Raw genomic sequence first — 57,671 nt, forward strand, 5'->3', positions numbered from 1 at the left:
TAGCTCGTATTATTTTTAGAACAAACCAAAACACCTCAAAATATACCTTGGCTTAAAACCAATTTATAAGCTTTTAATTAGGTGAAATTGTATTGAAAATGGCGTTTTTTCACAACCTGACGTTCCTGCGCTTGGCGAGGTTGCGAACTTCGGAACCGATTATCTTCTATCAAAGATAAAATTTCTTGCGAGAAATAAACGTGTATTTACTACAAAATTCGCAATCTTGCCAAACGCCTGTTGTGCGTTCGCTTTTTATTTTTTCTCGACATTATTGATTTTTTCCCAAGCTTTTCTAGTTAATACTGCTAAAATTTCTTTGTTACAATCCCAGATTGAAACATAGTTTTTAGAAATTACATAATGTTGTTTAATTTTTGCAAATTTCGCATATAACATTAATGTACAAATGTCAGTTGATGTTATGAAATCGCCAGTTTCTTCTGTATGACTATGCATTGTTGCTTCAATTTCGTCTTTTCCACTATATTCTATTGGAATAATATTTCTGTGAAGTTGTTTTCGATTTAACAGTTTATTATTATTGTCAAAGTTCAGTAAATAGTCGTTTCCGAAAATTATTACACCATTTTTTTTTGGACCAGTTAATACATAAACCTTTTTTTCTTTTCCATTAATAATTGGAATTAGGTTAAAGTTTGTGTTATTATATCTTTTAAAAATGGTATCTGAATTGATTATTTCCAATGCTGCATTTTTGATTTCATATAAATCGAATTCAGTTTTAGTTAATTCTCTTTCACTCAAATCTGTTTTTGCATTTTCAATTTTAAAAGTTATGTCAAAATCCATTGTTCCAATTATCTTTGGCTTTTCACCTTTTGAGTAGAAAATACATCTTGAAATTTCGTTTTCTGAATATGATAAATATCCACCAATTTTTTCTTTTTCTTTATATTTCTCAATAAAAATGTCAGTTCCATACCATGAAGCCATTTCAGATTTATAAAGCATTTTTCCTTCTTCGATAATTTTTGAAGTTATTTTATCAGTTTTTGATTGTCCAAATGTAATTTGACAAATTATAATACTTGCTAAAATGCTTAATACTTTATTCATGTTTTTAATTTAAGTTTCTTTCGGTTTTCTGTCGCTCCAAAGTGACGCACAACGTTTTGTGGCTTCAAGAAGTGGCGTAACTTCAAGACTGCCGTTAATAAATAATTACTGTTTTTTAGTTTTTACGCCGAAACTTTACTGATAAATCCTAAGCCTAGCCATTTCTTGAAACCACTGTTAGCAAATCGGCTTTCTTTTTTCTTCCACAATTTAGTTATTTTTTCTTACTTTTGGTAAATCATTTTAAAACTTTAAATTATGAACTATCAAGAAGCTTTAGGTTATTTAGATTTAAACCTTTCAAAATTTCAAGAGTTATACCCAAATTCTATTTTTATTATCTCGCCATACTTATATAAAGATTTAGAAAGATTTATAAAGGATATAAATGAAAAAGGTATAAATAATGTAGATGTTAAAGATTATTCTTCTGATGGTCGTTTTGGTGTTTACGAATGGCGTTATAGAGCGTTGTAGGATTAGTTGTATATCTGTTTATATTTAAAGATACTTTTACAATATCTGAATTTTCTATTTTAAAAGTTGGAAGAACTAAATATTTATTTTTAAATTCTAAAATAGTGTCGGCTATTTTATTCTCTAACTCTTTTTCTAATTCATCGTATTGAGATTCTGTGTAAGTTTCACTATCAGAAGCTAAATAGTTAATTCCTTCCTCGTTTCCTTTGTCAAAATTTTCTGAATATTCTTTTAAAATGTTTAAATCTTTTTCTGTCATTTTTGTTACTTGTTTTTTTAGTAACATTATCAAACTGCTATTTTCCGTTTTAGTTTTTTGCGGATTTTTGGTTAAGCTGTTTGCTAACTCGTTTATATCAGCCATAAATAGCACTTATCAACTCACTGTAAGTTGGCTTTGTGCCATAAATTTGACTTCAAGTTTCAAATATATAGTATTTATTCAAAAAAACAACACTAAAAACCTACAAAAAATTTTATAAATAAATTTGTATTAGCATCACACAAACTAATTAGTTAAAAGTGTTGCTATTACGTGTCTAAAACCTAAATAATCCCCAATCCTAAAGCCAAAGACAAAACCAACAACAAAAGAGCTACCGTGTAGTGCAAAAATTGCAAGGTTACTTTTTTTAGTAATTTGTTGCCTATAATAGCGCCCGTCATAGCCGAAAAAGTGGCAAAAAGTAGTAATGGCAGGTTTTCTTGTAATTCTAACTTCATAATTCGGGTGGCGTAAACGCTCAATCTTGTAAAATCAACAATAGTCGAAATCACAACGGTGGTGCCAATAAAGGCTTCTTTGGTCAAGCCAGCACGAATTAAAAATGCGCTTCGCAACGCGCCTTGGGCACCAGTCAATCCGCCAAAAAAGCCACTTAAAGCGCCTCCAATGGGTAGTTTGGATTGGTCAAATTGTAACTTGTTGAAATACGGTATCAAATCAATAACCGCAAAAAACAGTAGCAGCACCGCAACCAAAAGTTTTAATGGAAATACTTCAAAGGTTTTGTCCCAAAGTTGGTAGGTGTAAAGCGGTTCAAAATTGGGAATTTTTACCATTAACAACGCACCTATAAAAGCAAAAATAACGGCCGGAATGCCAAAACGAAGCAACACTTCTTTGTTGACCTTTTTTCCAACCAAAACCAACTTGAAAATATTGTTAGAAAAATGAACCATACCTGTCAGGGCAATCGCCACTTCTACAGGAAAGAAAAGCATCATAACAGGTGTTAAAAGTGTGCCCAATCCAAACCCAGAAAAAAAAGTTAGAATGGCAACAAAAAATGCTACAATTGAAATAAGAAGGATTTCCATTTGTTTTTAGTTCAAATATAAAAAAAAACGCCCTCAATTGAGAACGTTTAATACTTTTATTATTTTTATCATTTTAGCCGAAGATTCAAAAGATTAAAAGGATTTTTAAGTATATGAACAAAAAAAATCTGTGAAAATCTGTGAAATCTGTGTTTAAAATATTATTTAGAATTATAAACCAAAATAGCATCTTTCAATATCTGAACCGAACGAACTAAATCTTCTTTTTTCAAAACATACGCAATTCTAACTTCGTTCAAACCAACACCTTTAGTCGAATAAAATCCGGCTGCTGGTGCTACCATAACAGTTTCTTTGTTGTTATCGTATGATTCTAACAACCATTGTGCAAATGCATCGGCATTGTCAACGGGCAATTGTGCAATGCAGTAAAAAGCACCTTTTGGAGTGGCTACTTTTACGCCTTCAATTTTGTTCAATTCCGAAATCAAAATATCACGACGTTCTTTGTATTCTTCAATAACTTCTACAAAATAACTTGCTGGTGTATCAAGAGCGGCTTCACTTGCAATTTGTGCAAAAGTTGGCGGACTTAATCGCGCTTGAGCAAATTTCATTGCCGTAGCCATCACTTCTTTATTTTTAGAAACAATACAACCAATTCGGGCACCACACATGCTGTAACGTTTAGAAACGGAATCAATCATAATAGCATTTTCTTCAATGCCAGGAATGTTCATAACCGAATAATGTTTGTCGGTTTCGTCGTATATAAATTCGCGGTACACTTCGTCAGCAATCAAGAATAAATCGTGTTTTTTTACCAACGCTGCCAATTGCAAAATCTCTTCTTGTGTGTACAAATAACCTGTCGGATTTCCTGGATTGCAAATAAGAATGGCTTTGGTTTTAGGCGTAATTAATTTTTCAAATTCAGCAATTGGTGGCAAATCAAAACCTGTATCTATAGATGAAATTACGGGCACAACATTCACGCCAGAAGCGGTTGAAAATCCGTTATAATTGGCATAAAATGGTTCAGGAATAATGATTTCGTCACCGTGATCAAGACAACTTCCCATGGCAAATAACAAAGCTTCAGAACCACCCGTTGTGATGATAATATCTTCGGTATTTATTGGTAAACCGTGGTTGATGTAGAATTGTGAAAGTTTTTTTCTATAGCTTTCAAAACCAGCTGAATGGCTGTATTCTAAAACTTTTATATCTAAATTTTTTATCGAGTTCATAGCCACTTCGGGCGTTTTGATATCGGGTTGACCAATATTCAAATGGTAAACTTTATTACCTTTTTTCTTTGCTATTTCTGCGTAGGGAACCAATTTTCTAATTGGCGATTCGGGCATTAATTTTCCTTTGTTTGAAATTTTTGGCATCGTAGTTTTTTTTAGAGTTGCAAATTTCGACATTTTTTAGAGTTTAGCAATCATTTTCATTTTTTTATTGCTTGATTTTATTTGATTTTATAAAAAACACGCTATAACTTGAATTTAGCTTGTAAAAGGAGCAATGCGTAAAGCTCTTATTAATCCATTTGACAACTTAATTTACTTAACTTTCTTAATGGATTAAAACAAAAAAAATGCCTCAATTTTCTTGAAGCATTTTGTAATTTATTATTTGTCTGTAGTCATCAGTGTCGATTTCTTTTCCAGAATATTCACTTCTGGTTTGGCAATTACGTCACCCTTTATTTTAAGAGCAACTCGACCGCCTTCAACATTTACAGCATTTGTTTCTACTGTAATGGTTTTACGTATCGGACCAGGATTCATATTGTATTTTACATCAATTTTTCCTGTTTTCCCTGGCGCAATAGGCTCTGTTGGTTTTGATGGAACCGTACAACCACAAGTCGATTGAACATTGATAATTGTCAATGGCGCATCACCGGTATTGGTAAACTCAAACGAACGAATACCAGAATCGGTGTCTTTAGATACTTTTCCATAGTCTATGGTGTTGTCAGCATCTTTAAACACAATTTTGGCACCAGCTTGAGCAAAAATGGCTACGTTAAAGGCAAGTGCTAATCCAAGTATAATTTTTTTCATTTCGGTTAACTTTTAAGTTTTTAGTTTCGTAAAAATAGGTTGTTTTAATTAAAATACAAATAATTAAATCTTAAATTTTTTAAACAGTCTTAATTATTTTACTTTTGCAACAAATACAAAAAGCGTACCATACCCATTTTTACTGTCAGGAGCGAATGGCTTGGGCTTTATTTACTAACCATTTTCCCGCTGTCCGAGCTACATGGTAGCTTCTCCCATCGGGGCTAAGTAGTGAATCATTTGTACTTTTGCATCAATTTTTATAACAACGAATATCTTAAATATGACAATTCCAGCACAATTCGACGCCAAAACAGTAGAAGAAAAGTGGTACAGCTATTGGATGACCAACGGTTATTTTTATTCCGAACCAGATCATAGAACACCTTATACTATTGTAATTCCGCCACCAAACGTGACTGGCGTTTTGCACATGGGGCATATGTTAAATAACACAATTCAAGATGTGTTGATTCGTCGTGCTCGTCTAAAAGGGTTCAATGCTTGCTGGGTGCCCGGAACTGACCATGCGTCTATCGCGACCGAAGCCAAAGTGGTTGCCAAACTAAAAAGTGAAGGAATCAACAAAAACGATTTAACGCGCGAAGAATTCCTAAAACACGCTTGGGATTGGACAAATAAATACGGTGGAACCATCTTAGAACAACTTAAACAATTAGGCTGCTCATGCGATTGGAATCGTACCAAATTTACAATGGATCCAGATATGTCGGCTTCTGTAATTCGTTCGTTTGTAGATTTATACAACAAAGGATTAATTTACCGTGGCTACCGAATGGTAAATTGGGATCCAGAAGCCAAAACAACACTTTCTGACGAAGAAGTGATTTATGAAGAACAACAAGGAAAATTATTTTACCTGAAATATAAAATAGAAGGCAGCGAAGAATTTTTAACAGTTGCAACAACCCGTCCAGAAACTATTTTTGGTGATACTGCTATTTGTATCAATCCAAATGATGATCGTTTTTCGCATCTAAAAGGTAAAAAAGCTATTGTGCCAATTTGTGGTAGAGTAGTGCCCATTATAGAAGACGAATATGTTGATATTGAGTTTGGTACAGGTTGCCTAAAAGTTACACCAGCACACGATGTTAATGACAAAATGTTGGGTGACAAACACAATCTAGAAATTGTTGATATTTTCAATGAAGATGCTACATTAAATAGTTTCGGATTGCATTATCAAGGAAAAGACCGTTTTGTAGTTCGTGCCGAAATTGCAAAAGAATTGGAAACTTCAGGAGCATTGGCTAAAACCGAAACCCATTTGAATAAAGTAGGAACTTCAGAACGAACAAAAGCGGTTATAGAACCACGTTTGTCAGACCAATGGTTTCTCAAAATGGAAGATTTGGTAAAACCAGCCATCAAAGCCGTTTTAGAAACAAACGAAATCAAATTATATCCTAAGAAGTTTGAAAATACCTATCGCCATTGGTTAGAAAATGTTCGCGATTGGAATATTTCACGTCAACTTTGGTGGGGACAACAAATTCCGGCCTACTATTATGGAGATGGAAAAGAAGATTTTGTAGTGGCAGAAACCATAGAACAAGCGTTAATTTTAGCTCAAAAAGCTACTAACAATCAACAATTAACCACAAACGATTTGACCCAAGATGTTGATGCTCTTGACACTTGGTTTTCTTCATGGTTATGGCCAATGGCCGTTTTTGGAGGAATTATGAATCCAGAAAATGAAGATTTTAACTACTATTATCCAACTAACGATTTGGTTACCGGTCCAGATATTTTGTTTTTCTGGGTAGCTCGTATGATTATTGCCGGTTATGAATATGCAGATGACAAACCGTTTTCTAATGTTTATTTGACAGGAATTGTTAGAGATAAATTGGGCAGAAAAATGAGTAAATCACTAGGAAACTCGCCAGAACCATTAGAATTGATTGAGAAATTTGGAGCAGACGGTGTTCGGGTTGGATTATTACTAAGTGCGTCAGCAGGAAACGATATTTTATTTGACGAAGAATTATGCAGTCAAGGAAAAGCATTTTCAAACAAAATATGGAATGCGTTCCGATTGATAAAAGGTTGGGAGGTTTCAACAACAATAGCACAACCAGAATCGTCTAAAGTTGCTATTGAGTGGTATGAAGCCAAACTACAAAAAACGTTAGCCGAAATTGAAGATTTGTTTGAAAAATACCGTTTATCGGAAGCTTTAATGGCAATCTATAAATTGGTTTGGGACGATTTCTGTTCCTGGTTTTTAGAAATGATAAAACCAGCTTATCAACAACCAATAGACAAAGCAACTTTTGATAAAGCTATTGAAATGTTGGAAAATAATTTGAAATTATTACAACCATTTATGCCATTCTTAACAGAAGAAATTTGGCATTTAATTGCAGAAAGAACAAAAGAAGAAGCATTAATAATCTCGACTTGGCCAGAATTAAAAGCGTATGATGAAAAATTGATTGCCGATTTTGACAACACCATCGAAGTTATTTCAGGAATTAGAAGCGTCAGAAAAGATAAAAATTTACCATTCAAAGATGCCATTGATTTAAAAATTATCAACAATGATAAAGTATCAACTTATTTTGATGTTATTGTTACCAAACTTGGAAACATTACTAATCTTGAATATGTTTCAGAAAAAGTAGATTCTGCTATGTCATTCAGAATAAAATCTAATGAATATTTTATTCCAATTACGGGTTCAATTAATGTTGAAGAGGAAATTGCTAAATTGACAGAAGAGTTGAAATATGCTCAAGGATTTTTAAAATCAGTTCAAGCCAAACTTTCAAATGAAAAATTTGTTGGCGGCGCACCAGAAAAAGTTCTCGAAATGGAACGCAAGAAAGAAGCGGATACACTAGCTAAAATTGCAACTATTGAACAGAGTTTAGCGAGTTTGAAATAATTTTTTCAATAAATAATTTAAAATGCTATTTCATCACATTTGAAGTAGCATTTTTTTATTATAAAACTTTATCTCTAAAAGATGTATTATATTGAGTTAATGTCCAAAAAACAATAATTGCAATTATTGAACCTAAAGTATTCATGGCTAAATCGTCAAATGTGGCTGTTCTTCCTTCTATAAAATAATGCTGAATCAATTCTAAAACTCCACCACCAACAAAGCAAGCTGCCACCGTATATAAGTAGTTTTTTGAGTCATTTTTAAAATGTAAAAGGATTGAAAAAGCCAACAACATATAGAAGAAAATATGTGAAAAAACAGAAAAATTATCTAATAAGTAATTTGTTGTTAGATATTTTTTATCAAAACTCATTTCTTTTTTCTCAATTTTAGCTACTACTTTTTCTCCGCACATAGACCCCATTAATGGAATTTTAGCTGCTATTTGGGTGCTAATTGTTTTAATTCCGCCTTGTTCATAAGTTGCCGAAAAAGGAGGATTTCCTAATTCAAAATAACATTCAGCAGATGTGTAATTATATTTTCCGTTGTTTGTGTAGTAGTAAACAGAAAAGCTATCAGGAGATTTAAAGTTGTCGCCTTCTTTTGGTAATTCATTTTGAACTTCAGGGGCTCTAACCGGAATACATTCCAGAAAAAAAATGACTAAATAAATTAAAATAGGATGAAATAAAAATTTTGCAGCTTTCATATTTTTAACTTCTTTATTGTTAGCAAATGTATTAAAAGAAGCTTTTAAAAAAGAATTATAAAAAAAAAGTTGTTTCAATAGTTGAAACAACTTTTTTTGTGGGGAGAGCAGGATTCGAACCTGCGAAGTTCACACAGCAGATTTACAGTCTGCCCTCGTTGGCCGCTTGAGTATCTCCCCTAAAGCGGTTGCAAATATAAAAACACTTTTGATGTTTGCAAACTATTATAGGACTTAATTTTGCATTAATTTTTAAAAGTTTGAAAACGAATTAAATAAAAAAATCTCCCGAAGGAGATTTTTTAGTATTTGCTTATTTTGAACCAAGAAGTTCTTGTATTTTAGCTTTTAATTCTTCACCAAATAGGTCTCTAGCAATGAATTTTCCATTTGCATCTAGCAAAAATGTTGTTGGAATTTGTTCCACTTCATATTGCTTTGCTATTGGATCTTGCCAACCTTTAAGGTTTGAAACTTGAATCCAAGTTATTTTGTCTTTTGCAATGGCATCTTTCCATTTAGACAAATCTTCATCAAGAGAAACACCTATTATGTTTAATCCTTTAGAATGAAACTCATTATATAGAGCAACTACATTTGGATTTTCTCTTCGGCAAGGTCCGCACCATGAAGCCCAAAAATCTAGTAAAGTAACTTTTCCTAAAGATTCTTTTAGAGAAATTAATTTACCATCTGGAGATTTTGCAGAAAAATCAGGTGCTTTTTTACCAGTTTTTCCTCATTTAGCTTGAGCTGGAGCTTGAGGCATAGCTGGAGCTTGTGGGGCAACAGTTGGATTTTTCATTTGATCTAACTTAGTTTTGATAGATTTACCAGGTTTAGTGGTTTGTAATGATTTATCCAATTTGTTATAATATTCTTCAATTTTTTTAACATCAGGAGTCATTTGATTGAACATTCCTTCAATTATTAAAGCAGAAATAAAAGCTTTTGGATGACTAGCTACGTAAGCATCAGATTGTTTAGCAAAATCTTCTTGAAACTTAATATATTCAGCTCTAAGACTGTTAATTACAACAGTATCTTTTTTCTCTTGCGCTTCTGTCATTTTAGCCATATTGTCATCTTGGAACTTCATCATTTTCTTTTGAATTTGTTCTCCAGATTTTTTATAACTAGTTAACTCATCATTGTTATAAGTACCAGAAACTTTAGTATTCATAATGCTATCTTTATTGATAACCATTGTGATATCTCCATTTTCTAAAATAAATGCTACTTTTCCTTGTGTGCCATCCACTTGTACCAAATGAATTTCAGGTTCTACTGCTTTTCCTTCAAATGTAAATTTTCCGTCTTTAACTTGAACGGTATCAACTGCTTTCAATTGTCCCATTTCATCTTGTTTTTCAAGAAATACATTTTTTCCATTTTCGATACCTTTGATAGTTCCAGTAACTACATACTTATCTTTGTTACAAGATACTAGTAAACTTATTGTAGCTAATAATAAAGCAATTTTTCTCATTTTTTTTTAAATATTAATTTAGAAATGCAAAAGTATTTATTTTTTTTAGACTAACTATATTTATAACTTAAAATTATCATTGATTTTGAGAATATAATTAAATTGAAGTTTGTAAGAATAAAAAAATCGCAATCATTATTAAGATAAATGATTACGATTTTTATTTGTGGAGTCGCCGAGAATCGAACTCGGGTCCAAACAAGCAACCAAATGGCTTTCTACACGCTTATTTTCTGTTTAGGTTTTCGACGTTGGGCTAGGACAGAAACAACCACCAAACGCTTAGCTTTATCAGTGTCAAAATGGATTTAAAACATTACCATTTCTAGGTTTATATTTACGATTTACCTTGACCAAACGCTATAAACCAAAGCTTTTGAGGTAAATCCTGCTTTCCTACCTGGTAGGAGCGTGGCTAATCTTACTATAATTCAGATTATGCAGCAAGAGCGTAGTTTCCTTCGCCGTATAAAAGTTTTGAGTCCATTTATTTACGAGAATTGACTCAGTTCTCGACGTGCTTACAATTTAGTTCCACTCGCTGTCAAAACCAGTCGACCCCAGTAGATTTGTAATTTTAGAATTCTGATTTTTGATTTCAGGAACTTTAAGATAGCTTGCAAATATAGTGCCTTTTTATGATTTGTAGAAATTTATTCTTCCCCGTCATTAAAAACAAACGGATAATCACCAAATAATGGTGCAAGTTTTCTTATTGTATATACATTTTTAGTAAATCTATTAGATAAGGCAATTATGGCTACTCTTTCGTTTTTTAAAGTTACAAATGAGGAAGTATTTCCGTGCCACCAACCATTGTGAAAGTAATATTTTTGACCAGTTTCCCACTCGATCATTCTGATTCCAAGTCCGTAATTTTTTTCTCCTTTACTCTCGTAACTGTAACCTTGATACATTTTCTTTTTCAATGCAGGATTTAAAAAAGTAGTCGCATTTATCGCCATATCAAATTTCAATAAATCTCTTGGTGTAGAATAGATGTTTTTGTCACCGTAAACTCCATCAAGAAAATCTATAGCAAATTTAGAACCATTGCCACGATAAGAAGGAGTAATTTTTTCTACATCTTTTTCAATATCAAACACATAAGTGTTTTTCATGCCAAGCGGATTGAAAATCATTCTTTTCATGGCATCTTTATAGTTCGTTTTAGTAACTTTTTCAATTATCAAAGCTAACATGGCATAGTTGGTGTTGCAATAACAAAACCGTGTATCTGTTGGATAGTCTAATTGTAGATTTTTTTCTGTAAAAAGATTTAAAATGGCTTGGTTTGTAAGTGTTTTACTCGAATCCCAAATGGTTTTATCATCTGTAAAATAAGCGTAATTTCTCAATCCACTTCTATGGTTCAATAAGGTTTTAATAGTAATTTTTGGATATGGAAAATTTTCTAAAATGGTAGTCACTTTTTGATCTAATTCAATTTTTCCAGCATCAATAAGTAGTAAAATTGCTGTTGCAGTCAAAACTTTACTTACAGATGCAATGTGAAGAGATGTATTTTGATCCATTTTAGTTTTGGTTTCTAAATTCCCAAAACCATTGTATTTTTCATATATAATTTGGCCATTTCGAGCTACTAAAAAACTTAAATTGTCGGTATCATCTTTCCAATAGTTATCACAAAATTCCTTAGCTGGAATTCTTTTTTGAATAATATACCCTTTTGAAAGGTTTGCTAATTTTTCAGTTGAAGGTTGAATAGTTGGTAACGTTTCATTGGAAGTTTTATCAGAAACAGAAACTGTTTTTTCTTGTTTGGCACATGAAAAAAACAAAAAAAATGTTGTAACGATAAAAATCGTTTTAAGGTTAATTTTGGTAGTCATTGGTTAGCTTAAAAAGCAAATATAAGCAAACAAATAGCGCATTAAATCCTTTAAATAAAAGAAGTTTTCAAGAAAATACAATGTTAAATTGTTAATTAATTGAAATTCAAATACAATAGAGAAGTTTATTTTGTAGCTAAAAGTTTTGAAAACGATTTCGTAAAAACTACTTTTGAAATCGAAAAATAAAGCAATTAAAATGAAATTTGGAATTATAAAAGAACGTAAAATACCAGTTGATAGAAGGGTTGTTTTTACACCAGAAGAATTAGTAAGACTAAAAACAGAACATTCAGAAGCACAAATTAAAGTTGAAAGTTCAGACATAAGAGTGTTTTCTGATGAGCAATACAGTAATTTAGGACTTGAAATAGCAACTGACATGACCGATTGCGACGTTCTATTTGGTGTAAAAGAAATTCCGGTTGATGCATTAATTCCGAATAAAAATTACTTTTTCTTTTCGCATACTATCAAAATGCAACCTTATAATAAAAAATTGTTACAAGCTGTTTTAGAAAAAAACATCGAACTGTATGACCATGAAACTATCGTAGATGCTAACAATAAAAGACTTATTGGTTTTGGTCGTTATGCTGGAATAGTAGGCGCTTACAATGCTTTTAGAGGTTTCGGAATCAAATTTGAATTATTCAACATACCAAAAGCAGAAACCTTGCATGGGAAAGACGAATTAGTTGCCAAATTAAAACGACAAATTTTGCCAAATATCAAAATTGTGGTAACAGGTCACGGTAAAGTTGGAATGGGAATTAAAGAGATTTTAGATGGAATGAAAATAAAAGAAGTTTCCTCTGCTAATTTTTTGAATAAAATATATTCTGAACCCGTTTATACTCAAATAGATGTTTTAGATTATAACAAACGAATAGATGGACAAGTTCTAAATAATCTAGATTTTTACAAAAATCCACAAGAATATGTGTCAGATTTTGAGCGATATACAAAAGTTTCAGATATTTATATTGCAGGACATTTTCATAGTAACGGCGCGCCGCATATTTTGTCAAGAGAAATGCTCAAAGCAGCTGATTGTAAAATTCAAGTTGTTGCCGATGTTTCTTGCGATGTTGATGGACCAATTGCTTGTACAATAAAAGCTTCAACTATTGCTGATCCTTTTTTTGGGTACTTGCCTAATGAGCATAAAGAAGTTTCATATTCGCATCCTGGCTCTATAATGGTAATGTCGGTTGATAATTTACCTTGTGAATTGCCTAAAGATGCAAGTGAAGGCTTTGGTGAAATGTTTATGAAACATGTAATTCCAGCTTTTTTCAATGGCGATAAAGACGGAATTTTGCAACGAGCCAAAATGACTGAAAATGGTAAACTGACAGAACGATTTAAGTATTTGCAAGACTATGTTGATGGAAAATAAGAATAAAATCTCGATTTACTTCGGGATTTTTTATGAATGCTAGATAGTATATTTTTCCAAACAAATTCATTATTCGATTTTTAGAAAATATTTCGCAAACGATGTAACATGAGTTTAAATTATATAAAAATCAAGTTATGAAATCGTTTTCGTTAATAACTTATTACAGCTTTTCATGCAACAAAATGATATAAATGTATATTTATGAAAAATTTCATTTTGTTATTTTATCACATACTTATCTATTAGTTGTAATAGTGTGATTTTAACAAATTATATTTTTCAAAACTAATCAAATTTAAAACTATGAATTCAGAACAAAACAAATCAAACCAATCCGCACTTTTTACACTTATTTCGGTGTTTTTTTTCTGGGGATTTATCGGTGCATCTAACGGTGTTTTTATTCCTTTTTGCAAAGCCAAATTTGGGCTAGATCAATTTCAAAGTCAGCTTATTGACTTTGCTTTTTATGGAGCTTATTACATTGGCGCGTTATTCTTATTCATTTTAAGTAGTTCTCTAAAAAGAGATATTCTAAATGATTGGGGTTTCAAAAAAGGAATTATTAACGGATTGTTGATTAGTACAGTTGGTGCTGCTTTTATGATATTTGCTGTTACGCAAGGAAGTTATGCTTTAATACTAGCTGCACTTTTTGTTGTAGCATTGGGTTTTTCTTTACAACAAACTTCTGCTCAGCCATTTGTTGCTTCTTTGGGAAAACCGCATTCTGCTTCTAGTAGATTAAATTTGGCTGGAGGAATCAACTCATTGGGAACTACTATTGGTCCAATAGCTGTTTCATTTGCATTATTTGGTGTAGTGGCAGGTGTTGATATTGTTGAGTTTGCTCAAAAACCTGAATCATTAAGTTCTATGAAAATTTTGTATATGTTCGTTGGAGCTTTATTTTTAGTTGCCGCTGGATTATTTTATTTTTCAAAAAAATTACCTGCCGGAAAAAGTGATGCAACATTTGAATCTGCAAGCAAAGCCCAAACTATTTTGATTGTTATTACAGTTTTATTAATTGGAATTTTCGCCTACATTTTTTCTCGTTATGAAGATGCAAATTTCATTGAAGAGTTTATTACCAATAAAGGAAAAGATTATTTAGGACTTTATCTTTCATTAGCCACATTATTGGTTGTTGTTGTTGGGTTACTTTTTGCTAACAAATCGGCTCAAAAAAATGCTGAAGGTTGGGGTGCAATGAAATATCCGCAACTAGTATGGGGAATGTTGGCTTTATTTACTTATGTTGGTGTTGAAGTAACAATAGGAAGTAATCTTGGCGAGCTATTGGCAACTCCAGATTTTGGTTCTATTTCTGGTGCAGCTTTGGCACCATTTATGTCGATGTATTGGGGAAGTTTAATGATTGGTCGTTGGGCTGGAGCAATTTCTGTTTTTAATCCGAGTTCGCAACTTAAAAAGATTTTACTTATTGTTGTTCCCTATATCGCTTTTGGAGTAGTTTTAATTGCAAATGCTATTTCAGGACAAGATATTACCCCATTATATGCTTATGCTTTTGTAGTAGTATTTCAAATTGTTGGTTTCTTCCTAGGAAAAGATCATCCGTCAAGAACATTGCTTATTTTTGGTTTAATGGGTATGATGGCAATGCTTATTGGTTTATTTTCTACTGGTATTGTAGCGATTTTTGCCTTTATGAGTGGCGGATTATTTTTAAGTATTATGTGGCCAAGCATTTTTGCATTAGCAATAGCTGGATTAGGAAAATATACTTCGCAAGGTTCTGCTTTCTTGGTAATGATGATTTTGGGTGGTGGAATTATTCCACCATTACAAGGTAAATTATCAGATATTATCGGAATCCATAATTCGTATTTTATTCCTGTTTTATGTTTTGCTTTTATTGCTTTTTATGGTTGGTATGTTTTTGAAATCCTTAAAAAACAAGGTATTGCCAACGAAATTGAAGTTGGTGATGGGCATTAGTAGATAGTTTTGTTACAATATAAATTTAAAACTCCGAAAGAATGAAAAGTTCTTTCGGAGTTTTTATTTTTGTTCAAATGGTTGGCTGCCTAGCCCCGATAGGAGCAGTCTGCCGTGCAGCGCGGATAGCGGGAATTACATTTACTAAAATGCCCGAGCCATCCGCTCCTAAATTATTTACACTCAATTTTTCTAGAAAAGTACATTACGGCTGCTAAAATGGCAAACAAACCGATGCTACCAACTAATAGCGCATAATCTTCCAGTTGAATTATTACGAAAATAAAAGTGTAAAGCATCGAAAGCGAAACCCCAATAAAGGTTGGAAACTTTCTATTTTTTAGAATTGAAACCTAACAAAGTATAAAACACTGCCTAAGCAATTCCAATCATGGTGTATTTATATGTTCGAATAAGAAGTAAATAAAAATCATGAAAATCACATTTTTGCGATAGAAAGCTATTCTGATGGCTTTTCTCCAAGAAGATTTTCTATTGATTCAAACGAAGAAATTTTCGCCAAAATAAGCAGTTGAAAAATCTTGTTAGAACTTTAACTTAGCATTTAAAAAAGGCTATCCATTGAAGCAATTGGTTTGTTTTAATTGTAAATCTCTAACTTACAATCTAAAAATTCCTCCAAAAGCAATTACTGTTTGCGAAAAATTAAAATCCTGACTTGCTTCATCTTCGGATTCTGTGTTCGTTGTTTGAATGCTGTTCATATTGATATAACCACCTTTTATTTCTGTTTGAATAAAAAAGTATTTATAAAAAGTAAAATTCAAACCAGCTTTAGCAGAAATTCCATAACCAGACACATGAAAATCATCATGTCTTTCTTGTTGCATTAGTTTTGCATTTGTTTTCGGGTATAACAATCCAGCGCCTAAACCTTCTGTTAAGTTAATTTGAAATTTATCGGTATTTCTTATTCCAAATAATTTTGAAATATCATCAACTCTACAAAATTCTGAGTTAATATAATTCAAACCATCGGTATGTTCAAACGTTAAGAAATCTTCAGTTAACAAAACTTGACCATTAGGAAGGGTTTCTCCATAAAAATTTGTTCCTTCGTTTTGATAATTTCCAGTATAATTAACCACTTGATTTTGATCCATTACATACTTCATGTGGTCTAATCCAATTGAAATATTATAATGATCATTGATAAAATAACCCATTCTAAAATTTGTTTGTGGAATGGTCATTCTCGCCGGATTCACATAATCTACATGGTAACCTTTTGGTTTATCATGGGCTTCAACATTTTCTAAAGTAAATTTGTAATCTTTTCCAGTAAAAGTAATGTCGGAGTTGGTGTAATAATCTCTATTTCCTCCCCAAAATATATAAAATTTTCCTTTGTTATGTGCGGTATATTTTTCTGATGAAACTTCTTGGGCGTTTATAAAATTTGTAAAAATAATTAGACAAGTAATACTAAATTTTGTTTTCATTTTTTTGAGATGCCAATCCAGCTATTCGCTCTACCTGACTGTCGGCAGACAGGTCTTTTCCTTTTTATAGAAAAAAGAAAAAGGATGCCGCTACTATCTGGGCTAGGTCATTGGGTTTTAAAATTGATTTATTGTTTTTCTAATAGCGACTAACTTGGTCATTAAATCCTCAAAATAATCCAAGTGCAACATATTAGCGCCATCACTTTTGGCATTGGCAGGATCAAAATGGGTTTCAATAAAAATTCCGTCAACACCAACTGCAATACCAGCTTTTGCTACAGTTTCAATCATGTCTGGTCGTCCACCAGTTACACCAGCCATTTGGTTAGGTTGTTGTAATGAGTGTGTAACATCAAGTACCGTTGTAGCATATTGTTGCATGGTTGGAATGCCACGATAATCAACAATCATATCTTGGTAACCAAACATGGTTCCTCTATCGGTAACCATCACTTTTGAATTATGACAATCTAAAACTTTCTGAACGGCGTGTTTCATACTTTCTGGACTCATAAATTGTCCTTTTTTTAAGTTGACAACTTTACCAGTATTGGCAGCAGCTACAACCAAATCGGTTTGGCGAACCAAAAACGCCGGAATTTGTAACACATCTACATATTCGGCAGCCATTGCAGCATCTTCATTAGTATGAATATCAGTTACAGTTGGAACATCAAATGTTTCAGAAACTTTTCTAAGGATTTTCAAAGCTTTATCGTCGCCAATTCCAGAAAAACTGTCTATCCTAGAACGATTAGCTTTCTTAAAAGAACCTTTAAAAACATAAGGAATTTGAAGTTTATCAGTTATACCAATCAACTTTTCAGCAATTCTCATTGCCATTTCTTCGCCTTCAATAGCACAAGGACCAGCTAGTAAGAAAAAGTTATTACTATCTAAATGTTTTATTTTTGGAATGTCTTGTAAATTCATAAGTATTATTTTGAAGGTGCAAAGATACAAATTTTATTAGTTTCTGTTTGGTAGGCAATGTTACAGAGTTGTTAAATAAAAATAGACACAAAATACACTAGTTTGCACAAAATATTCTAGTGATAATATGATTTAATAAATTAAACATAATAGTTTTTAATGAAATGATACACAAAGTAGTTTGTAATAATTCGTGTCGATAACCAACTTACTTTTTAAAAGTCAATCCAACTGGAACTAGTAAAGCACCTTTTTCATAAATGTTGAAATAGAGCAAAATTGGTTTTTCTTGACCTTGCCATGTAATTTCATATAAATCTAAAAATGCTGCTCCAACGGTATTATTTTTTGTTGGAAACGGGCAACAAGATTCTAATTTTTTATAGTTCAATTTTTCTCCATTTGGACCAGCTAATGCATTCAAAAAACGTTCTTGGTTTATAGTTTCATTAGACGCATTTCTATAAAAAACATTTATAGGATAATCTTTGTCATAACCATATTTTTTGTCTTTACTATACTCCGTAATTACAAAAGTATTTTCTTTAATCAATATTGGAATAGGAGCATTGTTATCAATATTCTTAATAGTTGATTTTGTGCTAACGCATCCCATTAAAATAATGCTTAAAAGTAATACAAAAGTGAAATTATTTTTCATTTGTAGTGGTTTTAGTTTTAATAAAATAAGCAACAATTGCGCCAAAAGTTACACCCATCGATAATCCATTTGAAATCCCTTGAAAAATAAAACTTTTCATATTGTATAGGGCTGTTACTTGATCAATTGTTTGCTTTTTTTTGGATACTATTAGGTCTATCATTTTATCAAAATAACCCGGTGTTATGTATGTGTAAGTAATATAATTTACTAGCGGACTAAAAACAGCAATTATAAAAGAAAGTATCATTCCCGAAACGAAGGCTTGTCGCCATGTTATTACACCATTGTAGTCTTTTTTCTTTTTATCCAAAAGCGCAAAAACATAAATTGCTATGGCAACCAATGCGAAAAAATTGGTATATAGTATTTGTTTGGCTAAATGTTGATCATGCCAACCCAACGTTTTTTCAAGAATCATCCAAATTAGTGAAGCAATACTATAATTTATCGCCCATTTTAACTCTAATGCATAGTTTTTCATGTCAATTTCTAAATTTTATTCAAAATTAAAGTAATATTTGAAAGTATAATCGGATTTCATTGAAAAAATAATTCTTATGCTTATTTTTGTAAAAAAAAATCGGAATGGATATATTATTTTATACTTGGCATTGGGCCATTTCAGGTTTCATTATCGGGTTGATTATGCTTACGTTAACTTATTTTGGCAAAACGTTTGGTATGTCATCTAACTTACGAACATTATGCACGATTGCTGGTGCTGGCAAAAATGGAAATTTTTTTGATAATGATTGGCGCGAACAAAAGTGGAGTCTAGTAGTTGTGTTTGGTGCAGTTGTAGGTGGTTTTTTTGCTTACCATTTTATGAGTAGTGATACCATTGTAAGTATTAATCCTAGAACGATTGAAAATTTAAGAACATTGGGAATTGATGCTCCAAATGGTAAAATTGCTCCCGATTTGATTTTTAGTTTTGAGTCTGTCAAAACCTTAAAAGGATTTTGCATCTTACTTTTCGGTGGATTTTTGATAGGTTTTGGTACTCGATATGCGGGTGGCTGTACTTCTGGGCATGCCATTTCGGGGTTGAGCAATTTTCAGCTTCCATCATTAATTGCCGTAATAGGATTTTTTATTGGCGGATTGATAATGGCTCATTATATTTTACCTCTAATTTTTTAAGAAATGAAATTACTACGATTTTTTATAGTTGGATTTGTTTTTGGTGTGGTTTTAACCAAATCTGAAGCCATTTCTTGGTACAGAATTTACGAAATGTTTCATTTTCAATCTTTCCACATGTACGGAATTATTGGGGTAGCTGTTCTTACTGGTAGTTTAGGAATTTTTATAATCAAGAAAAGAAAAATTAAGGATTATAAAGGTTTACCAATCAAAATTATACCAAAAGAAAAAACGTTTGTAAATTACATAATTGGGGGTATTTTATTTGGGCTAGGTTGGGCTTTGGTTGGTAGTTGTCCAGGACCAATTTATATTTTATTAGGAACAGGAATGTTATCAATTGTAGTAATTTTGGCAGGAGCGCTAGTAGGAACTTATGTTTATGGAATAATAAAAGATAAGTTACCACATTAATTATTGAAATAAACCATTATGACTTAATTTGTAGTATCAAAATAAACGTTGATTAACTTGTGCTAATTAATACAATTTGTGTCAAATCATTATTGTGTTTAGTTAGATTATTAGTATTCCAAGAATTTTATTTATATTTGCATCCCAAACAACAGCACTATGAGTCAAAAAATATTGCTCACTTCCCAAGAAGTCAATATCATACTTCATCGTTTGGCTTGTCAATTGATAGAGAATCATTTAGATTTTTCTACTACCGTTTTGATAGGAATTCAACCGCGTGGTACTTTTTTAGCTGAACGACTTAAGAAACTTTTGCATGAAGAGTATGGTATTTCCAACATTGCGCTAGGGTATCTCGATATTACTTTTTTCAGAGACGATTTTAGACGAAATGACAGACCACTCGGCGCCAATAAAACCCAAATAGATTTTCTAGTTGAAGATAAAAAAGTAGTTTTTATTGACGATGTTTTATTTACAGGAAGAAGTATTCGTGCGGCATTGACTGCTATTCAGTCATTTGGTCGCCCATCAGAAATAGAATTATTGGTTCTTATTGACAGACGTTTTAGCAGGCATTTGCCAATTCAACCCGATTATCGTGGCAGACAAGTTGATGCAATAAATAACGAAAAAGTAAAAGTGTGTTGGAATGAAAAAGATGGTGAAAACGGCGTTTTTTTAATTAAAACTGAAAATTAAAATGAAGGAATTAAGCGTAAATCATTTATTAGGAATCAAATATCTACAACCCGAAGATATCAACCTCATTTTTGAAACAGCCGACCATTTTAAAGAAGTCATCAATCGTCCCATTAAAAAAGTTCCTTCACTTCGAGATATTACCATTGCCAACATCTTTTTTGAAAATAGCACCCGAACCAAACTTTCTTTTGAGTTAGCGCAAAAAAGATTATCAGCCGATGTTATTAGTTTTTCAGCAGCGCAATCTTCGGTTAAAAAAGGAGAAACGCTTATTGATACGGTTAACAATATCCTTTCAATGAAAGTGGATATGGTAGTGATGCGACATTCAAACCCTGGAGCAGCTTACTTTTTATCACAAAATGTAAAAGCAAGTATCATAAATGCAGGTGATGGCGCACATGAACACCCAACGCAGGCTTTACTCGATAGTTTTTCAATCAGAGAAAAATTGGGAGAAGTAGGTGGAAAAAAAGTGGTGATTGTTGGCGATATTTTGCATTCGCGAGTAGCATTATCTAATATTTATGCGCTGCAAATGCAAGGTGCGGAAGTAAAAGTTTGCGGACCCAAAACATTGATTCCAAAATATATAGAATCACTTGGTGTAAGTGTCGAACCCAATTTGAGAAAAGCACTAGAGTGGTGCGATGTTGCCAATATGTTACGAGTGCAAAACGAACGAATGGATGTAAACTATTTTCCTTCAACAAGAGAATATGCTCAACAATATGGTGTTGACAAAGCATTATTAGATTCATTGAATAAAGAAATCGTAATCATGCATCCAGGACCAATCAATAGAGGAGTAGAGATTACTTCAGATGTGGCTGATTCTAAACAATCGGTGATTTTAAATCAAGTTGAAAACGGTGTAGCGATACGAATGGCGGTTATTTATTTATTGGCATCGAAATTGCAGATCTAATAAAAATTTAAACTTATGAAAGTAGAATCCAAAGGACATACAACCACGATAAGAGAAACACAAAACAATCTAGAAACTTTTGTGCAAAAGTTAGAGCGCGAATACAAAACGTTTGAAAATCAAAATTTAATTCTTGATTTACTAAAACACGAAGATGTAACGGTTGCTAACATTAAATCGTTTATGCCTTTAGCCAAACTTCATAAAAAAAATAAAAAATCATTTGTTTTGGTAGTAAATGATTTTGATTTTAATAAAGTGCCGACAAGTTTGGCCATTGTACCAACCAAACTAGAAGCACACGACATCATCGAAATGGAAGAAATTGAACGCGATTTAGGATTTTAATAAGTATGAAAAAGTCCAAAATTAAAATTAAATATTTAATTTTAAAAAAAAAAGAATGAAATGAGTACAACTTCACAATTAAAAAAGAATTTGATTTCAAGAATAAAAGATTCTAAAGATTTGAATTTTTTGAACGCGCTTCAAACAATTTTTGATTCTTCTGAGCAAGCTTTATTTCAATTAAGTCAAGAGCAAAAAACCGCAATTGAAAAAGGAAGAAATGAAATTAAAGACGAAAATTTTTTTAAAAATGATGGAGTAATTTCTGAAATTAGAAAATTTCTTAATTAATGATAACAACTGAAACCATTTTAAGTATATTTCTCGGAATCGGATTGGCTTCAGCTTTTAGCAATTGTAATAGTCGTTATTTTGTTTCTACTAATTTATTGGGTTTATAGAATATTCAGAAAGTAACTCCTAAACTCCTAAACTTTTAAAATTCTAAACTTTTCATGAAAATAATCGCCGTAATTCCAGCTCGATATGCCTCTACCAGATTTCCTGCCAAATTAATGCAGGATTTAGGTGGAAAAACTGTTATTTTAAGAACCTATGAAGCTGCAATTGCCACGCAACTTTTTGATGATGTGTTTGTTGTAACAGATTCGTCCATCATTTTTGATGAAATTGTTTCCAACAACGGAAAGGCAATTATGAGTAGCAAAGAACACGAATCGGGTAGTGATAGAATTGCCGAAGCTGTTCAGGATATGAATGTTGATATTGTAGTAAATGTGCAAGGTGACGAACCATTTATCAATAAAAAACCTTTAGAAGAATTAATTACTGTTTTTAAAAACGATACCGAAAACAAAGTGGATTTGGCATCCTTGATGTTTCAGATTAGCGATAAAGATGAAATCAACAATCCTAATAATGTAAAAGTGATTACTGACAAACAAGGTTTTGCATTGTATTTTTCGCGTTCTGTAATACCATTTCCAAGAGAAGAAAATGTTGGTGTTCGCTATATGAAACACATCGGAATTTATGCTTTCAGAAAACAAGCTTTGCAAGATTTTTACCGTTTGCCAATGCTGTCTTTAGAGGCTTCTGAAAAACTAGAACAACTTCGTTATTTAGAATACGGAAAAAGAATCAGAATGGTAGAAACCGAACACGGAAGCATCGGAATAGACACACCAGAAGATTTAGAAAAGGCTAGAAAATTAGTTTGAAGATGGGAGATGGAAGTTTTGAGTTGATATAAAAAAACCAAATTCTTAAAAATTACTTTTTTTGAATTTGGTTTTTTTGTTATTTGGAATTTATTCCTTTATTCTTGATTGCTCACTTTTCTGTAAGGGAAAGCATTAAAAATATGTCTTTTAGCAAAACGTGCTGGCGATTCAGCATTTACCATTTTAATATAAGTTGCTTTTGGAACACTAATGTATTCATAAACACTTCCGTTAGAAAAGTTTACAATTAACCTAATATTTTCGTATTTATAATCGGTAATTGTACACGTGGCAATGGTTTGATCATATTCAGGTTTGCCATTTTTGATGGTTTCTGGATTGATACTTACCAAAAAGTGATACGCCTCAATAACTTGTTGACTTTTTAATTCGGCAACTTTTAGACCTTCAGGATCATTACCAAATTTGTCAGGATGGCATTCTTTCATGAAGTTTCTATAAATGGTCTTCAATTCTTTTAATTCTACATTTTTATCAACTTCAAACAAAGCGCGATATTCATTAATTTTTTTCATACCTAAAGGAACTATTGTCTTTTTTAAATTTTTGCAAAAGTACATATTATTTTTAATTTTTACTAAAATGATTTTCAATCTAAAAAAGTAACCAATTACAATGGTAATTTAAAGTTTGAAATGAATAAAAAAAGTTATATTTGTATATTAATAACCTACATTTATAATGAAAAAAGCACTTTTTGCTCTTATAATTTCTTTATTTTCTATCAATTCTTTTTCCCAATTAGTAATTAATGAAATTGATTCTGATACTGCTGGAGCGGATACTCTTGAATTTGTAGAATTAAAATCGGCAACACCAAGTTTTTCTTTGAATGGATATGTTTTAGTTTTTTTTAATGGAACTTCCTCAGGAACAGGTGCGTTAAGTTATTTAGCATTGGATTTAGATGGTTATTCAACCGATGCAAATGGAATTTTTGTGATAGGGAATGCGGCAGTTTCACCTTCACCTTCAATAACGTTACCAACAAATTCAATTCAAAATGGCCCAGATGCTGTAGCAATATTTCAAGCTAATGCATCAAATTTTCCTTTAAATACATCTGCAACTGCTTCAAATTTAATTGACGCTGTGGCTTATGCCAATGGAGATTTAATTGTTGCAACAACATTAATGTCAACTTTTGGATTAACACAATCTCAAAACGAAGGATTAAATATTAATGTTGAATATGTATCAATTCAGCGTAAAACAGATGGCACTTATGAAATAAAAGCGCCAACTCCTGGTATGAATAATGACGGTTCTGGAGTTGTTTTTAACTACATCAATTGTATTCCAACGGCTCTTGAAGTTTCTGAAGGACAATCGTTTACTTTAAATTTTTCTACTTCGCAAACCGTTGCTACTTCTCCGCTGGTTATCAATTTTAGTTTAAATAACTTTGGTTTTAACACTTCCGATTTTACTGGAAACCTCTCTGTTACTATACCAGTTGGTTCTACGATGGGTTCAACTACAATTACTTTGTTGAATGACGGTATATTAGAAGGTGATGAAGAATTAAAAATTTCGGTAACTTCTCCTGCAATTCCTTATTATCTCCAAACTAATAATATAATTGTTAGAGTTTTAGATGCTAATTTTAATGTTTCTAGTTTTGGAACACCAGCAACTCCAACATATTCTTTAGCAAGTACGCAGCCAACTGGTTATTATAATTCTATTGAAAATTTGGCTGGTGCAACTTTAAAACAAGCTATTCAAAATATTATTGCTAATCCTGATGAAGTGCGAGTGCATACCTATTCAGAAGTGTATGATATTATTACAGTTGCCGATCAAAATCCGGCGAATAATAATCAGGTTTGGTTGATTTATTCTGAAGTGCCCCGCTCAAAATTAGACAGGCAATTTGGAACAAGTATTGTTGGGAAATGGAACAGAGAGCATATTTATCCGCAATCGCGTGGTAATTATGGTTCTGGAATTGATTATGATTTGCCAACTGATGGTTTTAATAATTGGTTTCCAACAAATGCAGATGATATTGGTGCTGGTTTTACAGATGCGCATCACATCAGAGCCGTTGATGGTCAAGCAAATTCTTCCCGAAATAACAAAGATTATGGTCCATTAGATTATAACGGACCAAGTGGCTCGACAGCCAATTCTTGGAAAGGTGACGTGGCTCGTTCCTTGTTTTATATGGCAGTTCGCTACAACGGATTGAGTTTGGTAAACGGAAATCCAGTCGATTCCACTATTGGTCAATTAGGCGATTTAGCAACACTTTTAGCATGGAATCAGTTAGATCCTGCCGATGATTTTGAAATGAATAGAAACAACTACATTTATACTTGGCAACACAACCGAAATCCATTTATTGATTTTCCTAATTTGGCTGATTATATTTGGGGAGCAAACGCTGGTCAAGTATGGAATTCTTCTTTAAAAACAAATGATTTTGATACATTACAAGTAGTAATGTATCCAAATCCTGCTAATGATTATGTTGATTTATTTGGAATAGATGGAGTTGGAGTTGTTGAAGTTTACAACACGCTAGGCGAAATAGCTTTGACCAAACAATTTACAAACCAAACAAGAATTCAATTGGATTTGGCTTCGGGTATTTATTTAACCAAAATTACTTCAGGTTCAAAATCGGTTACTAAAAAATTGGTTATTAAGTAACTATTTTTTCTTTAAAAAATGGTAGATTTCTTTCCAATTCTTCACATGGGAAAATCGTTTGCGACATTATTTTGTGAAAATCTTTTAAAACCGTCTAATCTTCAAATGTGCCTTTGATTGCTGCTTTATAATTTTTACTAACTTCATTCCAATTAATTATATTCCAAATAGCGGCTAGATAATCGGTGCGTTTGTTTTGGTATTTCAAATAGTAAGCGTGTTCCCAAACGTCTATTCCTAAAACTGGGGTTCCTTTACTTTCGGCAATATTCATCAAAGGATTATCTTGGTTAGGTGTTGAAGAAATAGCTATTTTTTTGTCACTATCAACATATAACCAAGCCCAACCAGAACCAAATCGGGTTGCAGCAGCTGCATTTAGCTTTTCTTTTAAAACATCCATACTGCCGAATGCTTCATTGATAGCTTTCTCTAATTCAGGAGATGGTTTTGTGTTTTTTTCGGGAGTCAAAATCGACCAAAACAATTCGTGGTTGTAATGTCCTCCCGCATTATTTCTGATGGCTGGTGAAAACTCTGAAACATTGGCAAAAATCTCTTTTACAGCCATTTTTTCGGCTTCCGTACCAACAATAGCGGCATTTAGATTTTTTACATAAGCTGCATGATGCTTGCTATAATGTATTTCCATAGTTTGCCCATCTATAAAAGGCTCTAAAGCAGTATAGGCGTATGGTATTTGTTTTTGGGAAAATTGAGCTGTAACAGAAACGCCTATAAATAGAAGTAACGATAGAATTTGATATTTTTTCATATATATTGAAATTAGTTTTTTTATGATTTTCAATTTGTTGATTTGTTAAATAATAGTAAAAAAATTACTTTAAAAAGTGTTCACCTTCTTACATTTTGCTTTTTAATGCGTTTTTAACAAACGCTATTCTTCGTTTTTCTCATTTTCTTCTTTAGCAGTTGTAGCTGTTTCAGTTTTTGTCCCAGCATTTTCTCTAATTTCTGTATGACGAACTTCACCGCCAGTTGTACCAGTTTCTTTCCCTAAAAAGATGCCAATAGCAGCAATTATTAACGCTAAAAACGAAACTAATTTGGCTTGAGCATGTTTCTTGGTGTTAGTATATATTCCAGCTATAGATACAACTCCTAAAAGATAAAGGACAATGGCTAATTTTTCGGCCATTTCTTCATGCTCATGAATAATTTCTTTTCCAATAGAAGGCATATCTTCTACCATTTCTTCTGCGCCTTCACCTGTTGACATACTTACAAAAGCAAAAATAGCTCCTACAATAAACAAGCAATAGGCCGTATTTTTAACCGAATTGTTTTTTAAAAACATTCCTGCAATTAAAATACCAAATCCAAGAATTATACCAATAATTGGAAAGTGGTTTACTACCATGTGTAAATGTGCGTCGTTCATAATTTAAAATTTTATTTTTAGTTATTTATTAATTAAAGATAGTCTTTATGAAAAGTTTAAGGTTATAAAATAGTATAAATAAATTACATAATTCCCATTTTATAGTATTCTCTAACGCTAAAGATATAGCCTATTTTGGTATATTTTTTTGAGTTATTCATTTTTTTAATTTAAGTAGTAGAATAAATACTTACATCAAATATAACGATACTTTTTAAAAAAATAGAATAAGATTGTCTTAAAATTGATTTAAGAGATGATTAATTTCACAATAGTTCCAACATTTTCTTCACTAGCAATTTGGATTTCAATATTCAATAAAATACAAAGTCTTTTTACAATTGAAAGTCCTAAACCTGTTCCTTTTATTTCTGGATTTTTGGAGTTGTCAGATCTATAGAATGAGTTAAATATTTTGCTTAAATTTTCATCAGGAATACCAATGCCATCATCTGAAATAATTAATTGGGTTGTTTTTTCTGTTTTATTTAATTCAATTTTTATTTTGCCACCATTTTTGGAATATTTAATCGCATTTGAAATCAAATTACTTATAATAATTGAAACTAAATAATAATCGGATTGGATATTAAAATCGTTATTAAAATTGGTAAAAACTACAATATTATTTTTTTTAATTTTATCCGAGTAACGGGACAAACTTTCTAAAATTAATTCATTTAAATAGACATTTTCAATCTTATTATCTCGCTTTTGATTTTCAAATCTTGCCAATAAGAGTAATTCATCTACAAGAGAATTTAATCGATCAACTTCTGAAACACAGAAATTAATTTTTTCCACATATTCTTGATTTTCACGTGGTTTACGAATCAACACCTCTAATGTTCCTTTAATAACTGCCAATGGTGTTCGCAATTCGTGAGACGCATCTGAAGTAAACTGTTTTTCTCGTTCTACAGCATCTTCAATTCTATCTAATAAATCATTTATAGTTTTGGAAAGTATAAACAACTCATCTTTGTTATTTGGAAGCGTTATTCTAGACTTAAGATTATCTTTTGTGATTTTGCTAGATGTTTCAATAATTGAAGTTACTGGTTTTATACTTCTGCCGGCAATTAATCGGGCAACTAAGAATAAAACAAATAAAATTAACGGAAAAGCAATAAATAAAATAGTTCTCAGATTTGACAAAATCATTGTTGCATCATCAAGAGACATGGCAACAATAAGATGACCAATAACTTTATTGTCATCAAATAACGGAACTTGAATTTGACGAATTGGTTTTTTATTTAGATAAGTGTCAATTAAAATATATTCTTTATTTTTCTTATAAAGTTTGAGTGAAATATCTTTTAAGTTAGGAGATTTATCAATTAACTGATTGTTTATGTCTAAAAACTGAACGAAAACAGGATTTACATTTACAGTATTATGTTCTCTTGCTCGCCATTGATCTACTTGAATTAAGTAAGCATCATTTCTATCAATTTCAATTTCTTCAAGATGCTTTTTTACTTCATCTTTAATATCTTCATTAATATGATTATCAACACTAAAATGAATTACTTGATAAATTATTACGAATACAAAAGCTATCAATAACGCTGTGCTAATGATATAATTGAAGGCAATTCTATTTTTAAAAGATAGATTTAACATTAAAAATTAATTTGCAATATAGCCAACGCCTCGAATAGTTTTGATACAATCGTCTTCTTTAGAAAGATTGAGTTTTTTTCTAACGGCATTCATAAATACATCGATTACACCAGTATCGTATTCAAAATGAATATTCCAAACGTCTTCTATAATTTGGTTTCGAGTACAAACTTTACCTTTATTTTTTATCAAATATACCAATAATTCAAATTCTCTTTGTGTAAAAGAAACTTCTTTTTTATCTTTAAAAACTTGATGTTTAGATAAATCAATTTTTATATCCGACAAAGTTAAAATTTCATTTTCATCAGTTTCTCTAAAATGAATTTTTATTCTTTCTAAAAGTTCTTCAAATGAAAATGGCTTTTTGATATAATCATTAGCACCAGATTTTAAACCTTCTATAGTTTCTTGAACTGTATCTTTGGCTGTTAAAAACAAAATTGGAATGATTTTGTTATTTTTCCGTATTGCTTTACATACTTCAATTCCACTCAGTTTTGGCAACATCCAATCTAGTAGAATCAAATCGAATGTATTGTTTATGGCTAGTTCTAATCCATCTGCACCGTTACATGCTGATGTAACAGAATAACCTTCTTCTTCCAAACCTTGTTTAAGAAAGTTTACAATTCCTTTTTCATCTTCTATTATTAGAATTTTCATGATTTATTGCATAACAAATTTGAATCCAAAAGTAACAATATTGGCTTTTAAACCGTCACTTCTGTCGTAATGATTAAATCTAAAATCGATATTTTTCATGCCAAATTTCCAAATTTTTGAACTAGTGAAAATATCTGAGTAGCTAACGCCAAATCCATATTGATTAGCATCAAAAGTGGATAAATCATAATCAGAAGTATAAAATTCTTCGGTGGAAATATGTTTTTCAAATGGTGCAAAATACTTAGATTGTGTTTGTGTATAATAGCGATACATTGGAAAAACAGTAAATTTATCTGACAATTTTATAGGCAATTCGATAGAAGCAGTGTGCGCTTTCAAATCCCAATCGTCTGTATAATAGCGATAATAAGTTCTAACAATAAGTTTTTCGCTCACAAAATAGTTCCATCTTAAACCAATTGGTAATTTGAATCGAGTTTTTGGAAGTTTTTCAATAGCATCGGCTAATTTGAATTCACCAAAAAACGAGTCAGTCATATCGCCAAAATGGATTCGATGGTAAGGCGAAGAAAGTTTCCCTTCTTGTTGCAAAACATCAAAGAATATAGAAACTTGTGATTTTTTTGTCAACACTTGCGAAAAACCAAACGAAGCAGAGTAGGAGTTACGTGCCGTTGAATCCCATTTTTCAAATTTAGGTACGTATAATGGTGTATAACTGCTATAATTACCATCAGTCAATTCCTTTGGATAAATAGGTCTCCATTGATCTAAATAAGCATTTACTTTGATAGAAATTTCAGAATTTTTATTGTTGAATAATTTACTAACGCCGCCTCCAAAACCAAATGAAGTATAATCATATTCATTAGAAAAAGAGACATCGGCATTCCATAAAAAGTTTCTGTCATCACTACTATGACTGTAATTTAAAACCAAAGAAGCCAATACGTCTTGTTCAGAAGCACCAGATGAACTTTGCCAAGGAGTAGGGTTTTTAGAATCAAAAGGGTTGATATTACTAGATGAAGCCGAAGTATAAGCCGAAATACCAGCATCAACAGTTAAAACAGAGTCGTCATCAAGAGGCATAGCAATAACAATAGTAGAAGCAATATCAGTTAGCTCTTCCGAACCAATTCCACCAGAAACAGAGGAGTGTACACCATCTTGTTTGTAATAACTAAGCAAAAAATCAACCTCGGTACTCTCAAGAACTCTTTTCTTAAAAACAACCGTTGAATCTTTCTCACTTTCCTGAGAAAACCCAAAACTTGTAATAATTAATGCTAGTATTAATAAGCTGTATCGCATTTTATGTAGGTTGTGTTATTGTATTGTTGTATTTCTTTATTTCGTATCTTGTATTTCGTATCTCGTACTTCCTAATTACATCCACACCCACCGCCAGACTTCCCTCCATTGGCACCAGCTGCGGCTTCACGATACACTTGAAAAGTTACTTCATAGCGTTCGGTTGTTTTGGCAGCTAATTTCATTTCGGTATCGTTTATTTTCTCTTTTTCATATTCTTTCACGCTCGAACATGAAGTTAGCAATGCGATGACGGCAGAGCATAGTAGGATAATATTTTTCATTAAATTTTCATTTATATTTTTGAATATCAATACCTTTTGAAACATGAATTTTCCCTTTATCATCTACCATAACACATTCAATTCCTTTAAGCTGGTTTATTAAATCCAAACCTACTTCTACACCTAAAACAAATACGCCAGTTGCAAGTGCATCTGCAATTTCGGTTTGTTTTGCAAAAACTGAAATACTAACAATTCCTTGAGCAGGATAACCTGTTCTTGGGTCGATAATATGCGAATAGCGTTTTCCGTTAAAGGTTACAAACTTTTCATAACTTCCAGAGGTTTCGACTGCACCATCATCTAGCGGAAAAGTAGCAAAAACCTTGTTCTTATTCATCGGATTTACAATACCAATTGTCCAGGGGTTTCCATCTAGTTGTTTGCCCCATGTATTGATATCGCCCGAAACATTTATAATACCAGAAATACAACCTTTACTTTGTAACAACGTTTTTATTTTATCGGCAATATACCCCTGACCAATACCACCCAATCCCAATTTCATTCCAGCATTTTTCAGAAAAAGAGTCGTGTCTTTTGGGTTTAAAATGATATTATGATACCCAACTTTTTCAACCGATTTTTTGATGGCTTCTTCAGTTGGCATGGTTTTCATACTACCATCAAATTTCCAAATTTTATCCATTGAGGCATAGGAAATATCAAAAGCACCATTGGTTAGTTTTGAAACCTTTATAGCTCTTTCAACGAGTTCATAAACTTCATTGTCAACTTTGACAGGTTGAATACCAGCATTTTGATTGACTTTCGAAATTTGAGTAGTCGGAATCCAATCGGAAATTAAATTTTCAATTCGCTTTACTTCATTTATAGCCATTGTTGCAAATTCGTTTCCTTGAATTGAATCGGTTGCGACAATGGTAATTTCAAACGGACTTCCTAGAAGATACGTTTTTTTCTTATAGGTTATTTGACCATAAGAAAATGAAGTTAGTAAAAGTATTGCTATAAGAATTCTCATTATTTTTGCATGGCTTTTAGAGTGGCAATATAACTTTCGGCAGAAACATTTTTAAAGCCCATTTTGCCCACTACTTTTCCATTTTTATCCATGACTACTACCAATGGAAAATTCCCTTCTTTATTATATTTCTCTGCTAATTTTTTGTTTTGAGCCACCATTTCTTCCGAAAGTTGATTGGCTTTTTTCTTTGGAAAATCGGCTTTATACAAAACCCAGTCATCTTCTTTTTTGAAAGCATCCGACTGCCAAACGTTTTTATCTAACTTGATACAAGGCGCGCACCAATCTGAACCTGAAAAAACTAATAATATAGTTTTGTTTTCTTCAGCAGCAATTTTTTTTGCTTCTTCAAAATTCGTTTTCCAATTTTGTGAAAATAGGCTAGCTGTTAGCATGAGGAATGCGGATAAAATTATTTTTTTCATTTTTATAAACATATTAAAAAAGTGAACCCTACAATCAAAACGTAAAAGTAGTTGTATAATTGCAAAGTAATTACATTTGAAATGTTTCTTAAGTGAAAATTAAGGAATGAATACCATTTTAGCTACTAGTTATATTTACAACTAGCAACTCAACATGAAGAAACCAACTTTGTTATCAACAGATGATCGAAAAAATCGTATTTTCACTTAACTTACTTTGGCAAAACTTCTTTACTGCTTTTAGGCTTTATGCCATTCTAATATTTCACTTTAACCATTTTTACCAAAAATCAAAAGATAAAAACAATTGATGAAGAAGCAACAAATAATAAAAAACTAAAATTTATTTTATATATTTGATTCATTAACATTTTTTACTTTACAAAATGAAAATTAAAGTCTTATTAATCAGTATTATAATTCCATTTGTTTGTTTTTCGCAAGAGTATAGATATACTAACAATCAATATGCAAATTCAACCAAAATTTCTAACGTTATCTACGGAAACGCACCTTTTATAAATGGACCATTACATACAGTTGAATCGAGTACAACGAATAAAAATTTGATAATGGATATTTACCAACCAACTGGCGATACGTTTACTCTTAGACCTGCAATTATTTTTGCTCATCCTGGCGGTTTTTTAACGGGTAATAGAATGGTTCAGGATATGAATGCCTTGTGTGATTCGCTAGCACGTAAAGGGTATGTTACTGCCACTATCGATTATCGTAAAGGATTTAATTTAACTAGTAATCAAGGTATTCATTCTACAAGAGCGGTTTACCGTGGGATTCAAGATGGTAGAACTGCCGTTCGTTTTTTACGTGCTAATGCATCTTTATATGGAATAGACCCTAACAAAATTTATTTTGTGGGTAGCAGCGCTGGAAGTTTTATAGGTTTACATTCTATTTACTTAGATACACCAGCCGAAATACCTTCGCAAACTGGAAGTGTAACTTATTTCAATATTACGCCACCATTTAATCATACTGCGCCTAATCTTGGCCCACTGGATATAGGAACAAATTTAAGTTTTAATGGCAAACCAGATGCAGTAGTATCTATGTGGGGTGCTATACAAAATACTACTTTAATAACTGCCGATAATTCAACTCCAGTATTGTTAATTCATGGAGAAGATGATGCAACTGTTTCGTTTGATAGCGGAAGTCCTTTTGGGTTTTCTGCTCTACCAGTTGCCTATGGTAGTAATGCAATCAATACTCGTTTGAACCAATTAGGATTTACGAATCATGAAACTTATTTTGTGGCTGGTCAAGATCATGAATTTCATGGAACTTCCAATGGAACTTGGGACAATGGTACGGGAGGAAATTCGTTTTATCCCATAATAGTTAACAAAGTAAACCAATTTTTGTGGAAACAACATAAGCCAACAGCCGATTATAACTGGACTGCTTCTACAACAGATGTCTCTTTTACTGATACTAGTTCAGGAAGTTTAGCGTGGTGGTGGGATTTTGGTGATGGTACTTTTAGTAATGAGCAAAATCCAACGCACATATTTCTTTCGCCTGGGGATTATTCAGTAAAATTATATGTTGAAAACAATATAAAAAGTTGGGACCAAATTACAAAAACGGTAACTGTTTCTTCGTTGACTACCAAAACATTTGATATAAATTCCTTGAACTTATTTCCAAATCCTGCAACAGAAACAATTCAGGTAAAATGGCAATCTAGTAATAGAGCGTTTTATTATCGAATTTTAGATGTTTCAGGAAAATCGATATATTTTAATCAAATGATTACTAATGGCGAAATTATTTCATTAGCAAATTTAGAAAAAGGGCTTTACTTTATAACCTTTTATCAAGATGATTATACAAAAACAATTAAAGTAATTAAGAATTAGAAAAGATATAAATGTAAACGAGTTACTTTCCGATACAAAAGTTAGCAAAGATGTTCCCAAGCAACTCATCGTTAGTGACTTCGCCTGTAATTTCGCCAAAATAATAAAGTGCTTGCTTAATATCAATCGCCATCAAGTCAGAAGAAAGATTAGACTGTATGCCAAACTTTACTTTTTGAATTTCGTCTAAAGCTTTTAATAAAGAATCGTAATGTCTTGTGTTAGTTATAATTGTATCATTGTTGCGCAACGCACCAGTGTTCACAAAAGAAAGCAAAGTGTTTTTAAGTTCGTCAATGCCTGTTTTTTCCTTCGCAGAAATGGTTTCAAGTTTCAAGTTTAAGGTTTCAAGTTCTTGGCGAATGGCTTCAACAGCATCTTTAGAAAGCAAATCAACTTTGTTTATGATAATTAAAAGTGGTTTTTGAGGAAATTTGTTTTTAATTTTTTCGATTTCAACCTGAAACTTTATACCTGAAACTTGTAATTCTTTTGCATCAAGCAAAAGGATTACAACTTGCGCTTGCTCAATCTTCTCAAAAGTCTTCTTAATTCCGATACTTTCCACCACATCTTTAGTCTCACGAATACCAGCTGTGTCGATGAATCTAAAACCAATTCCGTTTATAACCAATTCATCTTCAATAGTATCACGAGTCGTTCCTGCAATGTCTGAAACAATAGCACGTTCTTCGTTGAGTAAAGCATTTAACAAAGTCGATTTGCCAACATTAGGTTCGCCAACAATCGCCACCGGAATACCGTTTTTGATAACATTTCCAACCGCAAATGAGTCGATAAGACGTTTTAGTACAAATTCAATACGGTTTAAAAGTTCTTTAAACTGGGTTCTGTCGGCAAATTCAACATCTTCTTCGGCAAAGTCCAATTCGAGTTCTATAAGCGAGGCAAAATTTAGTAATTCGCCACGTAATTTGGCAATTTCGTTACTAAAACCACCACGCATTTGCTGCATAGCAATTTGGTGCGAAGCCTCATTATCACTCGAAATCAAATCGGCTACGGCTTCTGCCTGCGATAAATCCATTTTCCCGTTCAAAAAAGAGCGCAAGGTAAATTCACCAGCCTGCGCCATTTTGCAACCCTTACGAAGCAATAATTGAATAATCTGCTGCTGTATGAAAGTAGAACCGTGACACGAAATCTCAATTACATCTTCTCCTGTATAAGAATTGGGACCTTTAAAAATAGAAAGCAAAACTTGATCATACACTTTTCCATCTTCTGTAATATGGCCAAGGTGAATAGTATGCGTTCGCTGCTTAGTAATATCCTTACCCGAAACCGATTGAAAAACCTGAGAAGCAATAGCCAACGCTTTTTCTCCAGAGATTCTAATAACAGCAATAGCACCAGCACCGGATGGAGAAGCTAAAGCAACAATCGTTTCGTGTGAAATCATAATCCTAATTTTTGACAAAGATACTAATTTAGAAAAGAATTTATTCCATTCGTATTTTACTCGAATTTCACCAATTTAAACAAATTAAGTTGTGTATAAATTTTACCAATCCAATTAAGTAAGCAATGCTAAATTTGTGCTAATCTGTGTAATTTGTGGAGAACTCCATAATTATGTTAAATTATTGTAAATATGATAGTTATCATGTTTTTTTGAGCGTCAATAAACTAGTTTTATACCGTTAAACTAATATTTACTAATTATGAAAAAAATTCTGTTTCCAACCGATTTTTCTAAAGTAGCCAATAACGCTTTTGTACACGCTTTAGAATTGGCAAAAATTGTTAAAGGGGAATTAATTTTGTTGCACACATTTGAGTTGCCAATTGTGGACAATCAATTTTTTCCAGAGAATTATCAGACACTTTTCGACACTTTAGAACTTTCTAAATTTGAAAAATTCAAAGACGAACTACCAGCATTGAGAGCCATTGCCGAAGAAAGAAACCTAGGGCATATAAAACTATCACACCGATTGATGGATGGTAGTTTGATATACAACATAAAAGAATGTATTAAACTAGATAAAATTGACTTTGTAGTAATGGGAACATCAGGAGCAACAGGCTGGAAAGAGATGTTTTTGGGAACCAACACTGGCGAAGTTATTACTTCAATAGGTGTTCCAGTTTTGAGCGTTCCATTAGAAGCAAAATTTACTAAGATAGAAACAATTGGTTTCACCACAAGATTTAGAGAAAAAGATAGAGAAGCATTGAAACAAGTAATTGCTATTGCTAAAAAAACCAATGCCAAAGTAAAATGCTTGTACGTAAATACAAAAGAAAGCGACAATACAGAAGCTACCTTTGATAATTGGAAAGACCATTTCAAAAACGAGCCAGTTAATTTCTTCATCCTACCAAGTGATGAGGTAAAAGAAACCATATTAGAATTCATAACAAGCCAAGAAATAGATATTCTAGCCATGCTAACCTACAAACGAAGCTTCTTTGAATCACTTTTCAGCTCAAGTTTCACCGAAAAGATATCTTATATAAGTGATATTCCAATTTTAGCACTTCACGAATAAAATCAGTTAACTAATTACTAAAAAATGAAAAACCTTCCTGAACGAATCGGGAAGGTTTTTACTATGGTTGGGTTAGTTAAGATACTAGTTATTCAACATGACTGGCATTACCAACATGGTTACGGTTTCACCTTCATCCAATCCGTCTATTGGTGTTAAAATACCTGCGCGGTTTGGCATTGACATTTCTAACTGAATCATATCAGATTGTAAGTTAGTTAACATCTCAGTCAAGAAACGAGAATTGAAACCAATTTGCATATCATCACCTTGGTAATCGCAAGTCAATCTTTCTTCTGCTTTGTTAGAGTAGTCAATATCTTCTGCAGAAATATTCAATTCAGTTCCTGCAATTTTCAAACGAATTTGATGTGTAGTTTTGTTAGAGAAAATAGCCACACGACGAACAGAATTCAGGAATTGAACTCTATCAATCATCAATTTATTAGGGTTTTCTTTTGGGATAACCGCTTCATAATTTGGATATTTACCATCAATCAAACGACACATTAACACATAATTTTCAAAAGAGAAAGTCGCATTAGCATCGTTGTATTCTATTTTAACTTCTGCTTCCGAAGAACCCAAAATGCTTTTTAAAATATTTAAAGGTTTTTTAGGCATTATAAAATCAGCTACTTGAGATGCTTTTACATCAGTACGAGCATATTTTACCAATTTGTGCGCATCTGTTGCTACAAAAATTAAGCCTTCTGGAGAAAACTGAAAGAACACACCTGACATTACCGGACGTAAATCGTCATTTCCAGCTGCAAAAATAGTTTTGCTAACAGCGGTTGCTAAAACTTCGGCAGGCACTAGAGTAGTAGAAGGATCATCTAAACTAACAGATTTAGGAAATTCTTCACCTGGTGCATAAGCCAATGCATATTTACCCGAATTAGAACTAATTTCGATAGTGCTATTTTCTTCAACTGTAAAAGTTAACGGTTGTTCAGGAAATGTTTTTAAGATTTCTAATAAAAGTTTGGCAGGTACAGCAACGCTTCCTTTGCTTTTAGATTCAATTTCTAAAGTGGCTGACATGGTTGTTTCTAAATCAGAAGCCGAAACGGTTAAGGTTTTGCTGTCTAATTCAAACAAAAAATTATCTAAAATAGGTAAGGTATTACTACTGTTAATAACGCTTCCTAATACTTGAAGTTGTTTTAATAAGTACGAACTAGATACTATAAATTTCATTTTTCTTATTTTTTATATTTTAAAAAAGTAAAAAGGGTTCACTTTTTTTGATAGTTACAAATATATTCTAATCTTGCTTACATAAAAAAGAATTTTATCAACATTAATTGGAATATTTTCTTTTTCTTAAATAGCTAAATAAAACACCAAACAGAGCCAAAATTACAATTGGAAGTCCGACTGTTAGGATTTGAGAGCTTGTATAATTTTCTTGTACCTTTTCTACATCAAGCATTGGCAAGCTTACATCTTTGCTTCGAATGTTAATAAGTCCGTTATCGTCTAAAAGATAATTGACACAATTCATCATAAAATCTTTGTTTCCATAAAATACACTTGTCCATTTGTCATAGCCAAGTTCTAAAGGTTGAAAATTTTTATCCAATTGATTTTTGACCACATCAGCATCGGAAATCACAATCATTTTGGATGTTTTTCCAGTCGTAGAAAATGTTTTATCATCAAAAGGCAACACACGATTTTCATACATCGAATGGAATTTTCCTTCCAAAAGAACGGCAACTGGCATCGCGCCTTTGTTGGCATATTCACCCAGATTTGGTTCTTCTGTAACACTTGTAAGACTTATTTCAACAGGCGTTCCAACGGGTCTTGAAAGTTTAGACGACGACAATAAAACAGTTTTAGAAATATCATTTTTCAGAATCTCAATTGGATTGGCAAATTCAAATTTGATTCCGTCAATATTCTTTACAATAGGATGATTGAGCGTAGGGTAAATAAGCGGCGAATATTTCCAGAAATACTGCGTGTATTGAGTAGAACTTCCTTGTTGACCAGTCGCTAATTTTATTGGCGTAGCATATTCATCTTTAATCAAATCTGGACGAATACGAATACCATATTTGAAGAACATATCATTCAAACCTAAATCGTTAGGAAAAGCCAAAGTAGAGCCAGAATCGTTGTATAAACTATCCATTTCCATATTGACTTGATCTACTAACCAAAGCGTTTTTCCACCATTTACAATATATTGGTCTAAAACTTGTTTTTCTTCATCAGAAAACTGCTCGGTTGGTTTTGCAATAATGGCCAAGTCATATTTTTTGAGATACGCCAAACTTTCTTGTGGTTTTTTGGCAACGGAATCTAACGTAAAAGTTCCGATATAGTAATTCTCACGAACTTGTTTGATAAAATCTGCCATTAGCATATCATGCATTTCGTTATTTCCTTTGATAACGGCTACTTTTTTCTGTTTGTCTTTTACAACAGTATTAAAAGCATTTGCGAAAGCATACTCCAAATGTTGAACTGAACTATTTACTTTCTCGGCAGTAGAAGCACCTATAAGGTTTTTTAGCAATGGTACTTTGGTACTTTTTCCTTTGTATGTAACAATAGCCCACGGGAAAACCATGGCTTGCGATTGTTTTCCTTTTTCGTTTACTGAAACGTTAATTGGTGTTAAACCACGTTCCATAAACGATTGCATGATAACTTCTTGTTCAGTTTCGTCTTCAATAGGATTTACAAACTGAAAGGTAATATCGCGATTATACGCTTTGAATTCTTCCAACAGCTGTTGCGTTTCGGTTTGCAGTTTTTTGAATTCACCCGGAAAATCACCTTTTAGAAAAACATCAATAATAAGCGGTTCTTTGACTTCTTCAATAATAGATAACGAAGTTTTTGAAAGTGTATATCGTTTATCTTGTGTTAAGTCAAGACGAAAGAAAAAGAAGTTTCCGATGATATTTGCTGCAAGTAAACCAACAACAATAAGCGCTAATTTTTTTATATTATTTTGAGTAGTTACTTTCATTACGATTTCAAAGATTTAAGTTTAAAAACAGTGAACGAAAGAAACAAAGCCGTTATGGATAAAAAGTAGATAACATCTCGAGTATCAATAACACCGCGACCCATACTTTGAAAATGATTTTTCATTCCAAATGAAGCAATTAAGTCTTCAAATCCGGCAATAAGTGTTGAAATTCCATCAAAACCAAAATAGAAAAAGAAGCACAAGAAAACCGCAATAATAAAAGCAACAATTTGATTTTCAGTAATGGTTGAAGTAAAAATTCCGATAGCAGAATAAGCTGCAATTAGAAATAACAAACCAAAATAGGAACCTAAGGTGCTTCCTAAGTCAATATTTCCTTCGGGTAAACCCAATCCGTAAAGAATATACACATAAACCAATGTTGGAATTATCGCAATTACTATTAATAAAACGGCACCCAAAAATTTACCATTTACAATTTGCCAAATCGACAAAGGTTTTGTTAGTAATAGCTCTATAGTTCCTTGTTTCTTTTCATCAGAAAAACTGCGCATTGTTACTGCTGGAATCAGAAAAATAAGAATCCATGGTGCAATGGTAAAAAATGGTGTCATATCGGCAAATCCTGAATTCAGAATATTGTATTCACCTTGAAAAACCCATAGGAATAATCCGTTGAGCAATAGGAAAATGGCAATAACCAAATAACCTATCGGCGAACCAAAAAAGGATTTAATTTCTCTTAAAACTATTGATTTCATATATTTTTATTTGTTTAAAAGTTTCAGGTTTAAAGTTTCAGGTTGTTCAACTTGGAACTTTAAACTTCAAACTAAAGAAACTAACTTATCTACGCTCCACGCTTCTGGCTTATCGTTGAATAATTTTTTGGTAAATGTCCAAACTTTGTCAAAAAGTGCTGATTTTCTATAATTTTCCAAATCATTTTCGGTTTCCCAATAACTATAGGTAAAGAAAATACAAGGATTGGTTTTATCTTGATACAACTCAAGAAAACGGTTTCCTGGTGAATTTCGTATATGTTCTTTCATTAATTCAAAATTCTCCAGAAAAGCGGGAATATTTTCTTGATGGAACGACATTTTTACTATTCGGATAAGCATTTTTTTTTATTTAAACACTATAGAAATAAAATCTCTATAGCCAATTCCTAATAAACTTGAGGCAGTTCCAACGGTTGAAGCATTACTTCTAAAAATGGCTATTTCTAGAAAGCCAGCCTCGTTGAAAACTGCTAATTTTTCACCTTCATAATTTTTCACACCATAATTCCCAGCGTTGGCAATATCGGAATATTTTGCAAAAATAGTTTTTAAAGTTATTTTTTTGGCATGAGCATATTTTTCATTCAAAATTATTTCATAAGGTCGGTTTTTACCAATCTCCAAAAATAATTGTTTGGTAATGTTTGTAATGACATTTCCGAAATTATCTATATAAACTACAGAACCTTTTATAGTATTTTTATCATCAGAAACAACAGGTTTTAAGTCGGTTACATCTTTTATTTCCATGATTTCTTTTCCAATAACATTTAGCAAACCTCCTTTCGCCAAATGACAAGCGACTTTCACAAATACATCCATATCAGTTGCTTCAGGCAATAATCTATCGTGGATGTTGATAGTTACTATTTTTTGAGGAACAATTTTTTGAATTAACATACTCAATATTCCGTTGTCAGCGCATACAAAATAATGGTCGTTCCACTGCATGGCAATATGTTGATTTTCCTTATTTCTTTCAATATCAACACCAACTAAATGCACAGTTCCTTTTGGAAAGCTTGCATAGGCTGAACTTAATATATAGCTAGCTTCGGCACTGTTGAAAGCATCAATATCATGCGAGATATCAACGATTTTAGCATCCCAAAATTCAGATAAAATTTTCCCTTTCAAAGCACCAACAAAATGGTCTTTAAGTCCGTAATCGGTTGTAAGGGTAATTATTGACATAAATTTGTTTATAACTATATGATTAGCTTACTTAACTAGCTTACTAATATTATTAAATTTGAAATGATTGCAAAGCTAAAGTATTTTAGCTTCATTCAAAATTCATTTATTAATAATTGTATGATGTTTGGTATAAAAAAAGTTTTTTTTTTTTTGAATTCAATATTAATTCATGCTCAAAATTTGCAGTATGAGTCAAATGGAAGAATAGTTGATGATATGAAAAACAAACTTTCGGTCAATCAAGTTAAAGCATTATTAAGTGATAATAAAGAGTTGTTAAAAAACTATACTGATGCTAGAACAAAAAAAGATGTTGGTAATGTTTTGCTTTATGGAGGTTTAACTATTTTAGCTACTGATTTATCAATAGGTTTTTTTGGACCTAAAGTTGTTGATTATCCAACTGGTTTAACAATAGTCGGGGCATTATCAATGATAATTGCTGTTCCAGTTAAAATTGGATATTCAAAAAGAATTAAGAAAGTAGTAGATGATTATAATGCTACTAATGGTGTTGGTTATTATAATATAGAAAAGCTAGAGTTTATTTCTAATAATTCAGGTGTTGGATTACGATTAACTATTAAATAATTATATATTGAACGAACGTATCATTGAATTACACGACATCGCTCCAAAAGAATTTTGGGGTGCACAAGACACTCATCTTGAAACTATTAAAAAATATTATCCCAAGCTAAAAATAGTGGCGCGAGGAACGACACTAAAAGCTTTTGGGGAAAAAGAAGAGTTAGATGAGTTTGAAAATCGTTTTAATCGATTGATGTTGCATTTTACTCGTTATAATAATATTGACACCAATGTTATTGATAGAGTAATCCAAAGCAATTCAAACGAAGAACATCGTATGCCTGACCATGACAAGATTTTGGTTCACGGAATAGGAGGTAAGCTCATAAAAGCGTTGACACCTAATCAGCAAAAATTGGTTGATTATGTGTGTAAAAATGATATGGTTTTTGCTATAGGACCAGCTGGAACAGGAAAAACATATACAGGTGTTGCTTTAGCAGTCAAAGCATTAAAAGAAAAGCAAGTCAAGCGAATTATATTGACAAGACCAGCCGTTGAAGCTGGAGAAAATCTTGGTTTTTTGCCTGGTGATATGAAAGAAAAGTTAGACCCATACATGCAACCATTATATGATGCTTTGCGTGATATGTTGCCACCGCAAACCCTCGAAGATTACATTTTGAAAGGAATAATTCAGATTGCCCCTTTGGCATTTATGCGTGGAAGAACTTTGGATAATGCCTTTGTAATTTTGGACGAAGCTCAAAACACAACGCATTCTCAAATGAAAATGTTCTTGACTCGTATGGGCAAAAACGCCAAGTTTATGATAACGGGTGATCCTGGGCAAGTTGATTTACCAAGAAGAACTATTTCGGGATTGAAAGAAGCCATTCTAATTCTGAAAGATGTAGAAGGAATTGGCATCATTTATCTTGACGACAAAGATATTGTGCGTCATAGATTGGTTAAGAAAGTAATAGATGCTTATAAGAGTATTGAAAATCACGACTAAATGTTATACTAACAATATTTTAAACTCTGTTAAAACTAAAAACTTTAACAGAGTTTTTTTGAGAAGTTTTATTATTATTTGCTATTTTATTACAAAAGTATATATTTGTTAAAATTTAGTTAACAATAAACTTAAAACTTATTTACGATTAAAACGATATTAATTACGGGTGCTGCTGGTGGTTTAGGAGTCGCAACTGCTAGCTACTTTGCACAAAAAGGATGGAATGTTATTGCAACAATGGTTTCAATTGAGGAAGCAAATATTTTTAGAGACGTACCGAATATAAAATGTTACGAACTAAATGTTACTTCATCTGAAAGTATTGAAAAGGCAAAAAGGTCTATTTTAAATAACCATAAATCTATTGATGTTATTATTAATAATGCTGGTATTGGTTATAGAAGTTTTGTTGAGCTTTCAGACGATTCCAAAATTGATTCTATTGTAGATATCAACTGGCTAGGAGTTGTTAAGGTTTGTCGTGCTTTTATACCTCATTTTAGATCGCAAAACAAAGGACAGTTTATCAATATTTCTTCTATTGCTGGATTAGTAAATTTGCCTTTAGGAAGCTTTTACCATTCAACCAAACAAGCAGTTGAAAGCTTTTCAGAGTGTATGGCTTATGAGTTAATGGATTTTAATATAAGTGTTTGTACAGTTCAATTTGGAAATGCTCCAACCAATTTTCAAAAAAATGTTACCAAATGTGAAGCCTCTTCCATAGCTTCCTATAATGCCATGATGTATAAAATTACGGATATTTTGAACAAAAAAACACGTAAAAATCATGATTTGACAAACTGTATTGTTGAAAAATTATACAAAGTTGCAGAAAATCCGTCTACGAAATTTAGAAAATATACTATTGGATTTGATGCTAATTTTATGAAATATTTACGAAGATTTTTAGGTTATAGAGCATTTAATTTTGTGATAAGGAAAAAGGTTTTAAAGAAGTAAAAATAATTGTATTTGAGTGTAAAAGAAACTATTTTTGCAAAACAACAACACACTAAACTAATGAATACAATAACTACAACTAATTTTAATTTTCCCAACCAAAAATCTGTTTATCGAGGTAAAGTTCGTGAGGTTTACAATATAAACGATGAACTTTTGGTAATGGTTGCAACAGACAGATTATCAGCTTTTGATGTTGTAATGCCAAAAGGAATTCCGTATAAAGGTCAAATTCTGAATCAAATTGCGACTAAGTTCATGCAACTTACTCAAGATATTGTTCCCAATTGGTTAGTTGCAACACCTGATCCAAATGTGGCAGTTGGTCATTTATGCGAACCTTTTAAAGTTGAAATGGTAATTCGAGGTTATGTTTCGGGTCATGCTGCTCGCGAATATGCTCTTGGAAAAAGAATGCTTTGTGGTGTAGAAATGCCCGAAGGATTAAAAGAAAATGATAAATTTCCAACACCAATTATTACTCCAACAACCAAAGCTGATAATGGTTCGCATGATGAAGATATTTCGCGTGAGGCTATTTTGGAAAAAGGAATTGTAAGCGAAGAAGATTATCTAGTTTTAGAAAAATACACAAGAGCATTATACCAACGTGGAACCGAAATTGCGGCTTCTAGAGGATTAATTTTGGTTGATACTAAATATGAATTTGGCAGAACCAAAGATGGTAAAATTGTACTGATTGACGAAATCCACACACCCGATTCTTCTCGTTATTTTTATGCCGATGGATACCAAGAAAGGCAAAATGATAATGAAGAACAAAAACAATTATCTAAAGAATTTGTTCGTCGCTGGTTGATAGAAAACGGTTTTCAAGGGAAAGATGGTCAACAAATTCCAGATATGACAGATGAGTATATTGAAACGGTTTCGGAGCGATATATTGAACTTTATGAAAATATTTTAGGTGAAAAATTTGTAAAAGCTGATATTACCAATATTAATGAACGAATAGAAACAAATGTTGTTTCGTATTTGAAAAGTTTGTAATTATGGTTGGCTAACTAGCCCTGATTGGAGAAAGTAGCTGCCTACTTGTTTCTTTAACAAGTTGGCACTACTTCGGAAAGCGGGAATTACGATTCCTAAAATGCCTAAACCATTCGCTCCAAATAAAAAAACGTTCCAAATCAACTAAGTTTTGGAACGTTTTTCTTTTAATACAAACTTGGATATTTACTTGGATTACTTTCGTGCATCATTTCATATATTTTCTCGTAAATATCTTCTATTGAAGGTTTTGAAAAATAATCACCATCGGTTCCATAAGCTGGTCTGTGTGGTTTTGATGCCAAAGTTTGTGGTTTGCTATCTAAATATTCGTAAGCGTTTTGTTCATCAATTATTTGTTGCAAAATATAGGCAGAAGCTCCACCTGGAACATCTTCATCAATAATTAATAAACGAGAAGTTTTTTTAACACTTTTTAGAATTCCCTTTTCAATGTCAAAAGGTAATAGTGATTGAACATCAATAATTTCACAATCTATTCCTATTTCCAACAATTCTTTAGAGGCTTGTTCTACCAAACGCAACGTTGAACCATAGGAAACTAAAGTGATATCTGATCCTTGTTTGATAGTTTCAACAATACCAATTGGTGTTTTGAATTCGGTTAAATTGGTTGGCATTTTTTCTTTCAAGCGATAACCATTTAAGCATTCAACTATCAAGGCAGGCTCGTCAGTTTGCAATAAAGTATTGTAAAACCCCGCTGCTTTGGTCATATTTCTTGGCACCAAAACGTGAATTCCACGCACAGCATTTATAATCATTCCCATTGGCGAACCCGAATGCCAAACTCCTTCTAACCTATGTCCACGAGTACGAATAATCAAGGGCGCTTTTTGTTTACCGCTTGTTCGGTATTGTAAAGTTGCCAAATCATCGCTCATAATTTGAATAGCATACAACAAGTAGTCAAGGTATTGAATTTCGGCAATAGGTCTTAAACCTCGCATTGCCATTCCGATACCTTGCCCTAAAATGGTGGCTTCACGTATTCCTACATCGGCAACACGAAGTTCACCATATTTTTCTTGCATGCCTTCTAATCCTTGATTAACATCACCAATATTTCCGGCATCTTCTCCAAAAACTAAGGCTTCTGGATATTTTGTAAATATAGCATCAAAATTGTCGCGTAGAATCAATCTTGCATCAACATCTTCGGTACTTTCATCATAAATTGGTAAAACTTCTTTTATACTGTGAATATTTTGAGAAGAAGTTGAAAATAAATTTCCGCTAAATTTAGGTTGAATTTTTCTAGTATATTTTTGAATCCAATCGGCTAAAACTGCACGATTACTTTCTTTGATAATCATTCTCAAAACCTTACGAGCAGTAGAAAGAATTTCTTTGCGTATTGGTTCTTTTATGGAAGCTAAATCTGATACGATTTTATCAATGAAAACTTTGTTATCACTTGTGCTTGCTATTGTTGTAAGTAATGAAACCAGTTCGATTTGTTCCGCTTTAGTTGGTTCAATAAACGCTGACCATGCTGCTTTTTTACCTTCTAATACTTCTGCTCTTGATTGTGACTCGATTGCAGAAAGTTCTTCTTCGGTTGCCAAACTATTTTCTAGTAACCAAATTCTCATTTGAGCAACACAATCAAATTTGCTTTCCCAAGCCAAACGCTCTTCGTTTTTGTAACGTTCGTGTGAGCCAGAGGTTGAATGTCCTTGTGGCTGTGTCAATTCTTGCACATGTATCAAAACTGGAACGTGTTCTTCGCGAGCAATAGCACCAGCTTTTTCGTAAGTAGCTACTAATTCGGCATAATCCCAACCTTTTACTCTTAATATTTCAAATCCGTTATTGTTTTTATCACGTTGAAATCCTTTTAGAATTTCAGAAATATTTTCTTTGGTAGTTTGATGGCGTGCATGAACCGAAATTCCGTATTCGTCATCCCAAACGCTCATTACCATCGGCACTTGTAAAACACCAGCAGCATTAATAGTTTCAAAAAATAATCCTTCTGATGTAGAAGCATTTCCAATTGTTCCCCAAGCTACTTCATTTCCTTTATCTGAAAAATTGGTTGTATCAATTCCTGCAACATTTCTGTAGATCTTTGAAGCTTGGGCTAACCCTAATAAACGGGGCATTTGACCTGCTGTTGGAGAAATATCTGAACTTGAATTTTTTTGTTTTGTTAAATTTTTCCAATGCCCATTTTCATCTAAAGAATGCGTAGCAAAATGTCCGCCCATTTGTCTTCCAGCCGACATTGGATCGTGTTGGATATCGGTATGACCATATAATCCTGCAAAAAACTGCTGAATAGTCAGTTCACCTATAGCCATCATAAACGTTTGATCACGGTAATAACCAGATCGGAAATCACCATTTTGAAACGCTTTTGCCATAGCCAATTGCGGCACTTCTTTTCCGTCTCCAAAAATTCCAAATTTGGCTTTACCTGTAAGCACTTCTTTTCTTCCAAGAAGGCTACATTCTCTGCTAATAATGGCAAGTTTATAATCTTTAAGCACTTCATTTTTAAAATCTTCAAATGTAAGTACTGCTGTCGTTTCTGCTTGATTCATAAATGAAAAGTATTTCTTTGGGAAACAAATTTAATTAAAAACTTAGTAATTATTGCATACTTTCAAAAAAATAAATAATTGAATATTTAATAGATAATAGTTCTATTAGCATAAGTGAATTAGAAAATTATTAGTAAAAATGAAATAAAACAAGATTTACTGCAATTTTAAGGATTAAAAACTAAAACCATTTTCTTGTAAAAAGGTTTAAAAGTGTTTTTGGACTTACTGTTATTAAGAAACGAATTTTTTCGTCATAATTAGGTTGTGCGATTTCCCAACCATTATTAGAATAAATTGGTAAATAAAGTTCAAAAAAATCTTGAACGAAATTTAAACGAATTCCGTTATCATATATAAATTCAGGTGAAATGGATTTGTTTTTGGCAAGTCCAATATCGCCATATAGTTCAATCCAATTCCAAATGGTAAAACTTGCATTTGAGGCAACAAGCCACTTATTAGCATTTGTAGGCATTATTTTAGACTTAAATCCGCCATCTCCTACAACATATTGTTGACTAAATAGTCCTGAACTTTCAGATCTTCCTAGTAAGTTTTGTTCAAAAAGATAATCATTTGGACTACTTATCCCAAAGCTATAGTAATCAGAAATGGTTTTATTAGTAATAAAACTTCCAGCATAAAGTCGTAAACTTAGTTGACGATTGTCATCATATAATTTTCTGTAAAATATTGAACCTGAAATTTTACTAAATCCATTTGAATATTGAAAATCAGTGCCATAGCTAAATAGAGATGTTATTTCGTTTGTAAAATTGAAGTATCTTAAATTGAATATAGAATAATTGTCTTCTTTTTCTTGAAGCAAAAATTTTGATTTTTCTTTATTGATGATATTATACCTAGCAGAAATTCCTGATTTGTGATTATTTCTTAAATCGGGATCTCTAAAAGTCATTGAAATTGAAGGATTCAATTTAAAATAAGTAGCATCTGGTGCATAATGAAAACGTGAACCACTCATAAAATATTTCATATTGAAGAGTTTACCTTCTCTATAATCTTTATTTATTCCAAAGCTAAAACTTCCTGAAAGCGATTCAGAATTGATTGCATACATTGGGTTTACATCTAAAACAAAAGGTTTTTCAAGAATTGTTTTAGTATGAAAACGTAAACCTAACATAGCACCATCGTATAAATTGTATTCAAAAGAAGGAACATATAAAATTTGGTTGTAATAGGGGTTTTCTAAGTCCTTCATAAACGCAAATTTTAATGGACGATTTAGACCTAAGCGTTTAAGTGATTTCCAGTTGTTTCTCAAATTATTTTCGGGAACTTCATTTTTATAATTGATAACAATTTTATCATAATCAGTTTTAGGAACGGTAAATGTGCTGTCTGTTTTGATATTTTCCAACCATTTTTTGAAGAGAACTTGTTTGTTTTTTATTCCAAAAACGGGAATTGGAACTGTTGTTATCTTATTGTTTTTTATAGTAAAAGTTACACTGTCTTTTTCTTTGATAATTTTACCAAATTTATAATCAATCAAATCTCTTGAGTCTATTATGTTATTGAAAAACCAATCAATATTTTTAGTTGATTTTGATTTTAAAATGGTTTCAAAATCTGACCTAGTTGTCTGTTTTGTAGAACTTAAGAAATAAAATTCTTTGATGGAAGTAGGAATGATGTTTTGTTCTAAATAACTATCTAAATAGTTAAAACTTAATCCTGCTTTATATTTGGATGCAATTCTTTCGTTGAATCTTATTAATTTATCTTTGGGTTGATTTAGAGCTTGATCCAAGTTTTTTCTAACCATTAATAGATAATAGTAGCTGTATTGTTGATTGAAATCAAGATTGATAAGATTGAAGCTTTTTAAAATTTTGAATCTTGCAATGCTGCCCATCATTTTGCTTTGAGGATGAAATTCGTCCATGTATTTCATCATCATATAAACTTGAATGCCGTCACTAATCCAGTAATCATTTCTTTGATTTAAGTTTACAGAACTTCTCAAAAAGTTGTTAATGTAGGTTTTAAGAAATTTTAATTCGTATAAAAATTCATTTGAAAATGGACTTAAAAAAGAAGGTAATTGGTTCAATCCGTAAAAAGGATTTCTATCGTAATCAGCTTGTGAAACTGTAATTTTTTGATGTGGATAATTTCCAATATTATCATTAACAAAACCAACAATTCTATCAATTATAATTGCTTTTTTTATATCGTCTAATTTATTGTCATCTATGTTACTAAGCACTTCTATTGTACCATTACTATAACTGAAATAATTTGATTTTTTACCTAAAAGAAAACTAAAACTTTGTCTGTTTTTTCCAGAAAGTGTATAAGAATTTGTAATTGGATTTTCTAGGTAACTATCTTGATTTAAGTCAGTTGTTAGTTCGTGGCCTTTTGGAATTGAGACTTCCAATTCATAATCAGAAAGCGAGTTGGCAACATCATCAATATTGGCATTACTATTGGTTACAAAAGCTCCATTTTCATAACGAGCTGGAGTCAAAAAAAAGTCTTTTAAGTAAAAATTATTTTTTTTGCCAAATCCATAACCAGTAAATGAATCATTTGGAATTTTAAGGGAATAAATAAGAAATAATTTTACTGACTTATTTGGAGCTAATTTATTTTCTAATCGAATTTTGATTATATCAACTTTGTCTTCTAGTCGGCGCCAATCTAAAGTTGATTTGTTTTGATCTAAAATGATTACATTAGTAGTAAAACCTTTGTCTTCATCCTTCGCTAGTAAAAAATTGCGTTCAAATTCGTCAGAAAATCGTTTTCCCAAAGTTGAATTTTTATCAGAATAGGCGTTATTCCAATCGTTTAGAATAATAGCATCTAAAGTATCATTAGTTTGATTATTGAAAGTCAATTCTTGGTAAACACTCACTAATTTTTTTTCAACATCAAGCGCAACAGTCATTTTAGAATGATGTTGAGCGCTTAAATTTGATATTACTGAAACAAGTAAAAATAATATGTATTTGAAATTCAATAGTTTAATTGTTTGCGAAATGAGATAAATTTCTATTTAGAAATTTGGGCTCAAATTGTATTTTTTATAGAAATTATCCAATGCTTCAACCACCTCATCTTCGGTATCAACTACTTTTATTAGGTTCATATCATCAAGATTGGCATTTTTCTGTTTATCAATCATAACGGTTTTAATCCAATCTAAAAGTCCAGACCAAAATTCGGTTCCAACCAAAATAATTGGGAATTTACCAATTTTCTTTGTTTGAATTAAAGTTATTGCTTCAAATAATTCGTCTAAAGTACCAAAACCTCCTGGCATTACGACAAAACCTTGTGAATATTTTACAAACATTACTTTGCGAACAAAGAAATAGTCAAAATTCAAGTTTTTATCTTTGTCTATATAAGGATTATAATGTTGTTCAAAAGGCAATTCAATGTTTAACCCAACAGAAGTTCCCTCGCCACGATGCGCTCCTTTGTTTCCAGCTTCCATAATTCCGGGTCCACCACCAGTGATTACACCATATCCAGCTTTACTGATTTTGTATGCAATACTTTCGGCTAATAAATAATATTTGTCATCTGGTTTTGTTCTTGCCGAACCAAAAATAGAAACGCAAGGTCCAATTCTAGCCATTGATTCATAACCATTTACAAACTCAGACATGATTTTAAAAATCGCCCATGAGTCGTTGGTTCTAATTTCGTTCCAAGTTTTTTGTTTTAATTTATCTTGTATTTTTTCGTCTTCGTTTTCGTAATTGTTAAATGACATTTTATTCTATTTTTTTATTTTAATTTAATACTAAAGTAGTTCTTTTTTTAAAAACTGCGCAGTATAGCTCTTTTTATTCTTTATAATTTCCTCAGGTGTTCCTTTGCATAATATTTCGCCACCAGCTTTTCCACCTTCCATACCAACATCGATAATGTAATCGGCTAGTTTAATTACATCTAAATTATGTTCGATAATTAATACTGAATTCCCTTTGTCAACTAATTTAGTAATAACTTCCATCAATACTCGAATGTCCTCAAAATGAAGACCAGTTGTTGGTTCGTCCATGATGTAAAAGGTGTTTCCTGTATCTTTTTTAGACAATTCTGTTGCCAATTTTATACGTTGTGCTTCGCCACCAGAAAGTGTTGTACTTTGTTGACCAAGTGTAATGTAACCCAATCCAACATCTTGAATTGTTTTGACCTTTCTGTAAATTTTAGGAATCAATTCAAAGAAATCGACTGCTTCATCAACCGTCATATTCAAAACATCAGAAATTGATTTCCCTTTGTAACGAATTTCTAAAGTTTCTCTGTTAAAACGTTTTCCCATACATGTTTCACATTCCACATAAACATCAGGTAAGAAACTCATTTCTATTGTTCTAACACCCGAACCTTCACAAGTTTCACATCTTCCACCAGCCACATTGAAACTAAATCTTCCGGCTTTATAACCGCGAATCATGGCTTCGGGCGTCATAGTAAACAAACTTCTAATTTCTGAAAAAACATCGGTGTAGGTTGCAGGATTACTTCTTGGTGTTCTTCCAATTGGGCTTTGGTCAATATCGATTACTTTGTCAATATGTTCTAAGCCTTCAATTTTCTTGTAAGGCATTGGTTTTTTGACACCATTAAAAATATGAGCGTTCAAAATAGGGTAGAGTGTTTCATTAATCAGGGTTGATTTTCCACTACCAGAAACTCCAGTAACGCAAATTAGTTTTCCAAGAGGAAATTCAACGGTTACATTTTTAAGATTATTTCCGTTGGCACCAGTTAATTTTATTGATTTTCCATTGCCTTCACGACGTTTTTTTGGAACTTCAATTTGCATTTTACCATTCAGATATTGTGCAGTGATAGTATTTTCTTTCAGCAATTCTTTTGGTGTTCCCTTACTGATAATCTTTCCACCAAATTTTCCTGCTTTCGGACCAATGTCAATAACATAATCGGCACATTCAATCATGTCTTTATCGTGTTCTACAACCAAAACAGAATTTCCTATATCACGAAGATTTTTTAAAGAATTAATCAATCGTTCGTTGTCACGTTGGTGTAAACCGATGCTTGGTTCATCCAAAATATAAAGCACTCCAACCAATTGTGAACCAATTTGAGTTGCCAAACGAATACGTTGCGCTTCACCACCAGAAAGTGATTTAGAACTTCGACTTAAAGCCAAATAATTCAAACCAACATCCATTAAAAATTTCAATCTATCATTGATTTCTTTTAAAATTTCAGTTGCAATTGTTTTTTGCTTATTGGTTAGAACTTTTGGTAAATTTTCAAACCAAACGGACAATTCTGAAATATCCATTAAAGATAATTCAGCAATGTTTTTATCGTTTATTTTGAAGAAAAGTGATTCTTTTTTCAATCGAGAACCCTTACATTCAGGACAATTAATTTCGTCCATAAAGTCTTTTGCCCAACGTTTTATACTAGTTGAACCACTTTCGTCATGCTGATTTTTAATGAATTTAGCAATTCCTTCAAAATCAATTTTGTATTCTTTAGTAACACCTGCTGCTTTTGAAACTACTGAAAATTTTTCATTTCCACCGTTTAAAATCATTTCCAATGCTTCATCTGAAATAGTTTCGATAGCATCGGTCAATTTGAAGTTATATTTTTCACCAATAATTTCCAATTGTTTGAACATCCATGAACTTTTGTATTCGCCAAGTGGCGCAAATCCTCCTTTGTTAATTGATAACTTTGGGTTTGGTATAATTTTTTTTAAATTGATTTCATTTACAGTTCCCAAACCATTACAATGTTCGCAAGCACCTTTTGGAGAGTTGAACGAAAATAAATTTGGTTCAGGATTTTGATACGAAATTCCAGTTGTTGGACACATCAAAGTTCTACTAAAAAAACGCACTTCGTTTCTATCATGCTCAATTACCATCATAATATCATCGCCGTGATGCATTGCTGTTTTGATACTTTCGGCTAATCGTTTATCAGTATTCTGCATCGCCAGTTCGCCATTTTGGCTCGGGTCATCTTTCTCGATTTGCATCCTATCAATCACAATTTCAATATCGTGTGTTTTGTAACGATCTAATTTCATTCCAGGAACGATATCTTGAATTTCACCATTTATGCGAACTTTTACAAAACCTTGTTTGGCAATTTGTTGAAATAATTCGGCATAATGACCTTTTCTAGCACGAATAACTGGGGCTAAAATATTGATACGTTTACCAATGAAATTTTCGGTAATCAATTCTTTGATTTGCTCATCTGAATATGAAACCATTTTTTCGCCCGTGTTATAACTGTAAGCATCAGCAGCACGAGCAAAAAGCAAACGCAGGAAGTCATAAATTTCGGTAATGGTACCAACTGTCGAACGAGGCGATTTACTTGTAGTTTTTTGTTCAATTGCAATTACAGGTGAAAGTCCGTCGATTTTATCTACATCTGGACGCTCCAATCCACCAAGAAACTGTCGTGCATAAGCAGAAAAAGTTTCAATATAACGTCTTTGACCTTCAGCATAAATGGTATCAAAAGCCAATGACGATTTTCCCGAACCTGAAAGTCCAGTAATCACTACTAATTGCTCACGTGGAATGTTGATGTCAATGTTCTTAAGATTGTGAACTCTTGCACCTATAACTTCAATAAAATCGTTTGTGTCTTGCATAATTTTTGGCAAAACGCAAAAATACAATTTTATGAGCAAATTTCAGTTAGTCGGTTAAGAAGAATTTTTTAAAGATTTTTATATTTTGAGAAAATAGTATTTATTTAAAACTATCAACATTTTAGGAATAGTATGGCGCATTGAATATTCTAAATTTGGATTGGGATTAGTAACCAATCTAACTTCTAAGCATTATTGAATAATTTTATCGAAAGTAGATTAGAAACAATTGATGTTGACTTTGAATTTGAAGTAATCCAAGCACTTGAAGACGAAATAAAAAGTCTTAGTTTGCAGTCACAGTAATCAGAAAGCACTGAAAACTGCGACTGAAAACTAAAGAACTCTTTTCCTTTGACGATTTTCAATATAATCTTCAATGGCTTTTTTGGTTGTGTACCAATTTCTTCCTTCTTTGTGAGCATCAATTTTTCCTTGTCTTGCTAATAAGCTGATGTATTCTTGACCATAATAAGAGTTTGGCTCACTAACAATATTCGAAATTTCTTGAAAATCATAATCATTATCAGGCAACGAACTAAGATAAATATTTAAAGTTCTTTCTTGCGCCTGACACATTAGTAACATCAATTTTTGATAATTGCCATTATTAGCTTGGTTCAATGCTTCGTAATATTTTTTTCTATCATTTGATAAAATAATCGCTGGCGGAAATCCTTTTCGCATTAAAAGCAAGTTCATTGCTAATCGAACCGTTCTTCCATTTCCATCAAAAAAAGGATGAATCCAAACAAATTTATGATGAAAAATGGTTGCCAATTCAATGTCGTTCAATTGCAAAGGATTTGTATTTACAAAATCAATTAATTCATCTAATAGATCAGAAACTTTATTGGCATTTGGTGGAATGAAATTGGCTCCAGAAATTCTGACACCACCATTTCTAATTCTTCCTGCAAAATCTTCTTCAATCATATTGAGTACCAAACTATGAATAGATAGTATATCGATTGCTCGAATTTCATAACTATCATCAACAATAGAAAATAAATAATTGATGGCTTTCTCGTGATTTTTTGCCTCAAAATGTTCGCGAAGTGATTTTCCTTTTACAGTAATTCCTTCTTGAAGAACCATTTGCGTTTCTTGAAGCGTCAATGTATTTCCTTCAATACTGTTTGAATTATATGTCCACTCAATAGATAATGATTCTTTAATTTTTTGCAAAGCAATATTTGGCAATGGTCTGCTTCTTTTTAAAACAGCCATTTTATCGTACAATCTCTCGAATGTTGATTGTAATTCTTCTTTATATTTAGTATCAATGTTCCACATAACGATGCAAATATATTTATTAATATCGGATAATACAAATTTTAAATCTATCCGATATTAAAATTTTTCAAAATTCAATATTAATGACAAAATTTAATTGCAATTGATTTAATAAATATTCTAAGTTTGGAATTTGAATTTTGGAATTTAAATAGTTACTCAATCACCATTTCCTTTAATTGCTCACGATAAGCTTCAAGAATAGTTATTTTAGAAATTAATCCGAAGAATTTTCCGTTTTTGGTAACAGGAAGTAGGTTTTGATTTGAAGTTTCAAATTTTTCCATAATGGTTTCCATTCCATCGTCATGGTTTATGATTTCTTGAGGTTGCGAAAGGATTTCTTTAATTTCAGTAAATTTTATTCGATAAGGATTAAAAACGATAGAACGTATGTTTTCAAAATCAACAATTCCAAGTAGTTTATTTTTTTCGTCTAAAACAGGAATGATTTGTTGGTTTACATTTGATAAATGCTCAATTAGATTTTCTAATGATTTGTCTAGTGTAATTGTTTTGACATCAATATCAACTAATTCAAGAAAATCGATGCTTTGCAAAATGTTTTTATCCTTATCACTGGTAAAAACTTCACCTTTATCGGCTAGTGCTTTCACATCCATTGAATGAGGTTCCATTTGTTTGGAAACGGCAAAACTTATTGAAGAAACAATCATTAGTGGAACCATCAAATCATAACCGCCAGTAATTTCACCAATTAAGAAAATTGCGGTTAAAGGCGCATGAAATAAACCACTCAAGATTCCTGCCATTCCAACAATAGTAAAATTTGTTACAGGAAGCTGCGAATTTATGTTGGTCAAATCCATAAATTTTGCTACAAAAAAACCAAGATACGAACCCACAAATAGAGAAGGAGCAAAGTTACCTCCATTTCCGCCAGAACCTAATGTTAAACCAGTTGCGAAAGATTTTAATAAGACAATTAGACCAACAAATCCTAATAGAATCCATTCATTACTTTTATAATTTTCTAATAAAGTATTTTCAAGTAAACTTTCAGGATGAGCTGTTGAAAGTGTTTTCATGCTTTCGTAACCTTCACCAAAAAGTGTTGGAAAAAAGAATATTAAAACTGCTAAAACAGTCGCACCAAATAACGCTTTTTTATAAGTATTGTTTTTAAATCGACTAAAAAAATGTTCTACTTTTCTGAAGTTTCTGGCATGGTACACAGATACAAATCCTGCTAAAAGTCCTAGTAGAATGTAATAGGGCGTGTTGTAAAAATCAAAATTTTGTTCTTGTTCAAAACTCAGCAAAATATCTTGACTCAATAATACTTTAGAAACCAATGCTCCAGTTGCCGCTGAAATCATGATTGGAATAAAAGCGGAAATTACAACATCGGTTAAAACTACTTCAATAGCGAACAAAACACCAGCGATTGGAGCATTAAAAGCAGCACCAATTCCGGCAGCAACTCCACAAGCAAGTAATAAAATTCTATCTTTTTGAGAAAGTTTATATTTTTGAGCAAAGTTAGAACCAAAAGCAGCTCCAGTAATTGTAATCGGACTTTCCAATCCAGCAGAACCTCCTAATCCTACTGTTAAGGAACTTGTTATGATTTGGGCATACATTTGTTTTTTTGGTATAATCCCACCTTTTTTGGCAACAGCATAAAGAATTCTTGAGCTACCTTTTTCTATTGAACCATCAAGGAATTTTTTGATAACAAAAACAGTTAATAGAATACCAATTATAGGGAAAATACTATTAGCATAGGGCAATTTTAAATATTTATTTGCATAATTGGCAAAAATGAAAACATTGTGTGCAAAGTATTTCAAAATAATTACAGCTAAAGCGCAAGATATTGCTACAGCAACTGCTGACAGGTATATAAAATTACGTTCAGACA

General features: G+C 32.0%; 51 protein-coding genes, 1 tRNA gene, 1 other RNA gene and 2 pseudogenes (1 of these 55 running past the window's edge). 18 read left to right on the forward strand and 37 right to left on the reverse strand.

Annotated features, from left to right (window positions below; translation table 11 throughout):
* Positions 1-255: 255 nt before the first annotated feature.
* Positions 256-1,080, reverse strand: a complete 825-nt coding sequence (locus ACIQ66_RS03780) for a hypothetical protein (RefSeq protein ID WP_396211475.1) — start codon at positions 1,078-1,080, stop codon at positions 256-258.
* A 258-nt stretch (positions 1,081-1,338) separates the two neighbouring features.
* Between ACIQ66_RS03780 and ACIQ66_RS03785 the strand changes: the two genes are divergently transcribed.
* Complete coding sequence (locus tag ACIQ66_RS03785) at positions 1,339-1,557, forward strand: hypothetical protein (protein WP_396211476.1); 219 nt, start codon at positions 1,339-1,341, stop codon at positions 1,555-1,557.
* Here ACIQ66_RS03785 and ACIQ66_RS03790 read toward each other — a convergent pair.
* The 4 genes from ACIQ66_RS03790 to ACIQ66_RS03805 all read right to left on the reverse strand — a co-directional run bounded on the left by ACIQ66_RS03790 (position 1,496) and on the right by ACIQ66_RS03805 (position 4,916).
* Positions 1,496-1,924 carry a hypothetical protein gene (locus tag ACIQ66_RS03790; RefSeq protein WP_396211477.1) on the reverse strand — a complete coding sequence of 143 codons (429 nt, stop codon included), beginning with the start codon at positions 1,922-1,924 and terminating at the stop codon, positions 1,496-1,498. The two genes, ACIQ66_RS03785 and ACIQ66_RS03790, sit on opposite strands and share 62 nt — an antisense overlap.
* A 182-nt stretch (positions 1,925-2,106) precedes the next feature.
* Complete coding sequence (locus tag ACIQ66_RS03795; protein WP_396211478.1) at positions 2,107-2,880, reverse strand: TSUP family transporter; 774 nt, start codon at positions 2,878-2,880, stop codon at positions 2,107-2,109.
* 161 nt (positions 2,881-3,041) lie between these two features.
* Positions 3,042-4,238: a pyridoxal phosphate-dependent aminotransferase gene (locus ACIQ66_RS03800; protein WP_396211479.1), complete on the reverse strand. Its 1,197-nt coding sequence runs from the start codon at positions 4,236-4,238 to the stop codon at positions 3,042-3,044.
* A 240-nt stretch (positions 4,239-4,478) separates the two neighbouring features.
* Entirely contained in the window at positions 4,479-4,916 is a 438-nt protein-coding gene (locus ACIQ66_RS03805; RefSeq protein ID WP_396211480.1) for a DUF1573 domain-containing protein, read from the reverse strand.
* 283 nt (positions 4,917-5,199) lie between these two features.
* Here ACIQ66_RS03805 and ACIQ66_RS03810 point away from each other — a divergent pair, with 283 nt between their 5' ends.
* The gene (locus tag ACIQ66_RS03810; RefSeq protein WP_396211481.1) at positions 5,200-7,833 is read left to right on the forward strand and encodes a valine--tRNA ligase; all 2,634 of its coding nucleotides are present in this window, start codon (positions 5,200-5,202) and stop codon (positions 7,831-7,833) included.
* Between the two features lie 58 nt (positions 7,834-7,891).
* On the opposite strand, the gene ACIQ66_RS03815 is transcribed toward ACIQ66_RS03810, so the two are convergent.
* The 6 genes and pseudogenes from ACIQ66_RS03815 to ACIQ66_RS03840 all read right to left on the reverse strand — a co-directional run bounded on the left by ACIQ66_RS03815 (position 7,892) and on the right by ACIQ66_RS03840 (position 11,890).
* The gene (locus tag ACIQ66_RS03815; RefSeq protein ID WP_396211482.1) at positions 7,892-8,626 is read right to left on the reverse strand and encodes a VanZ family protein; all 735 of its coding nucleotides are present in this window, start codon (positions 8,624-8,626) and stop codon (positions 7,892-7,894) included.
* A 21-nt stretch (positions 8,627-8,647) separates the two neighbouring features.
* Positions 8,648-8,728 (reverse strand) — tRNA-Tyr (locus ACIQ66_RS03820).
* A 133-nt stretch (positions 8,729-8,861) separates the two neighbouring features.
* A pseudogene (locus ACIQ66_RS03825) lies at positions 8,862-9,272 on the reverse strand (TlpA family protein disulfide reductase); the annotation flags it as partial.
* Between the two features lie 15 nt (positions 9,273-9,287).
* Positions 9,288-10,037: a DUF4369 domain-containing protein gene (locus ACIQ66_RS03830; protein ID WP_396211483.1), complete on the reverse strand. Its 750-nt coding sequence runs from the start codon at positions 10,035-10,037 to the stop codon at positions 9,288-9,290.
* Positions 10,038-10,201: 164 nt separating this feature from the next.
* Positions 10,202-10,599: a transfer-messenger RNA gene (gene ssrA / locus ACIQ66_RS03835) on the reverse strand.
* Between the two features lie 91 nt (positions 10,600-10,690).
* Positions 10,691-11,890 (reverse strand): serine hydrolase domain-containing protein, encoded by a 1,200-nt coding sequence (locus tag ACIQ66_RS03840; RefSeq protein WP_396211484.1) that lies wholly within the window; start codon positions 11,888-11,890, stop codon positions 10,691-10,693.
* Between the two features lie 199 nt (positions 11,891-12,089).
* On the opposite strand from ACIQ66_RS03840, the gene ACIQ66_RS03845 reads away from it, so the two are divergent.
* Positions 12,090-13,292 (forward strand): NAD(P)-dependent oxidoreductase, encoded by a 1,203-nt coding sequence (locus ACIQ66_RS03845; protein WP_396211485.1) that lies wholly within the window; start codon positions 12,090-12,092, stop codon positions 13,290-13,292.
* 306 nt (positions 13,293-13,598) lie between these two features.
* Positions 13,599-15,260 (forward strand): MFS transporter, encoded by a 1,662-nt coding sequence (locus tag ACIQ66_RS03850; protein ID WP_396211486.1) that lies wholly within the window; start codon positions 13,599-13,601, stop codon positions 15,258-15,260.
* 173 nt (positions 15,261-15,433) lie between these two features.
* On the opposite strand, the pseudogene ACIQ66_RS03855 reads toward ACIQ66_RS03850, so the two are convergent.
* The 5 genes and pseudogenes from ACIQ66_RS03855 to ACIQ66_RS03875 all read right to left on the reverse strand — a co-directional run.
* Positions 15,434-15,613, reverse strand: a pseudogene (locus ACIQ66_RS03855) (inner membrane CreD family protein); the annotation flags it as partial.
* Between the two features lie 267 nt (positions 15,614-15,880).
* Positions 15,881-16,723, reverse strand: coding sequence for a hypothetical protein (locus tag ACIQ66_RS03860; protein WP_396211487.1), 843 nt, complete (start codon positions 16,721-16,723; stop codon positions 15,881-15,883).
* Between the two features lie 117 nt (positions 16,724-16,840).
* On the reverse strand, positions 16,841-17,659 hold the full coding sequence (gene kdsA / locus ACIQ66_RS03865; RefSeq protein WP_396211488.1) for a 3-deoxy-8-phosphooctulonate synthase: 819 nt from the start codon (positions 17,657-17,659) through the stop codon (positions 16,841-16,843).
* 208 nt (positions 17,660-17,867) lie between these two features.
* Positions 17,868-18,320, reverse strand: coding sequence for a 2-dehydro-3-deoxyphosphooctonate aldolase (locus ACIQ66_RS03870; RefSeq protein ID WP_396211489.1), 453 nt, complete (start codon positions 18,318-18,320; stop codon positions 17,868-17,870).
* A complete protein-coding gene (locus tag ACIQ66_RS03875) occupies positions 18,310-18,804 on the reverse strand; it encodes a DUF4199 domain-containing protein (RefSeq protein ID WP_396211490.1) in 495 nt (164 codons plus the stop codon). The genes ACIQ66_RS03870 and ACIQ66_RS03875 overlap by 11 nt, the downstream gene beginning before the upstream one ends.
* A gap of 104 nt (positions 18,805-18,908) precedes the next feature.
* Here ACIQ66_RS03875 and ACIQ66_RS03880 point away from each other — a divergent pair, with 104 nt between their 5' ends.
* The 7 genes from ACIQ66_RS03880 (at position 18,909) to kdsB (ending at position 23,048) form a co-directional block, all read left to right on the forward strand.
* Entirely contained in the window at positions 18,909-19,466 is a 558-nt protein-coding gene (locus ACIQ66_RS03880; protein WP_396211491.1) for a YeeE/YedE thiosulfate transporter family protein, read from the forward strand.
* A 3-nt stretch (positions 19,467-19,469) separates the two neighbouring features.
* Entirely contained in the window at positions 19,470-19,883 is a 414-nt protein-coding gene (locus ACIQ66_RS03885; protein ID WP_396211492.1) for a DUF6691 family protein, read from the forward strand.
* Positions 19,884-20,042: 159 nt separating this feature from the next.
* Positions 20,043-20,588 carry a bifunctional pyr operon transcriptional regulator/uracil phosphoribosyltransferase PyrR gene (pyrR, locus tag ACIQ66_RS03890; protein WP_396211493.1) on the forward strand — a complete coding sequence of 182 codons (546 nt, stop codon included), beginning with the start codon at positions 20,043-20,045 and terminating at the stop codon, positions 20,586-20,588.
* Position 20,589: 1 nt separating this feature from the next.
* Positions 20,590-21,519: an aspartate carbamoyltransferase catalytic subunit gene (locus tag ACIQ66_RS03895; RefSeq protein WP_396211494.1), complete on the forward strand. Its 930-nt coding sequence runs from the start codon at positions 20,590-20,592 to the stop codon at positions 21,517-21,519.
* Between the two features lie 15 nt (positions 21,520-21,534).
* A complete protein-coding gene (locus tag ACIQ66_RS03900) occupies positions 21,535-21,867 on the forward strand; it encodes a ribonuclease Z (protein ID WP_396211495.1) in 333 nt (110 codons plus the stop codon).
* A gap of 60 nt (positions 21,868-21,927) precedes the next feature.
* The gene (locus ACIQ66_RS03905; protein WP_396211496.1) at positions 21,928-22,158 is read left to right on the forward strand and encodes a hypothetical protein; all 231 of its coding nucleotides are present in this window, start codon (positions 21,928-21,930) and stop codon (positions 22,156-22,158) included.
* 164 nt (positions 22,159-22,322) lie between these two features.
* Positions 22,323-23,048, forward strand: coding sequence for a 3-deoxy-manno-octulosonate cytidylyltransferase (kdsB, locus tag ACIQ66_RS03910; RefSeq protein ID WP_396211497.1), 726 nt, complete (start codon positions 22,323-22,325; stop codon positions 23,046-23,048).
* Between the two features lie 98 nt (positions 23,049-23,146).
* Here kdsB and ACIQ66_RS03915 read toward each other — a convergent pair whose 3' ends face one another.
* Positions 23,147-23,587 (reverse strand): KTSC domain-containing protein, encoded by a 441-nt coding sequence (locus ACIQ66_RS03915; RefSeq protein ID WP_396211498.1) that lies wholly within the window; start codon positions 23,585-23,587, stop codon positions 23,147-23,149.
* A 166-nt stretch (positions 23,588-23,753) separates the two neighbouring features.
* Between ACIQ66_RS03915 and ACIQ66_RS03920 the strand changes: the two genes are divergently transcribed.
* On the forward strand, positions 23,754-25,730 hold the full coding sequence (locus ACIQ66_RS03920) for an endonuclease (RefSeq protein ID WP_396211499.1): 1,977 nt from the start codon (positions 23,754-23,756) through the stop codon (positions 25,728-25,730).
* Positions 25,731-25,824: 94 nt separating this feature from the next.
* Here the strand turns inward: ACIQ66_RS03920 and ACIQ66_RS03925 are convergent, their stop codons facing one another.
* The 8 genes from ACIQ66_RS03925 to ACIQ66_RS03960 form a co-directional block, all read right to left on the reverse strand.
* Complete coding sequence (locus tag ACIQ66_RS03925; RefSeq protein ID WP_396211500.1) at positions 25,825-26,505, reverse strand: superoxide dismutase; 681 nt, start codon at positions 26,503-26,505, stop codon at positions 25,825-25,827.
* Between the two features lie 123 nt (positions 26,506-26,628).
* On the reverse strand, positions 26,629-27,132 hold the full coding sequence (locus ACIQ66_RS03930) for a hypothetical protein (protein WP_396211501.1): 504 nt from the start codon (positions 27,130-27,132) through the stop codon (positions 26,629-26,631).
* 249 nt (positions 27,133-27,381) lie between these two features.
* Positions 27,382-28,761, reverse strand: coding sequence for a sensor histidine kinase (locus ACIQ66_RS03935; RefSeq protein ID WP_396211502.1), 1,380 nt, complete (start codon positions 28,759-28,761; stop codon positions 27,382-27,384).
* A 6-nt stretch (positions 28,762-28,767) separates the two neighbouring features.
* Complete coding sequence (locus ACIQ66_RS03940) at positions 28,768-29,427, reverse strand: response regulator transcription factor (RefSeq protein WP_396211503.1); 660 nt, start codon at positions 29,425-29,427, stop codon at positions 28,768-28,770.
* 3 nt (positions 29,428-29,430) lie between these two features.
* Positions 29,431-30,705: a DUF3570 domain-containing protein gene (locus tag ACIQ66_RS03945; RefSeq protein WP_396211504.1), complete on the reverse strand. Its 1,275-nt coding sequence runs from the start codon at positions 30,703-30,705 to the stop codon at positions 29,431-29,433.
* Positions 30,706-30,776: 71 nt separating this feature from the next.
* Complete coding sequence (locus ACIQ66_RS03950; RefSeq protein ID WP_396211505.1) at positions 30,777-30,989, reverse strand: DUF4266 domain-containing protein; 213 nt, start codon at positions 30,987-30,989, stop codon at positions 30,777-30,779.
* Positions 30,990-30,996: 7 nt separating this feature from the next.
* Positions 30,997-31,974, reverse strand: coding sequence for an FAD:protein FMN transferase (locus tag ACIQ66_RS03955; RefSeq protein ID WP_396211506.1), 978 nt, complete (start codon positions 31,972-31,974; stop codon positions 30,997-30,999).
* On the reverse strand, positions 31,974-32,402 hold the full coding sequence (locus tag ACIQ66_RS03960; protein ID WP_396211507.1) for a thioredoxin family protein: 429 nt from the start codon (positions 32,400-32,402) through the stop codon (positions 31,974-31,976). Before ACIQ66_RS03960 ends, ACIQ66_RS03955 begins: the two co-directional genes overlap by 1 nt.
* 386 nt (positions 32,403-32,788) lie before the next feature.
* Here ACIQ66_RS03960 and ACIQ66_RS03965 point away from each other — a divergent pair, with 386 nt between their 5' ends.
* Positions 32,789-34,288: a PKD domain-containing protein gene (locus ACIQ66_RS03965; RefSeq protein ID WP_396211508.1), complete on the forward strand. Its 1,500-nt coding sequence runs from the start codon at positions 32,789-32,791 to the stop codon at positions 34,286-34,288.
* A gap of 22 nt (positions 34,289-34,310) precedes the next feature.
* Here the strand turns inward: ACIQ66_RS03965 and mnmE are convergent, their stop codons facing one another.
* Positions 34,311-35,711, reverse strand: a complete 1,401-nt coding sequence (gene mnmE, locus ACIQ66_RS03970) for a tRNA uridine-5-carboxymethylaminomethyl(34) synthesis GTPase MnmE (protein WP_396211509.1) — start codon at positions 35,709-35,711, stop codon at positions 34,311-34,313.
* Positions 35,712-35,973: 262 nt separating this feature from the next.
* Between mnmE and ACIQ66_RS03975 the strand changes: the two genes are divergently transcribed.
* Positions 35,974-36,804, forward strand: a complete 831-nt coding sequence (locus ACIQ66_RS03975; RefSeq protein ID WP_396211510.1) for a universal stress protein — start codon at positions 35,974-35,976, stop codon at positions 36,802-36,804.
* 84 nt (positions 36,805-36,888) lie between these two features.
* On the opposite strand, the gene dnaN is transcribed toward ACIQ66_RS03975, so the two are convergent.
* The 5 genes from dnaN to ACIQ66_RS04000 all read right to left on the reverse strand — a co-directional run bounded on the left by dnaN (position 36,889) and on the right by ACIQ66_RS04000 (position 41,739).
* Positions 36,889-38,007, reverse strand: coding sequence for a DNA polymerase III subunit beta (gene dnaN / locus ACIQ66_RS03980; protein WP_396211511.1), 1,119 nt, complete (start codon positions 38,005-38,007; stop codon positions 36,889-36,891).
* 103 nt (positions 38,008-38,110) lie between these two features.
* The gene (gene gldG / locus ACIQ66_RS03985) at positions 38,111-39,796 is read right to left on the reverse strand and encodes a gliding motility-associated ABC transporter substrate-binding protein GldG (RefSeq protein WP_396211512.1); all 1,686 of its coding nucleotides are present in this window, start codon (positions 39,794-39,796) and stop codon (positions 38,111-38,113) included.
* Positions 39,796-40,521, reverse strand: coding sequence for a gliding motility-associated ABC transporter permease subunit GldF (gene gldF, locus ACIQ66_RS03990; protein WP_396211513.1), 726 nt, complete (start codon positions 40,519-40,521; stop codon positions 39,796-39,798). The genes gldG and gldF overlap by 1 nt, the downstream gene beginning before the upstream one ends.
* A 66-nt stretch (positions 40,522-40,587) precedes the next feature.
* Positions 40,588-40,884, reverse strand: a complete 297-nt coding sequence (locus ACIQ66_RS03995; RefSeq protein ID WP_396211514.1) for a putative quinol monooxygenase — start codon at positions 40,882-40,884, stop codon at positions 40,588-40,590.
* A 6-nt stretch (positions 40,885-40,890) separates the two neighbouring features.
* On the reverse strand, positions 40,891-41,739 hold the full coding sequence (locus ACIQ66_RS04000; RefSeq protein WP_396211515.1) for an S-adenosyl-l-methionine hydroxide adenosyltransferase family protein: 849 nt from the start codon (positions 41,737-41,739) through the stop codon (positions 40,891-40,893).
* Positions 41,740-41,892: 153 nt separating this feature from the next.
* On the opposite strand from ACIQ66_RS04000, the gene ACIQ66_RS04005 reads away from it, so the two are divergent.
* From ACIQ66_RS04005 to ACIQ66_RS04020, 4 genes are all read left to right on the forward strand, one after another.
* Entirely contained in the window at positions 41,893-42,333 is a 441-nt protein-coding gene (locus ACIQ66_RS04005; protein ID WP_396211516.1) for a hypothetical protein, read from the forward strand.
* A gap of 7 nt (positions 42,334-42,340) precedes the next feature.
* Positions 42,341-43,291, forward strand: coding sequence for a PhoH family protein (locus tag ACIQ66_RS04010; RefSeq protein WP_396211517.1), 951 nt, complete (start codon positions 42,341-42,343; stop codon positions 43,289-43,291).
* A 162-nt stretch (positions 43,292-43,453) separates the two neighbouring features.
* Complete coding sequence (locus ACIQ66_RS04015) at positions 43,454-44,257, forward strand: SDR family NAD(P)-dependent oxidoreductase (RefSeq protein WP_396211543.1); 804 nt, start codon at positions 43,454-43,456, stop codon at positions 44,255-44,257.
* 60 nt (positions 44,258-44,317) lie between these two features.
* A complete protein-coding gene (locus ACIQ66_RS04020; RefSeq protein WP_396211518.1) occupies positions 44,318-45,268 on the forward strand; it encodes a phosphoribosylaminoimidazolesuccinocarboxamide synthase in 951 nt (316 codons plus the stop codon).
* Between the two features lie 167 nt (positions 45,269-45,435).
* Here ACIQ66_RS04020 and ACIQ66_RS04025 read toward each other — a convergent pair whose 3' ends face one another.
* The 6 genes from ACIQ66_RS04025 to ACIQ66_RS04050 form a co-directional block, all read right to left on the reverse strand.
* A complete protein-coding gene (locus tag ACIQ66_RS04025) occupies positions 45,436-47,838 on the reverse strand; it encodes a thiamine pyrophosphate-dependent enzyme (protein ID WP_396211519.1) in 2,403 nt (800 codons plus the stop codon).
* A gap of 181 nt (positions 47,839-48,019) precedes the next feature.
* Positions 48,020-50,764 (reverse strand): aminopeptidase, encoded by a 2,745-nt coding sequence (locus tag ACIQ66_RS04030; protein ID WP_396211520.1) that lies wholly within the window; start codon positions 50,762-50,764, stop codon positions 48,020-48,022.
* A gap of 108 nt (positions 50,765-50,872) precedes the next feature.
* Positions 50,873-51,598 carry a TIGR00730 family Rossman fold protein gene (locus ACIQ66_RS04035; RefSeq protein ID WP_396211521.1) on the reverse strand — a complete coding sequence of 242 codons (726 nt, stop codon included), beginning with the start codon at positions 51,596-51,598 and terminating at the stop codon, positions 50,873-50,875.
* Positions 51,599-51,628: 30 nt separating this feature from the next.
* Positions 51,629-54,490, reverse strand: a complete 2,862-nt coding sequence (gene uvrA / locus ACIQ66_RS04040; protein ID WP_396211522.1) for an excinuclease ABC subunit UvrA — start codon at positions 54,488-54,490, stop codon at positions 51,629-51,631.
* Positions 54,491-54,826: 336 nt separating this feature from the next.
* Positions 54,827-55,786 carry a Fic family protein gene (locus tag ACIQ66_RS04045; protein WP_396211523.1) on the reverse strand — a complete coding sequence of 320 codons (960 nt, stop codon included), beginning with the start codon at positions 55,784-55,786 and terminating at the stop codon, positions 54,827-54,829.
* Positions 55,787-55,941: 155 nt separating this feature from the next.
* Positions 55,942-57,671, reverse strand: partial view of a chloride channel protein gene (locus ACIQ66_RS04050; protein WP_396211524.1) — the 3' portion only. It continues 91 nt past the right edge of the window; the window shows 1,730 of its 1,821 coding nt (coding positions 92-1,821); the start codon falls outside the window, past its right edge; its stop codon occupies positions 55,942-55,944.

Source organism: Flavobacterium sp., from assembly GCF_044377315.1.
Taxonomy (GTDB): Bacteria; Bacteroidota; Bacteroidia; order Flavobacteriales; family Flavobacteriaceae; genus Flavobacterium.

Bases quoted from the DNA above. Each gene is read 5' to 3' on its own strand.
- ACIQ66_RS03780 (WP_396211475.1), bottom strand. From the start codon at position 1,080: ATGAATAAAGTATTAAGCATTTTAGCAAGTATTATAATTTGTCAAATT.
- ACIQ66_RS03785 (WP_396211476.1), top strand. From the start codon at position 1,339: ATGAACTATCAAGAAGCTTTAGGTTATTTAGATTTAAACCTTTCAAAA.
- ACIQ66_RS03790 (WP_396211477.1), bottom strand. From the start codon at position 1,924: ATGGCTGATATAAACGAGTTAGCAAACAGCTTAACCAAAAATCCGCAA.
- ACIQ66_RS03795 (WP_396211478.1), bottom strand. From the start codon at position 2,880: ATGGAAATCCTTCTTATTTCAATTGTAGCATTTTTTGTTGCCATTCTA.
- ACIQ66_RS03800 (WP_396211479.1), bottom strand. From the start codon at position 4,238: ATGCCAAAAATTTCAAACAAAGGAAAATTAATGCCCGAATCGCCAATT.
- ACIQ66_RS03805 (WP_396211480.1), bottom strand. From the start codon at position 4,916: ATGAAAAAAATTATACTTGGATTAGCACTTGCCTTTAACGTAGCCATT.
- ACIQ66_RS03810 (WP_396211481.1), top strand. From the start codon at position 5,200: ATGACAATTCCAGCACAATTCGACGCCAAAACAGTAGAAGAAAAGTGG.
- ACIQ66_RS03830 (WP_396211483.1), bottom strand. From the start codon at position 10,037: ATGAGAAAAATTGCTTTATTATTAGCTACAATAAGTTTACTAGTATCT.
- ACIQ66_RS03840 (WP_396211484.1), bottom strand. From the start codon at position 11,890: ATGACTACCAAAATTAACCTTAAAACGATTTTTATCGTTACAACATTT.
- ACIQ66_RS03845 (WP_396211485.1), top strand. From the start codon at position 12,090: ATGAAATTTGGAATTATAAAAGAACGTAAAATACCAGTTGATAGAAGG.
- ACIQ66_RS03850 (WP_396211486.1), top strand. From the start codon at position 13,599: ATGAATTCAGAACAAAACAAATCAAACCAATCCGCACTTTTTACACTT.
- ACIQ66_RS03860 (WP_396211487.1), bottom strand. From the start codon at position 16,723: ATGAAAACAAAATTTAGTATTACTTGTCTAATTATTTTTACAAATTTT.
- kdsA (WP_396211488.1), bottom strand. From the start codon at position 17,659: ATGAATTTACAAGACATTCCAAAAATAAAACATTTAGATAGTAATAAC.
- ACIQ66_RS03870 (WP_396211489.1), bottom strand. From the start codon at position 18,320: ATGAAAAATAATTTCACTTTTGTATTACTTTTAAGCATTATTTTAATG.
- ACIQ66_RS03875 (WP_396211490.1), bottom strand. From the start codon at position 18,804: ATGAAAAACTATGCATTAGAGTTAAAATGGGCGATAAATTATAGTATT.
- ACIQ66_RS03880 (WP_396211491.1), top strand. From the start codon at position 18,909: ATGGATATATTATTTTATACTTGGCATTGGGCCATTTCAGGTTTCATT.
- ACIQ66_RS03885 (WP_396211492.1), top strand. From the start codon at position 19,470: ATGAAATTACTACGATTTTTTATAGTTGGATTTGTTTTTGGTGTGGTT.
- pyrR (WP_396211493.1), top strand. From the start codon at position 20,043: ATGAGTCAAAAAATATTGCTCACTTCCCAAGAAGTCAATATCATACTT.
- ACIQ66_RS03895 (WP_396211494.1), top strand. From the start codon at position 20,590: ATGAAGGAATTAAGCGTAAATCATTTATTAGGAATCAAATATCTACAA.
- ACIQ66_RS03900 (WP_396211495.1), top strand. From the start codon at position 21,535: ATGAAAGTAGAATCCAAAGGACATACAACCACGATAAGAGAAACACAA.
- ACIQ66_RS03905 (WP_396211496.1), top strand. From the start codon at position 21,928: ATGAGTACAACTTCACAATTAAAAAAGAATTTGATTTCAAGAATAAAA.
- kdsB (WP_396211497.1), top strand. From the start codon at position 22,323: ATGAAAATAATCGCCGTAATTCCAGCTCGATATGCCTCTACCAGATTT.
- ACIQ66_RS03915 (WP_396211498.1), bottom strand. From the start codon at position 23,587: ATGAAAAAAATTAATGAATATCGCGCTTTGTTTGAAGTTGATAAAAAT.
- ACIQ66_RS03920 (WP_396211499.1), top strand. From the start codon at position 23,754: ATGAAAAAAGCACTTTTTGCTCTTATAATTTCTTTATTTTCTATCAAT.
- ACIQ66_RS03925 (WP_396211500.1), bottom strand. From the start codon at position 26,505: ATGAAAAAATATCAAATTCTATCGTTACTTCTATTTATAGGCGTTTCT.
- ACIQ66_RS03930 (WP_396211501.1), bottom strand. From the start codon at position 27,132: ATGAACGACGCACATTTACACATGGTAGTAAACCACTTTCCAATTATT.
- ACIQ66_RS03935 (WP_396211502.1), bottom strand. From the start codon at position 28,761: ATGTTAAATCTATCTTTTAAAAATAGAATTGCCTTCAATTATATCATT.
- ACIQ66_RS03940 (WP_396211503.1), bottom strand. From the start codon at position 29,427: ATGAAAATTCTAATAATAGAAGATGAAAAAGGAATTGTAAACTTTCTT.
- ACIQ66_RS03945 (WP_396211504.1), bottom strand. From the start codon at position 30,705: ATGCGATACAGCTTATTAATACTAGCATTAATTATTACAAGTTTTGGG.
- ACIQ66_RS03950 (WP_396211505.1), bottom strand. From the start codon at position 30,989: ATGAAAAATATTATCCTACTATGCTCTGCCGTCATCGCATTGCTAACT.
- ACIQ66_RS03955 (WP_396211506.1), bottom strand. From the start codon at position 31,974: ATGAGAATTCTTATAGCAATACTTTTACTAACTTCATTTTCTTATGGT.
- ACIQ66_RS03960 (WP_396211507.1), bottom strand. From the start codon at position 32,402: ATGAAAAAAATAATTTTATCCGCATTCCTCATGCTAACAGCTAGCCTA.
- ACIQ66_RS03965 (WP_396211508.1), top strand. From the start codon at position 32,789: ATGAAAATTAAAGTCTTATTAATCAGTATTATAATTCCATTTGTTTGT.
- mnmE (WP_396211509.1), bottom strand. From the start codon at position 35,711: ATGATTTCACACGAAACGATTGTTGCTTTAGCTTCTCCATCCGGTGCT.
- ACIQ66_RS03975 (WP_396211510.1), top strand. From the start codon at position 35,974: ATGAAAAAAATTCTGTTTCCAACCGATTTTTCTAAAGTAGCCAATAAC.
- dnaN (WP_396211511.1), bottom strand. From the start codon at position 38,007: ATGAAATTTATAGTATCTAGTTCGTACTTATTAAAACAACTTCAAGTA.
- gldG (WP_396211512.1), bottom strand. From the start codon at position 39,796: ATGAAAGTAACTACTCAAAATAATATAAAAAAATTAGCGCTTATTGTT.
- gldF (WP_396211513.1), bottom strand. From the start codon at position 40,521: ATGAAATCAATAGTTTTAAGAGAAATTAAATCCTTTTTTGGTTCGCCG.
- ACIQ66_RS03995 (WP_396211514.1), bottom strand. From the start codon at position 40,884: ATGCTTATCCGAATAGTAAAAATGTCGTTCCATCAAGAAAATATTCCC.
- ACIQ66_RS04000 (WP_396211515.1), bottom strand. From the start codon at position 41,739: ATGTCAATAATTACCCTTACAACCGATTACGGACTTAAAGACCATTTT.
- ACIQ66_RS04020 (WP_396211518.1), top strand. From the start codon at position 44,318: ATGAATACAATAACTACAACTAATTTTAATTTTCCCAACCAAAAATCT.
- ACIQ66_RS04025 (WP_396211519.1), bottom strand. From the start codon at position 47,838: ATGAATCAAGCAGAAACGACAGCAGTACTTACATTTGAAGATTTTAAA.
- ACIQ66_RS04030 (WP_396211520.1), bottom strand. From the start codon at position 50,764: ATGACTGTTGCGCTTGATGTTGAAAAAAAATTAGTGAGTGTTTACCAA.
- ACIQ66_RS04035 (WP_396211521.1), bottom strand. From the start codon at position 51,598: ATGTCATTTAACAATTACGAAAACGAAGACGAAAAAATACAAGATAAA.
- uvrA (WP_396211522.1), bottom strand. From the start codon at position 54,490: ATGCAAGACACAAACGATTTTATTGAAGTTATAGGTGCAAGAGTTCAC.
- ACIQ66_RS04045 (WP_396211523.1), bottom strand. From the start codon at position 55,786: ATGTGGAACATTGATACTAAATATAAAGAAGAATTACAATCAACATTC.